General features: G+C 35.8%; 63 protein-coding genes, 2 pseudogenes, 1 riboswitch and 1 other annotated feature. Of the genes and pseudogenes, 51 read left to right on the forward strand and 14 right to left on the reverse strand.

The features are described 5' to 3' along the window. The first annotated feature begins 144 nt into the window (after positions 1 to 144). From COD11_RS12015 to COD11_RS12030, 4 genes are all read left to right on the forward strand, one after another. Positions 145 to 1,383 carry a DNA polymerase IV gene (locus COD11_RS12015; protein ID WP_098797165.1) on the forward strand — a complete coding sequence of 413 codons (1,239 nt, stop codon included), beginning with the start codon at positions 145 to 147 and terminating at the stop codon, positions 1,381 to 1,383. Positions 1,384 to 1,579: 196 nt separating this feature from the next. After that, complete coding sequence (gene gndA / locus COD11_RS12020) at positions 1,580 to 2,992, forward strand: NADP-dependent phosphogluconate dehydrogenase (protein ID WP_098797166.1); 1,413 nt, start codon at positions 1,580 to 1,582, stop codon at positions 2,990 to 2,992. Positions 2,993 to 3,167: 175 nt separating this feature from the next. Next, on the forward strand, positions 3,168 to 4,841 hold the full coding sequence (locus COD11_RS12025; RefSeq protein ID WP_098797167.1) for a long-chain fatty acid--CoA ligase: 1,674 nt from the start codon (positions 3,168 to 3,170) through the stop codon (positions 4,839 to 4,841). Beyond that, positions 4,838 to 5,839 carry a phosphotriesterase family protein gene (locus tag COD11_RS12030; protein WP_098797168.1) on the forward strand — a complete coding sequence of 334 codons (1,002 nt, stop codon included), beginning with the start codon at positions 4,838 to 4,840 and terminating at the stop codon, positions 5,837 to 5,839. Before COD11_RS12025 ends, COD11_RS12030 begins: the two co-directional genes overlap by 4 nt. A gap of 274 nt (positions 5,840 to 6,113) precedes the next feature. On the opposite strand, the gene zwf is transcribed toward COD11_RS12030, so the two are convergent. Continuing rightward, positions 6,114 to 7,595, reverse strand: a complete 1,482-nt coding sequence (gene zwf / locus COD11_RS12035) for a glucose-6-phosphate dehydrogenase (RefSeq protein WP_483296292.1) — start codon at positions 7,593 to 7,595, stop codon at positions 6,114 to 6,116. 456 nt (positions 7,596 to 8,051) lie between these two features. On the opposite strand from zwf, the gene rnz reads away from it, so the two are divergent. Continuing rightward, a complete protein-coding gene (gene rnz, locus COD11_RS12040) occupies positions 8,052 to 8,981 on the forward strand; it encodes a ribonuclease Z (RefSeq protein ID WP_098797169.1) in 930 nt (309 codons plus the stop codon). A 47-nt stretch (positions 8,982 to 9,028) separates the two neighbouring features. Here rnz and namA read toward each other — a convergent pair whose 3' ends face one another. Both namA and COD11_RS26840 read right to left on the reverse strand, forming a co-directional pair. After that, the gene (namA, locus tag COD11_RS12045) at positions 9,029 to 10,045 is read right to left on the reverse strand and encodes an NADPH dehydrogenase NamA (RefSeq protein WP_098797170.1); all 1,017 of its coding nucleotides are present in this window, start codon (positions 10,043 to 10,045) and stop codon (positions 9,029 to 9,031) included. Between the two features lie 142 nt (positions 10,046 to 10,187). Further along, positions 10,188 to 10,331: a hypothetical protein gene (locus tag COD11_RS26840; RefSeq protein WP_176551062.1), complete on the reverse strand. Its 144-nt coding sequence runs from the start codon at positions 10,329 to 10,331 to the stop codon at positions 10,188 to 10,190. 123 nt (positions 10,332 to 10,454) lie between these two features. On the opposite strand from COD11_RS26840, the gene COD11_RS12050 reads away from it, so the two are divergent. After that, positions 10,455 to 10,637 (forward strand): cysteine-rich CWC family protein, encoded by a 183-nt coding sequence (locus COD11_RS12050; protein WP_231307851.1) that lies wholly within the window; start codon positions 10,455 to 10,457, stop codon positions 10,635 to 10,637. A gap of 39 nt (positions 10,638 to 10,676) precedes the next feature. Here COD11_RS12050 and COD11_RS12055 read toward each other — a convergent pair whose 3' ends face one another. Both COD11_RS12055 and proC read right to left on the reverse strand, forming a co-directional pair. Next, the gene (locus tag COD11_RS12055) at positions 10,677 to 11,240 is read right to left on the reverse strand and encodes a DUF3231 family protein (protein ID WP_098797172.1); all 564 of its coding nucleotides are present in this window, start codon (positions 11,238 to 11,240) and stop codon (positions 10,677 to 10,679) included. A 154-nt stretch (positions 11,241 to 11,394) separates the two neighbouring features. Then, positions 11,395 to 12,231, reverse strand: coding sequence for a pyrroline-5-carboxylate reductase (proC, locus tag COD11_RS12060; protein ID WP_098797173.1), 837 nt, complete (start codon positions 12,229 to 12,231; stop codon positions 11,395 to 11,397). 120 nt (positions 12,232 to 12,351) lie between these two features. Further along, positions 12,352 to 12,557, reverse strand: a binding site (T-box leader). A 262-nt stretch (positions 12,558 to 12,819) separates the two neighbouring features. On the opposite strand from proC, the gene COD11_RS12065 reads away from it, so the two are divergent. The 3 genes from COD11_RS12065 (at position 12,820) to COD11_RS12075 (ending at position 15,694) form a co-directional block, all read left to right on the forward strand. After that, on the forward strand, positions 12,820 to 13,797 hold the full coding sequence (locus tag COD11_RS12065; protein WP_098797174.1) for an MBL fold metallo-hydrolase: 978 nt from the start codon (positions 12,820 to 12,822) through the stop codon (positions 13,795 to 13,797). An 11-nt stretch (positions 13,798 to 13,808) separates the two neighbouring features. After that, positions 13,809 to 14,603 carry an SDR family NAD(P)-dependent oxidoreductase gene (locus COD11_RS12070; protein WP_098797175.1) on the forward strand — a complete coding sequence of 265 codons (795 nt, stop codon included), beginning with the start codon at positions 13,809 to 13,811 and terminating at the stop codon, positions 14,601 to 14,603. 143 nt (positions 14,604 to 14,746) lie between these two features. Then, entirely contained in the window at positions 14,747 to 15,694 is a 948-nt protein-coding gene (locus tag COD11_RS12075; protein ID WP_231307848.1) for a TRM11 family SAM-dependent methyltransferase, read from the forward strand. 36 nt (positions 15,695 to 15,730) lie between these two features. Here COD11_RS12075 and COD11_RS12080 read toward each other — a convergent pair whose 3' ends face one another. After that, positions 15,731 to 15,925: a YqzH family protein gene (locus tag COD11_RS12080; protein ID WP_098797176.1), complete on the reverse strand. Its 195-nt coding sequence runs from the start codon at positions 15,923 to 15,925 to the stop codon at positions 15,731 to 15,733. Positions 15,926 to 16,074: 149 nt separating this feature from the next. Between COD11_RS12080 and COD11_RS12085 the strand changes: the two genes are divergently transcribed. From COD11_RS12085 to COD11_RS12105, 5 genes are all read left to right on the forward strand, one after another. Beyond that, positions 16,075 to 17,337: a Y-family DNA polymerase gene (locus COD11_RS12085; RefSeq protein ID WP_176551063.1), complete on the forward strand. Its 1,263-nt coding sequence runs from the start codon at positions 16,075 to 16,077 to the stop codon at positions 17,335 to 17,337. An 87-nt stretch (positions 17,338 to 17,424) separates the two neighbouring features. Beyond that, positions 17,425 to 18,078: a GDSL-type esterase/lipase family protein gene (locus COD11_RS12090; protein ID WP_176551064.1), complete on the forward strand. Its 654-nt coding sequence runs from the start codon at positions 17,425 to 17,427 to the stop codon at positions 18,076 to 18,078. Positions 18,079 to 18,106: 28 nt separating this feature from the next. Then, positions 18,107 to 18,439: a YolD-like family protein gene (locus tag COD11_RS12095; protein ID WP_098797178.1), complete on the forward strand. Its 333-nt coding sequence runs from the start codon at positions 18,107 to 18,109 to the stop codon at positions 18,437 to 18,439. A 131-nt stretch (positions 18,440 to 18,570) separates the two neighbouring features. After that, positions 18,571 to 18,894, forward strand: a complete 324-nt coding sequence (locus tag COD11_RS12100) for an iron-sulfur cluster biosynthesis family protein (protein ID WP_098797179.1) — start codon at positions 18,571 to 18,573, stop codon at positions 18,892 to 18,894. 9 nt (positions 18,895 to 18,903) lie between these two features. Beyond that, on the forward strand, positions 18,904 to 19,146 hold the full coding sequence (locus tag COD11_RS12105) for a DUF2552 family protein (RefSeq protein WP_098797180.1): 243 nt from the start codon (positions 18,904 to 18,906) through the stop codon (positions 19,144 to 19,146). 73 nt (positions 19,147 to 19,219) lie between these two features. Here the strand turns inward: COD11_RS12105 and COD11_RS12110 are convergent, their stop codons facing one another. Both COD11_RS12110 and COD11_RS12115 read right to left on the reverse strand, forming a co-directional pair. Further along, positions 19,220 to 20,626, reverse strand: a complete 1,407-nt coding sequence (locus tag COD11_RS12110) for an alanine/glycine:cation symporter family protein (RefSeq protein WP_098797181.1) — start codon at positions 20,624 to 20,626, stop codon at positions 19,220 to 19,222. Between the two features lie 269 nt (positions 20,627 to 20,895). Further along, complete coding sequence (locus COD11_RS12115) at positions 20,896 to 21,828, reverse strand: alpha/beta hydrolase (RefSeq protein WP_098797182.1); 933 nt, start codon at positions 21,826 to 21,828, stop codon at positions 20,896 to 20,898. 439 nt (positions 21,829 to 22,267) lie between these two features. Here COD11_RS12115 and COD11_RS12120 point away from each other — a divergent pair, with 439 nt between their 5' ends. Further along, positions 22,268 to 22,504: a YqkE family protein gene (locus COD11_RS12120; protein ID WP_098797183.1), complete on the forward strand. Its 237-nt coding sequence runs from the start codon at positions 22,268 to 22,270 to the stop codon at positions 22,502 to 22,504. Between the two features lie 36 nt (positions 22,505 to 22,540). Here the strand turns inward: COD11_RS12120 and COD11_RS12125 are convergent, their stop codons facing one another. Both COD11_RS12125 and mciZ read right to left on the reverse strand, forming a co-directional pair. Then, positions 22,541 to 23,449: an aldo/keto reductase gene (locus COD11_RS12125; protein ID WP_098797184.1), complete on the reverse strand. Its 909-nt coding sequence runs from the start codon at positions 23,447 to 23,449 to the stop codon at positions 22,541 to 22,543. A 159-nt stretch (positions 23,450 to 23,608) separates the two neighbouring features. Next, positions 23,609 to 23,719: pseudogene (gene mciZ, locus COD11_RS28185) on the reverse strand (Z-ring formation inhibitor MciZ); the annotation flags it as partial. Positions 23,720 to 23,756: 37 nt separating this feature from the next. Between mciZ and COD11_RS12135 the strand changes: the two are divergent. Further along, positions 23,757 to 24,359: an NUDIX hydrolase gene (locus tag COD11_RS12135; protein ID WP_269217397.1), complete on the forward strand. Its 603-nt coding sequence runs from the start codon at positions 23,757 to 23,759 to the stop codon at positions 24,357 to 24,359. A 29-nt stretch (positions 24,360 to 24,388) separates the two neighbouring features. Next, positions 24,389 to 25,555, forward strand: coding sequence for a TIGR00375 family protein (locus COD11_RS12140; RefSeq protein WP_098797186.1), 1,167 nt, complete (start codon positions 24,389 to 24,391; stop codon positions 25,553 to 25,555). 17 nt (positions 25,556 to 25,572) lie between these two features. On the opposite strand, the gene COD11_RS12145 is transcribed toward COD11_RS12140, so the two are convergent. Beyond that, positions 25,573 to 26,145, reverse strand: a complete 573-nt coding sequence (locus COD11_RS12145; RefSeq protein WP_098797187.1) for a GNAT family N-acetyltransferase — start codon at positions 26,143 to 26,145, stop codon at positions 25,573 to 25,575. A gap of 134 nt (positions 26,146 to 26,279) precedes the next feature. Between COD11_RS12145 and spoIIM the strand changes: the two genes are divergently transcribed. From spoIIM to lysA, 19 genes are all read left to right on the forward strand, one after another. Beyond that, positions 26,280 to 26,933, forward strand: coding sequence for a stage II sporulation protein M (gene spoIIM / locus COD11_RS12150; protein WP_098797188.1), 654 nt, complete (start codon positions 26,280 to 26,282; stop codon positions 26,931 to 26,933). 117 nt (positions 26,934 to 27,050) lie between these two features. Next, on the forward strand, positions 27,051 to 27,524 hold the full coding sequence (gene fur, locus COD11_RS12155) for a ferric iron uptake transcriptional regulator (protein ID WP_098797189.1): 474 nt from the start codon (positions 27,051 to 27,053) through the stop codon (positions 27,522 to 27,524). Positions 27,525 to 27,746: 222 nt separating this feature from the next. Continuing rightward, positions 27,747 to 27,974 carry a YqzK family protein gene (locus COD11_RS12160; protein WP_098797190.1) on the forward strand — a complete coding sequence of 76 codons (228 nt, stop codon included), beginning with the start codon at positions 27,747 to 27,749 and terminating at the stop codon, positions 27,972 to 27,974. A gap of 6 nt (positions 27,975 to 27,980) precedes the next feature. Beyond that, a complete protein-coding gene (xerD, locus tag COD11_RS12165; RefSeq protein ID WP_098797191.1) occupies positions 27,981 to 28,874 on the forward strand; it encodes a site-specific tyrosine recombinase XerD in 894 nt (297 codons plus the stop codon). A 198-nt stretch (positions 28,875 to 29,072) separates the two neighbouring features. Further along, a complete protein-coding gene (gene deoB, locus COD11_RS12170; protein WP_098797192.1) occupies positions 29,073 to 30,257 on the forward strand; it encodes a phosphopentomutase in 1,185 nt (394 codons plus the stop codon). Positions 30,258 to 30,268: 11 nt separating this feature from the next. Then, positions 30,269 to 31,090: a purine-nucleoside phosphorylase gene (locus tag COD11_RS12175; RefSeq protein WP_098797193.1), complete on the forward strand. Its 822-nt coding sequence runs from the start codon at positions 30,269 to 30,271 to the stop codon at positions 31,088 to 31,090. A 21-nt stretch (positions 31,091 to 31,111) separates the two neighbouring features. Beyond that, positions 31,112 to 32,413 carry a pyrimidine-nucleoside phosphorylase gene (locus COD11_RS12180; protein ID WP_098797194.1) on the forward strand — a complete coding sequence of 434 codons (1,302 nt, stop codon included), beginning with the start codon at positions 31,112 to 31,114 and terminating at the stop codon, positions 32,411 to 32,413. Positions 32,414 to 33,387: 974 nt separating this feature from the next. Next, a complete protein-coding gene (locus COD11_RS12185) occupies positions 33,388 to 34,551 on the forward strand; it encodes a D-alanyl-D-alanine carboxypeptidase family protein (protein ID WP_098797195.1) in 1,164 nt (387 codons plus the stop codon). 95 nt (positions 34,552 to 34,646) lie between these two features. Further along, positions 34,647 to 35,000, forward strand: coding sequence for an anti-sigma F factor antagonist (gene spoIIAA, locus COD11_RS12190; RefSeq protein ID WP_098797196.1), 354 nt, complete (start codon positions 34,647 to 34,649; stop codon positions 34,998 to 35,000). After that, a complete protein-coding gene (spoIIAB, locus tag COD11_RS12195; protein WP_098797197.1) occupies positions 34,997 to 35,437 on the forward strand; it encodes an anti-sigma F factor in 441 nt (146 codons plus the stop codon). Before spoIIAA ends, spoIIAB begins: the two co-directional genes overlap by 4 nt. 13 nt (positions 35,438 to 35,450) lie before the next feature. Beyond that, positions 35,451 to 36,212 carry an RNA polymerase sporulation sigma factor SigF gene (gene sigF, locus COD11_RS12200; protein ID WP_098797198.1) on the forward strand — a complete coding sequence of 254 codons (762 nt, stop codon included), beginning with the start codon at positions 35,451 to 35,453 and terminating at the stop codon, positions 36,210 to 36,212. 175 nt (positions 36,213 to 36,387) lie between these two features. Next, entirely contained in the window at positions 36,388 to 37,014 is a 627-nt protein-coding gene (locus COD11_RS12205; protein WP_098797199.1) for a stage V sporulation protein AA, read from the forward strand. Then, complete coding sequence (locus COD11_RS12210) at positions 37,001 to 37,423, forward strand: stage V sporulation protein AB (RefSeq protein WP_098797236.1); 423 nt, start codon at positions 37,001 to 37,003, stop codon at positions 37,421 to 37,423. The genes COD11_RS12205 and COD11_RS12210 overlap by 14 nt, the downstream gene beginning before the upstream one ends. Before the next feature lie 14 nt (positions 37,424 to 37,437). Next, positions 37,438 to 37,887 (forward strand): stage V sporulation protein AC, encoded by a 450-nt coding sequence (gene spoVAC / locus COD11_RS12215; RefSeq protein ID WP_098797200.1) that lies wholly within the window; start codon positions 37,438 to 37,440, stop codon positions 37,885 to 37,887. Between the two features lie 15 nt (positions 37,888 to 37,902). Continuing rightward, positions 37,903 to 38,925 carry a stage V sporulation protein AD gene (spoVAD, locus tag COD11_RS12220; protein ID WP_098797201.1) on the forward strand — a complete coding sequence of 341 codons (1,023 nt, stop codon included), beginning with the start codon at positions 37,903 to 37,905 and terminating at the stop codon, positions 38,923 to 38,925. Continuing rightward, on the forward strand, positions 38,925 to 39,275 hold the full coding sequence (gene spoVAE / locus COD11_RS12225) for a stage V sporulation protein AE (RefSeq protein WP_098797202.1): 351 nt from the start codon (positions 38,925 to 38,927) through the stop codon (positions 39,273 to 39,275). The genes spoVAD and spoVAE overlap by 1 nt, the downstream gene beginning before the upstream one ends. 8 nt (positions 39,276 to 39,283) lie before the next feature. Continuing rightward, a complete protein-coding gene (gene spoVAEA / locus COD11_RS12230; protein WP_098797203.1) occupies positions 39,284 to 39,862 on the forward strand; it encodes a stage V sporulation protein SpoVABEA in 579 nt (192 codons plus the stop codon). Continuing rightward, positions 39,846 to 41,324, forward strand: a complete 1,479-nt coding sequence (locus COD11_RS12235) for a spore germination protein (RefSeq protein ID WP_098797204.1) — start codon at positions 39,846 to 39,848, stop codon at positions 41,322 to 41,324. Before spoVAEA ends, COD11_RS12235 begins: the two co-directional genes overlap by 17 nt. 204 nt (positions 41,325 to 41,528) lie before the next feature. Next, positions 41,529 to 42,851: a diaminopimelate decarboxylase gene (gene lysA, locus COD11_RS12240; RefSeq protein ID WP_098797205.1), complete on the forward strand. Its 1,323-nt coding sequence runs from the start codon at positions 41,529 to 41,531 to the stop codon at positions 42,849 to 42,851. A gap of 49 nt (positions 42,852 to 42,900) precedes the next feature. Here lysA and COD11_RS12245 read toward each other — a convergent pair whose 3' ends face one another. Next, positions 42,901 to 43,785, reverse strand: a complete 885-nt coding sequence (locus tag COD11_RS12245) for a DUF1002 domain-containing protein (RefSeq protein WP_231307833.1) — start codon at positions 43,783 to 43,785, stop codon at positions 42,901 to 42,903. Positions 43,786 to 43,986: 201 nt separating this feature from the next. On the opposite strand from COD11_RS12245, the gene COD11_RS12250 reads away from it, so the two are divergent. From COD11_RS12250 to COD11_RS12270, 5 genes are all read left to right on the forward strand, one after another. Next, complete coding sequence (locus tag COD11_RS12250; RefSeq protein ID WP_098797206.1) at positions 43,987 to 44,421, forward strand: peptidylprolyl isomerase; 435 nt, start codon at positions 43,987 to 43,989, stop codon at positions 44,419 to 44,421. Between the two features lie 129 nt (positions 44,422 to 44,550). Then, positions 44,551 to 44,702, forward strand: a riboswitch (FMN riboswitch). Between the two features lie 198 nt (positions 44,703 to 44,900). After that, complete coding sequence (gene ribE / locus COD11_RS12255; protein WP_098797207.1) at positions 44,901 to 45,548, forward strand: riboflavin synthase; 648 nt, start codon at positions 44,901 to 44,903, stop codon at positions 45,546 to 45,548. Between the two features lie 30 nt (positions 45,549 to 45,578). After that, the gene (locus COD11_RS12260) at positions 45,579 to 46,772 is read left to right on the forward strand and encodes a bifunctional 3,4-dihydroxy-2-butanone-4-phosphate synthase/GTP cyclohydrolase II (RefSeq protein WP_098797208.1); all 1,194 of its coding nucleotides are present in this window, start codon (positions 45,579 to 45,581) and stop codon (positions 46,770 to 46,772) included. A 36-nt stretch (positions 46,773 to 46,808) separates the two neighbouring features. Beyond that, positions 46,809 to 47,273: a 6,7-dimethyl-8-ribityllumazine synthase gene (ribH, locus tag COD11_RS12265; protein WP_098797209.1), complete on the forward strand. Its 465-nt coding sequence runs from the start codon at positions 46,809 to 46,811 to the stop codon at positions 47,271 to 47,273. A gap of 147 nt (positions 47,274 to 47,420) precedes the next feature. Beyond that, on the forward strand, positions 47,421 to 47,771 hold the full coding sequence (locus COD11_RS12270; protein ID WP_098797210.1) for a GNAT family N-acetyltransferase: 351 nt from the start codon (positions 47,421 to 47,423) through the stop codon (positions 47,769 to 47,771). Between the two features lie 40 nt (positions 47,772 to 47,811). On the opposite strand, the gene COD11_RS12275 is transcribed toward COD11_RS12270, so the two are convergent. Together COD11_RS12275 and COD11_RS12280 are read right to left on the reverse strand one after the other, a co-directional pair. Beyond that, positions 47,812 to 48,333 (reverse strand): DUF309 domain-containing protein, encoded by a 522-nt coding sequence (locus COD11_RS12275; RefSeq protein ID WP_098797211.1) that lies wholly within the window; start codon positions 48,331 to 48,333, stop codon positions 47,812 to 47,814. Positions 48,334 to 48,437: 104 nt separating this feature from the next. Then, positions 48,438 to 48,530: a YjcZ family sporulation protein gene (locus COD11_RS12280; protein ID WP_098797212.1), complete on the reverse strand. Its 93-nt coding sequence runs from the start codon at positions 48,528 to 48,530 to the stop codon at positions 48,438 to 48,440. A gap of 229 nt (positions 48,531 to 48,759) precedes the next feature. Here COD11_RS12280 and COD11_RS12285 point away from each other — a divergent pair, with 229 nt between their 5' ends. From COD11_RS12285 to ccsB, 10 genes and pseudogenes are all read left to right on the forward strand, one after another. After that, positions 48,760 to 49,503: a segregation/condensation protein A gene (locus COD11_RS12285; protein ID WP_098797213.1), complete on the forward strand. Its 744-nt coding sequence runs from the start codon at positions 48,760 to 48,762 to the stop codon at positions 49,501 to 49,503. Positions 49,504 to 49,506: 3 nt separating this feature from the next. Then, positions 49,507 to 50,103, forward strand: coding sequence for an SMC-Scp complex subunit ScpB (scpB, locus tag COD11_RS12290; RefSeq protein WP_098797214.1), 597 nt, complete (start codon positions 49,507 to 49,509; stop codon positions 50,101 to 50,103). Between the two features lie 159 nt (positions 50,104 to 50,262). Beyond that, positions 50,263 to 50,730 carry a DUF3907 family protein gene (locus COD11_RS12295; protein ID WP_098797215.1) on the forward strand — a complete coding sequence of 156 codons (468 nt, stop codon included), beginning with the start codon at positions 50,263 to 50,265 and terminating at the stop codon, positions 50,728 to 50,730. Between the two features lie 146 nt (positions 50,731 to 50,876). Then, positions 50,877 to 52,019, forward strand: a complete 1,143-nt coding sequence (locus COD11_RS12300; protein WP_098797216.1) for a D-alanyl-D-alanine carboxypeptidase family protein — start codon at positions 50,877 to 50,879, stop codon at positions 52,017 to 52,019. Continuing rightward, positions 52,019 to 52,606 carry a nucleoside recognition domain-containing protein gene (locus COD11_RS12305; RefSeq protein WP_098797217.1) on the forward strand — a complete coding sequence of 196 codons (588 nt, stop codon included), beginning with the start codon at positions 52,019 to 52,021 and terminating at the stop codon, positions 52,604 to 52,606. Before COD11_RS12300 ends, COD11_RS12305 begins: the two co-directional genes overlap by 1 nt. 6 nt (positions 52,607 to 52,612) lie before the next feature. Beyond that, positions 52,613 to 53,143 (forward strand): spore maturation protein, encoded by a 531-nt coding sequence (locus tag COD11_RS12310; protein WP_098797218.1) that lies wholly within the window; start codon positions 52,613 to 52,615, stop codon positions 53,141 to 53,143. Positions 53,144 to 53,448: 305 nt separating this feature from the next. Beyond that, a complete protein-coding gene (gene rluB, locus COD11_RS12315) occupies positions 53,449 to 54,180 on the forward strand; it encodes a 23S rRNA pseudouridine(2605) synthase RluB (protein ID WP_098797219.1) in 732 nt (243 codons plus the stop codon). A gap of 94 nt (positions 54,181 to 54,274) precedes the next feature. Further along, positions 54,275 to 54,795, forward strand: a pseudogene (gene resA / locus COD11_RS12320) (thiol-disulfide oxidoreductase ResA). A gap of 17 nt (positions 54,796 to 54,812) precedes the next feature. Then, positions 54,813 to 56,435 (forward strand): cytochrome c biogenesis protein ResB, encoded by a 1,623-nt coding sequence (gene resB, locus COD11_RS12325; protein ID WP_098797220.1) that lies wholly within the window; start codon positions 54,813 to 54,815, stop codon positions 56,433 to 56,435. Positions 56,436 to 56,454: 19 nt separating this feature from the next. Continuing rightward, positions 56,455 to 57,630, forward strand: a complete 1,176-nt coding sequence (gene ccsB / locus COD11_RS12330) for a c-type cytochrome biogenesis protein CcsB (RefSeq protein WP_098797221.1) — start codon at positions 56,455 to 56,457, stop codon at positions 57,628 to 57,630. Positions 57,631 to 57,671: the final 41 nt, after the last annotated feature.

The following is a 57,671-nucleotide window of genomic DNA, read 5'->3' on the forward strand; positions in this document are numbered from 1 at the left end:
AACTTTTTGGGTTCAGTTCATAATATTGGTGGCTTTTTTATTTCCGTAATACAAGGAAAAGAGAAAAAAGTAAACTCCACATGAGCATGCTTATACATTAACATGGTAAACTAATGACAATGATTTTATATGTGTGGTGGAAAGATGGCGGAGCAACCTGTAAATCAAAGAAGAATTATTTTACATGTTGATATGAACAGCTTTTATGCTTCAGTAGAAATGGCATTTGATCCCTCTCTTAATGGAAAGCCTTTAGCAATTGCAGGGAATGTTGAGGAACGAAAAGGAATTATAGTTACATGCAGCTACGAAGCGCGTTCAAAAGGTGTAAAAGCTACTATGCCTCTTTGGCAAGCTCGTAAGCTTTGCCCTGAGTTAATTGTAAGAAAACCAAACTTTGATCGATATCGAACAGCATCTCGTGCAATGTTTGAACTATTAAGGGAATATACAGAATTAGTAGAACCTGTTTCAATTGATGAAGGTTATATGGATTTAAGTGAATTTCCTGGGTCAAAGCCACTCGAGATGGCAAGTTCTATTCGAAATAGGCTGTTGGAGGAATTGCTGCTACCTTGTAGTATTGGAATTGCTCCAAATAAGTTTCTAGCTAAAATGGCATCAAATATGAAAAAGCCACTTGGAATTACGATTTTAAGAAAAAGAGATTTACCGAATAGATTATGGCCTCTAGCTGCATATGAAATGCATGGTATTGGTGAAAAAACGGCCGAAAAACTTAGAACTATAGGAATTCATACTATTTATGATTTAGCACATGCTGATATAGGAGAAGTAAAAAGCTTACTTGGTATTAACGGGGAACGTCTTATCCAACGAGCGAACGGAGTTGATTTAAGGGAAGTTAATCCCAACTCAATTTATGATTTTAAGAGCATTGGTAATTCAACTACGCTGTCTAAGAATACGACGAATGAAACCCAAATCAATGAAGTGTTAAGAAAGTTAGCTCATTCTGTATCTCTTCGAATGAAGAGGAAAGAAGTTTTGGCCAACAAAATTTTTGTCACGATTCGTTACGGTAACTTAAAAACAATTACTAGAAGTAAAACAATGAAAAACCCTATTGGGGAAGAGAATGACCTTTACCATGAAGCCAAAGATCTCTTTTTCACTCACTGGAATGAAGAGCCGATTCGGTTACTTGGTATTACTGGGCAGGATTTAGTTGAAAGGGAAGATGCAGTAAAGCAGCTGGATTTGTTCTCTTTTGAAAATGATGCAAAAGACGAGCCGATACTTTCCGTTATTGATCAGATCAATCAAAAATATGGAAGTCAGCTTATAAAGCGAGGTGTAAAAGGAAAACAAGAGGAGCCTGGAACACCAGGAATAAGCTTTAATAAAGATTTTTTGAGATAGTAAACGATTACATAAGGTGAGTCACTTGAAATGTAACTGAAAAATGTGGTATTTTCAAAGTTGAAGTTAAATGAAATAATTCGAATAATGTGTCAATTTAGCATTTATTGGCGGAAAACTAAACTTTTTTTGTTATTATAGTAATTGGATAATGTTTAGTTTTACATACTATAAGGATTAGAAGGGACGTAAGAGAATGTCGAAACAACAAATTGGTGTTATTGGTTTGGCTGTAATGGGTAAAAACTTAGCTTTAAATATTGAAAGTCGTGGATTTTCAGTATCTGTTTTCAACCGTTCAGCAGAAAAAACTGAGGAATTTTTAACAGAAGCAAAAGGGAAAAACGTGGTGGGTACATACAGCATTGAAGAATTTGTTCAATCATTAGAAACTCCACGTAAAATTCTTTTAATGGTTAAAGCTGGTGTACCAACAGATGCAACAATTGAACAGCTTCTACCACATCTTGATAAAGGTGATATCTTAATCGACGGTGGTAACACATTATATACAGATACACAACGTCGTAACAAAGAACTAGCTGAAAGTGGAATCCATTTCATAGGTACAGGTGTTTCTGGTGGAGAAGAAGGCGCATTAAAAGGACCTTCTATCATGCCTGGTGGCCAAAAAGAAGCGTTTGATTTAGTTCAACCAATTCTTGAAGCTATTTCTGCAAAAGTAAATGGTGATCCTTGCTGTACTTATATTGGTCCAGATGGAGCTGGACATTATGTGAAAATGGTTCATAATGGGATTGAGTATGGAGATATGCAGTTAATATCTGAAGCATATTTCTTATTGAAAAATGTATTAGGTTTAACAGCAGACGAGCTTCACGAAGTATTTGCTGAGTGGAACAAAGGTGAGCTTGACAGTTACTTAATTGAAATTACAGCAGATATTTTCACAAAGAAAGATGACGAAACTGGAAAACCTCTAGTTGACGTTATTCTTGATACAGCTGGTCAAAAAGGAACAGGTAAATGGACGAGTAAGAGTGCTCTAGATCTAGGTGTACCTCTTCCAATTATTACTGAATCTGTATTTGCTCGTTTCATTTCGGCTATGAAAGAAGAGCGTCAAAAAGCAAGTAAAATTCTTTCAGGTCCGGCTGCAAAAAAATATGAGGGTAATAAAGAAGAGCTTATTGAAGCGGTTCGCAGAGCTTTATATATGAGTAAGATTGTTTCTTATGCTCAAGGTTTTGCTCAAATGAGAGCAGCTTCTGAAGAGTATAACTGGGATTTAAAATATGGTGATATTGCAATGATCTTCCGTGGTGGATGTATTATCCGTGCAGCTTTCCTACAAAAAATTAAAGATGCATATGATAAAGAGCCACAATTAGCGAATCTGTTACTAGATGACTATTTCAAAGAAATTGTTGAAGGGTACCAAGGTGCACTTCGTCAAATCTTAACAGTAGCAATCGAAAATGGAGTTCCAGTACCATGCTTCTCATCTGCACTTGCTTATTATGACAGCTATCGTACAGAAACACTTCCAGCGAACCTTTTACAAGCACAACGTGACTACTTTGGTGCTCATACGTATCAACGTGTTGATAAAGAAGGTATTTTCCATACTGAGTGGATGGAAAAATAATAGTTGTAAACAAAAAGACAGAGTCCGCTCTGTCTTTTTTCGTTACTTAAAAATCTTATATCCTACATAATGTAAGCCTTTACATTATGTAATGACCATGGTATATTCATGTAGCGAGTTATCTTTGTAAGATATATTCGTTTCTTTAAAACTTACATAGGAGTTGATGGTATAAGTGGAAAAATATTTTGATTTTTATCCAAAACGCGTACCGAAAGAACTAACACTCCCAGAAACAACCCTCATTGAAAACTTAGAAATATCTTCAAGACGTTATCCTGACAAAACTGCCCTTAATTATTATGGAAAAAGAATTTCGTATCGAGAACTATATTCAGAGGTTCTTAGTTTAGCTGGATATCTTCAAGCAAACGATGTGAAAAAAGGAGATCGTGTTCTCCTTTACATGCAAAACTCTCCACAATGGATTATTTCATTTTATGCAATTGCTCGAGCAGGAGCAGTCGTAATTCCAATAAACCCCATGAATACAAGTGAAGAATTAGCCTTTTATGTAAGTGATTGTGAAATAAAAACCGCTATTATCTCGCAGGAGCTTTTTGAAAATGTCCGAGCATTAATTAGCAAAAGCACAATCGAGCATGTTGTTGTAGGAACATACTCTGATTACATCGATTCGGAAACAAATTTGAATCTTCCACAAGAGGTTTGTGCTCTTCGTCAGGAACTTCCACCAGAATATACTCCATGGCACAAAGCTCTCTCGGCTAGATATTCACCTAAAGCAGTTGACGCAAGTGCTGATGACTTAGTTGTTATGCCCTATACATCTGGCACAACTGGTACTCCAAAGGGATGTATGCATACCCATAAAACGGTCCAAGCAAATATTATTACTGTTGGTGTATGGCAAAGTGTAACAAGCGAATCTGTCCATTTATTAACCCTTCCGTTATTTCATGTAACAGGTATGCTACATAGTTGTCATGGTCCGTTATCAGGTGGTTGCGAAATCGTCATTATGACAAGATGGGACAGAGAACTTGCAAGGATACTAATCGAACGAAACGGTGTTACACATTGGACGAATATAAGTACAATGTTAATAGACTTTTTGGCAAACCCTAATCTTATCAAAGATTCTCTTAAAACGTTGGAGGTGATCGGTGGCGGCGGTGCTCCTTTACCTGAGGCTGTTGGAGAGAAATTATATAATCTAGCCGGTATTAGATATGCAGAAGGTTATGGGCTTTCTGAAACAATTGCTCACACTCACTTTAACCCACCAGATCGCCCAAAGTTACAATGTCTTGGTATTCCATCTCCAAATACTCAATCCAAAATCATAGATCCACTCACTTTACAAGAACTAGGACCAAATCAAGAAGGAGAGATTGTTGTAAGGGGTCCTCAGGTATTTAAAGGGTACTATAAGCGGCCAGAAGAGAATGTTAATGCGTTTATAACCATTGAAGGTAAAACGTTCTTTAGAACGGGTGATATCGCAAAATACGACGATGAGGGCTATTATTTTATCGTAGATCGTATTAAGAGAATGATTAATGCATCAGGGTTTAAAGTGTGGCCAACTGAAGTTGAATCAAAACTTTATAACCACCCTGCTGTCCAACAGGCTTGTGTTGTTGGTGTTCCTGATGAAAGAAAGGGTGAGCAGGTTAAGGCATTCATTGTTTTAAATGAAGAAAATAAGGGCAAAGTCACCGAACAAGAAATTATTGATTGGTCTAAAACACAATTGGCTGCTTATAAGTATCCTAGAGTGATAGAATTCAGAGACAAACTCCCGACAACTAGCAGTGGAAAGTTATTATGGAGAAAACTGCAGGAAGAAGAAAGAAACAAGTTAGTGGCGGGAGGAGAAAAATGATGATGAAGGTTGAGACGGTAACAGGCCTTATAGCCTTGGAGCAGCTGGGGAAAACATTAAGTCATGAGCATTTTGTTTTTGGGTATCCCGGTTATAGTGGTGATAGTACGTTAGGTAGATTTGATTATAACCATGCTTTAACAATTGGTATACAAGTAGCAGAAAAGATCATGAAACATGGTGTGAAAACAGTTCTTGATCCAACACCTAATGAGTGTGGCAGAAATGTTCGTTTACTAAGAGATATATCCATTCAAACAGGCCTTCAAATTGTATGTGGAACAGGTTTTTATTATGAAGGAGAAGGCGCGACCCCATATTTTAAAGCTCGTGCAGCGTTAGGTCCTGCAGAAGAGGAAATATATGAAATGTTTCTAACAGAGCTTCAAAATGGAATAGAGGATACTGGAATAAAGCCTGGGTTTATTAAACTTGCATCAAGTAAAAATGTGATAACAGACTACGAAAAAATGTTTTTTAGGGCAGCAGCTAGAGCACACAAAGAAACAGGAACCATTATTTTAACTCATACTCAGGAGGGGACTATGGGTCCTGAACAAGCTGATCTTTTAATAGAGCTCGGTGTTGATCCAGATTGTGTGGTTATAGGACATATGTGTGGAAATACAGACGTGGAGTATCATAGACGAACTCTGGAAAAGGGTGTGCGCATTGGTTTTGACCGAATTGGACTTCAAGGGCTTGCAGGATGTCCTACAGATCAAGAAAGATTGGCTGTACTTGTTGAGTTATTAAAGGAGGGCTATGAAAACAGAATCTTCTTAGCGCATGATTCAGTTAACATTTGGTTAGGGAGAGAGTTGGCTGTTCCGGAAGCAGCAATACCTTCAATCGTAAATTGGCATCCGACACATATTTTTGAGAATATTGTTCCACAGCTAAGATCTTATGGAATTACTGAACAGCAGTTGGAGATTTTGTTTACTGAAAACATCAAATCGTTATTTTCGACCTCATCAAAATTTGCAAAAAAATGATAAAACTATAAAAGGAGCTGCTATTTATAGTAGCAGCTCAAATTAAGGAGATTTAAGGTTTGCTTCTTACACAATCTATTTTATTCAAACAAGTTTTAATTCGTATGAGGCAAATAGACGAGCTCATTCGCACATTTTTGTTGTACGAGTGCGATATAAATTACGCTTCTACTATTTTCTGTACATAGAAAAGCCGATTAGATTTATCTTAATCGGCCTTTACTATTTCTTATGATAAAATTTTGGGATCGATTCCAGGTCATCTCATCCTGTTTTAGTTAACAGGCCACCACTGATTTCCATCTTCTTTCAAAAGATCATCTGCTTCTTTAGGTCCCATTGATCCAGAAGGATAGCTTGCAATAGCAGCTTTACCTTTTGTCCATGCTTCTGAAATTGGATCTACAAAGCTCCATGATAAAGCTACTTCGTCCCAATGAGTGAAGTTAGTGGCGTCCCCACGCATGCAGTCATAAATTAATTTTTCATATGCTTCCGGTGTATTAATTCCATCAAGGAAATTATTTGATAAATCAAGCTTAACTGGTTTTGAGATGCCAGATTCATCTTCATCCTTTTTCGCATTTAACTGAAGAGTAATTCCTTCTTCAGGTTGAATGTGAATGATTAACAAGTTAGGTGGAACAGTTTCACCTTTTTTGTAATATAAATTCATTGGAATATCTTTAAATTGAACAACAATTTTTGTTGATTTTGCAGCCATTCGTTTACCAGTTCTAATATAGAAAGGAACACCGGCCCATCTAAAGTTATCAATTAATAATTTTCCTGCAACATAAGTTTCAGTTTGAGAATTATCATCTACATTATTTTCATCACGATACGCAACCAGCTGTTTATCTTCAAGCTGACCTGCACCATATTGACCTCTAACAAAGTATTGACTAACTTCATCTTCGGCAACGGCTCTTAGTGCTCTAAGTACTTTTACTTTCTCACTTCTAATTTCATCAGTAGTCAGTTTAATAGGCGGCTCCATCGCTAATAAAGCAACCATTTGAAGCATATGGTTTTGAACCATATCACGGAGTGCACCTGAATTCTCATAATAACGTCCTCGGTCTTCCACACCTAAAATCTCACTAGATGTTACTTGGATATTAGATATGTAACGATTATTCCATAATGGCTCAAATAGGGCGTTAGCAAAGCGTATTACTTCAATGTTTTGCACCATTTCTTTCCCTAAGTAATGGTCAATACGATAAATTTGATTTTCATTAAATGCTTCACGAATTTCTTGGTTCAATTTTCGAGCAGAAGGAAGATCGTGTCCAAATGGCTTTTCGATGACTAATCTGCTCCAGCCATTCGTATCTGTTAATCCTTCTTTTTTAAGATTTTGTGCAATCGTTCCAAAGAACTCAGGTGCCATTGCTAAATAGAAAATGCGATTGCCTTCTGTTTGATAAGTTCCATCAAGCTCGGTTAGCAGACCATTCAATTCTAAATACGATGAAGGATTCGTTACATCAAATGGGTGATAATAAAAATGAGATGTGAATTCTTCTAGATCTTTGGATTCTTTCATTGAAGTTTGAATAGAATCTGAAACATTACTACGGAATTCATCAGTTGTCCAAGGTCTTCTTGCAACTCCAACAACGGCAAAGTTTTTTCCGATTTTCTCATTTTGAACAAGGCGGTAAATAGATGGGAACAATTTTCGTTTTGCTAAATCACCTGTTGCTCCGAAAATAACAATAATTGATTTTGGATGTTCTTGTGTAATCACGTTCGTACCTCACTTTGTTAAATACATTTATTTATTTCATCAGCATATACATTCAAAAAAAGAAGACTAGATCGAATTTTTTGAACACTGATTGTAAAATACTCCTATACGAATACTTAATTTTAAAGGTTATCTTACAGTAAATCAAACATAATAGCTTTAAAAAGACTTTCATCATAAACTATTATAAACGATTAGCAGAAAATTATCGTCTGATATGCATCTATTTTGTAGAAATCTTTGTATAATTCAGTCTATTTTAGACAATAATTGATGGATTGGTCAAGAGGTTGATTGAATTTTTATTCATGAAGTTGTGAAAAACACCGATAAAGGGAAAAAATTCAATGCGAAATTGTACCAATTTATCTAACAAAAATTATAGTCAAAGACTTAAATTGTTTCATAAATCATTCTCTTTCATGTATGCTTGATAAAGTAAAGGAGGAGGCATTATTGAATATTATGTTTCTCGGTACAGGAGCCGGAATTCCTGCTAAAGCTCGTAATGTTACGAGTATAGCCCTCCAGCTATTAGAGGAGAGAAATGCAGTATGGTTATTTGATTGTGGTGAAGCGACGCAGCATCAAATTTTACATACTTCTATTAAGCCTAGAAAGATTGAAAAAATCTTTATTACACATATGCATGGCGATCATATTTACGGCTTACCAGGGTTAATCAGTTCAAGGTCATTTCAAGGTGGGGAAACACCTTTAACAATATATGGACCTAAAGGAATTGAGGAGTTTGTGAAACTCTCACTTTCTGTTAGCCATACACATTTAACTTATGAAATAAAATTTGTAGAAATTGAAGATGGAATTATCTTTGAGGATGAATTATTTCAAGTTATTACTGAAAAATTAGATCATGGAATTGATTCATACGGTTATCGAGTGATTGAAAAAGATTTACCCGGTCCTTTACTTGTTGATAAGCTCAAAAAGCTTGGATTACCCCCGGGACCGATTTACCAAAAAATTAAAAATGGGGGAGCCATTCGGTTACCAAATGGCTCAGTTATTAATGGAGACGAATTTGTTGGACCAAAACAAAAGGGAAGAGTTGTGACAATTTTAGGTGACACGCGCTACACTGAAAAAAGTATTAAACTAGCGGAAGAATCCGATGTGCTTATTCATGAAGCAACGTTTTCTAAGGAAGATCAGCAGCTTGCATATAATTATTTTCATTCAACGACTATTGATGCAGCTAAAATCGCAAAAAAATCTAATGCAAAAAAGCTGATACTTACGCACATCAGCTCTCGTTACCAAACGACAGAGCAGCATGATTTACTACTTCAGGAGGCTAAAGATACCTTTCCTTTATCGTTAATAGCAACAGATTTTATGCAAATTGAAATACCAAAGAATAATTGATACCAAAAAAAGGAGAGATGGATTTTAAACCATCTCTCCTTTTTGTCTTACCAGCCCCGGTCATACTGTTTTGGAGAATCAATTGTTTCTTTAAGCTGAGCTGCTGCTGTTCTTGGGAAATAAGGGTCTCTTAGCAACTCTCTCGCGATAAAGATAAGATCAGCTCGATTGTTTTGTAAAATTTCTTCCGCTTGCAATCCGGTCGTGATAAGCCCGACAGCGCCAGTTGCTATCTTTGCCTCTTCTTTAATTTTTTCAGCAAAACGGACTTGGTAGCCTGGAAACACGTTGATTTTGGCTGTGACAACTGCTCCTGAGCTTACATCGATTAAGTCAACACCTTGTTCCTTCATTTTCTTAGCAAATTCAACGTAATCTGAAACATCTAATCCTTCCTCGTGATAATCAGTAGCAGAAATACGGACGAATAGTGGACCATCCCAAACTTCTTTTACAGACTCAATCACTTCACTTAATAAACGATAGCGATTTTCTGGTGTTCCACCATATTCATCTTCACGTTTATTTGATAAAGGTGATAGAAACTCGTTGATTAAATATCCATGTGCCCCATGAATCTCGATAATGTCAAAACCAGCTTCTTTTGCACGTTTCGCTCCATCTTGAAAGGCTTGAACGGTAGATGTAATATCTTCTTTTGTCATAGCTGTTGGTGTTTTAGAATGATCATCAAATGGAATAGCTGATGGAGCATATATCTCGCCATCAACCGTTGCTTTACGACCGGCATGTGCAAGCTGTATCGCAGTTGTAGAGCCGTAATTTTTTATACCTGATACTAGTTTCTTTAGTTGAGGAAGATGATCATCACTCCATATTCCTAGGTCTTGAGAAGATATTCGTCCTTGTGGAGTAACAGCCGTTGCTTCAACCATAATTAACCCTACTTGACCTACTGCACGACTAATATAATGGGTCATATGAAAGTCTTCTACAAATCCTTGTTGACCCGTTGAAGAATACATACACATAGGTGACATAACAATACGGTTCTTTATCGTAACATCTTTTATTTGATAAGGTTGAAAAAGCTTCGTTTTCATTGTTTCTCCTCCATTATGTAGATTATGTTTACGGGAAGATTATAACAATCTAAATGAAAATAGGCATGTTTTCTGCCTGTTCATTGTATGTAGTTTAAAGGTAAAAAAGCCACTTAACTTGTTAGTGGCTGGTTAGCAAATACTATGCTGATCTATTCTCAAGCTTCTGTAGTAAATTCTTTATTTGAAAATGATGATAAACAGTGAGTGTAATGACAATAAAACTAAATAAAGTTGACAGTATTGTACTTTTAAGTAATAAATTCATAACATTACGGTTAAACACTTCCTCACCTCCATTAATTAGTATTAATTTCAACTTACTTTTGATGCAAAGTAAATTATTCTAGAAGTGGATTTAGTGTTAAAATGAAACATGTATGAAAGTTACCGTTATGGAAGGTGTAATATGAAGAAGTGTCCCTTATGTCAAAATGATAATCAATGTGCAATTTCTAAAGGGCAGCAACCAAAAACATGTTGGTGCATGACTGCATCATTTCCACAAAAATTATTGGCTACTACTTCTTTTGAAGATTCCTGTATTTGTAAAAAATGCGTGAATGATTATGAAAAACCTTTACCCTTATAGAGCTTTTCTAAGAGATAAAGGTTTTTTATGATAGGATAATTACTTTTTTCCTTCAGACGAATTAGGGTGTCCGGCTACTGCAAAAGATGGGGGAACTTTTAACCAACCTCTTTCAAGCATTATTGTTTTAACAATAAATAAAGAATTCACTTTTTCATTATAAAATTTTAAAAACATAGCTCCCACATCATTGCGGATAGCCTGTGTTAATGCCCCGTTACATAAATTAATTGCTGCAAGCTCTTTTGCAATTAAACCATTTGCTATTTCTTCATCAGTCATCTTTGTTCCATAAGGAACGTCCAATGCGTCAGAGTTTGGTTTTGGGGGAGTTGCGTTTGGGATAGGGACGCCTTCCTTCATCATAAGCTTTTTAACTTCGTTTGATTGTTCAGCACAGTTTTTAATACTGTCTTTTAACATCTTCTGTATATCTTGATCATCTGATGTATTTTCTCCTATGTAGCAAAAAGCATTTGCTTCATCAAGTAAAATGGAGAAAGTCCACAAAGTCATTGCTTCACCGATATGTAGTGGTCGTTGAGTTGTATTATTTAGATTTGTTTTGATAAATTCAATGGTGCCTTCAAGGAAATTAGACATCTGTATCACCTCTTAAATTTAGTTTTCATTATTTTGTGCAAAAATTTATAATTCATTCAAATTGATGAGGTGAAGGGAGATTAGATTTCTAGTCAAGGTTTTGTCTTTATAATCAAAAACAGGGATTTCACATTACATGAAATCCCTGTTCGTTTTATTTTTTATTAGTGACCAATTCTTCAGAGAACATTGCTTTTAATTCCTCTGAACGTTCTGTTGCCCGTTTGATACATGATATGAACGCTTCCTCTACCTGTTTTTCCTTAAGAATGGAAATGCCTGCTTCTGTCGTGCCATTTGGACTTGTTACTTCCTTCCTTAGCTGTGATGGGTGTTTTTCTGAAACAGCAATCATTTCAGATGCCCCTAATAAGGTTTGAACAATTAAATCCCTGGCAACAAAAGGATCTAAACCTACCTCAACAGCAGCCTTTTCCATTGATTCTACTAAATAATAAATATAGGCAGGACCACTTCCAGACAACCCAGTAACAGCATCTAACTGATTCTCTTCAACAATTTTACAAATCCCGATTGCTTCAAAAAGAGACACACATTTTCTCATTTGCTTCATTGTAACAGAATCACTTCCTGCAATAGCGGTCGCGGATTTGCCAATAGCTGCGGATGTATTTGGCATCGCTCTAACGATAGAAGCTTTCTTTCCAAGAATAGCTGTAATTGTTTGAATGGAAATCCCTGCTAAGACAGAAACAATTAGATGATCTTTTATTAAACTTTGTACACCGTCAAACCCTGCTTTTACATCTTTAGGTTTCATTGCTAGTACGATTATGGAAGCATCTTTTACTAATTGTTTTTTATCATGTGTTGTTTTTACACCGTACTTTACCGATAATTCATCTAGTCGATCTGAATTTGAGCGATTGGACACAATGATTTGCTCCGCTTGAAATACATTGCCTTTTATAAGTCCTGCAACCATGGCCTCAGCCATTGAGCCAGCTCCAATAAATCCAATTTTCTCCATGATTTCTCTCCCTTTTTATTGTGTGATCTTAATAAGTTCCATTCCTGCTAGTGAGAAGAAATGACCGCCAGTTTAACCGAGCCCTAGCATTCAATAAATAAAAAAGCCATTCTGCCCTATAATAAGGACGGAATGACTCCGCGGTACCACCTTTTTTGGAATGTCTATGCATTCCCAGCTTATAATCTTTATCGCAGACATACGGTTAGGTTTACCTAACAGCTCATAGGGCAGGTTCAATAAAAGGTTGGCAATGAAGCCTTTCAGCCATGGACTCCACTCTCTTTTACGCCTTTTTATCTACTATTCCTAATCAACGCTATGTATATTAAAGACACTACAACTATACAAAGATATAAATTTTTATTCATTATGCAGCGTTAGACAAGCTGTTGTCAAGTTTTCTTTATATCATTAGATGGTTGAATTATTTGAATATAATGACAAGTTGGTTTTTGCAGGGTACAATAGTGGTAGATAATTTGTTTGGATTAAAGAAAACCTATTAAAGATACATAATTTGCTTCATAATGTTTTCTGCTTTTTAATTAAAAGAACTTATATAAAAATAATAATGGGGATGAGTAAATGAACCAGACAACACATGCTAAGCAAATTTTGAAAATCATTTTACCTACACCGTTTCCGGTGGGGGATGTAAATGTTTATTTAATCAAAGGAGAGCGTTTAACACTTGTGGATGCTGGACCTAAAACAGAAGAAGCGTGGCTTTCCTTTCAACATCAATTAAAAGAATATGGTTACACTCCAGATGATATTGAACAAATCATCATAACACATCATCATCCTGATCATGTTGGTATGCTTGATTATTTGGATAAGAACATTCCTGTGTTTGGACACCCTTTTAACAAGCCGTGGTTAAAAAAAGATGAAAGATTCCTGCAAACTCAAGCTCGGTATTTTGAACAACTTTTTCTCACCTTTGGACTTGATAAAAATTTCTTACCTTCTATACAAAAATTGAATGATACTTTAGAATATTCGTGTAATCGGGAGTTACATCATAATCTAATAGAAGGAATGGAGATTGCTGGACTATCTGGATGGATTGTTATGGAAACGCCGGGTCATGCTCAAAGTCACATCGTTTTATATGAAGAAAAGACAGGTATACTAGTTGGGGGAGATTTATTATTAAAGGACATCTCCCCAAACCCTTTACTAGAACCACCAATGATTGAAGGGGTTATCAACAGACCAAGGCCTCAGCTGCAGTTAAACAACTCAATTTCTAAATTGCTTGAATTGTCGCTATCTGTTGTTTATCCAGGGCATGGGGGAAATATTGAGAATGCTCATGAACTTATTGCCTATCGTTTGAAAAAACAAGCTGAAAGGGCAGAGCTAGTTAAAGGGTTCTTACAGGAAAAGCCTTTAACCGCATTTGAAGTGTGTAAAGCACTTTTTCCTACTATATACTATAAGCAGCTTATGCTGACTATGTCAGAGACAGTTGGACAGCTTGACTATCTTGAGGACAAAGGTCAAATTAAAATTGATGAAACAAACATTCCTGCTCTTTTTTATGTTGTAGAGAAATAGAGGTGATAAGATTGAATTCTCGTATACAAGGGTGCTACGTCGCCATTACTGGTGCTTCTAGTGGAATTGGTGAAAAAATTGCGATCGAATGTGCGAAAAATGGTGCTCATCTTGTTTTGCTTGCTAGAAGAGAAGAAGTTTTAGCAAAGCTTTCTGAGCGTATTAAGCAGAATTATGGTGTTTCATGTCACTATTATTCATTGGATGTTCAAGACCTTCAATCAATTCAAACTGTTTTTTCAACGATTGAACGTGATGTGGGTTCAATTGACATTCTTGTTAATAATGCTGGATTTGGTATTTTTAATGAGGTGCTTCATTCTTCATTAGATGAAATGAAAAGTATGTTTGAGGTCAATGTCTTCGGTCTAGTTGCCAGCACAAAGATGGTGCTGCCAGCTATGATGAAAAGAAGAAAGGGACATATTATTAATATTGCTTCACAGGCTGGGAAAATTGCAACACCAAAATCAAGTTTGTACTCTGCTAGTAAACATGCCGTTTTAGGATTTACAAACAGTTTACGAATGGAAGTTAAACAGCATGGGATTTTTGTTACCTCTGTAAATCCTGGACCGATTAAAACAAATTTTTTCACAATTGCTGATAAACAGGGAGACTATGTGAAAAATGTTGAACGTTGGATGCTCGACCCTAATAAGGTAGCTCGTATCATTGTGGCTTCTATGCTGACTCCAAGACGGGAAATTAATTTACCAGCTTGGATGAATGCTGGAAGCACCCTTTATCAGGTGATGCCGAGACTTTTTGAAAAACTAGCAGGAAAAGCATTTTTTAAGAAATAAGGTTTAGACATAGTGTTAAAAGGCATTATGTCTTTTTTTATTGCCTAATTTGGATATATAATAGAGGTCATTGGCAAATGTATATTCATCAGGGGAACACCAACTGATTCAAAATAATATTTTTGTGTAAAGGTGGAACGTGCTTGGCTCAACAACAAACTAAATTTATTTATACATTTACTTGTCATGAAGATGAGCTTTCATTGTGCCAGCTGGAGATGCGCTCTCTTTTTGGGTTTGATACTGATTCTAGTGTAATAGAAACAACTGTAAAGATTGATCCAAGTCGAAGTCCGTTTATTAACGAAAGAGTAGATGTTATGGTTAGATCGGATTCTCTTACCGACATTGCTCAGCAAATAGAGGGATTGAGTATTGAGGATGACACGTTTAAAGTTCTTTTCATTGAACATGCTGATTTGGCTAGTTATAAAAAAGTAAGTTTTAATGAAAGACGTAAAATCGAACGTGAAATTGGGCAACAAATAATTGGTAAAGTGGATTTAGTTAACCCTGATTTATTGTTTGCTATTATGAAGTATCAAAATAGCTGGGTATTTGGCCAATATATCAAAAGTGAATCGATTTGGTTTTTACATCAAAATAAACCTAAAAATTATTCAACGGCTTTAAGTACTAGAGTCGCCAGAGCTGTTGTTAATATTGCTGTCCCTGAGGTAGATAATATTAAAGCAATTGATCCTTGTTGCGGATCCGGAACAGTTTTAGTAGAAGCGTTATCAATGGGGATTAACATTGTTGGGAGTGACAATAATCCACTTGTATGTCCGATTGCCCGAGAAAATATTGCTTATTTTGGTTTAAAAGGGGAAGTTAGCTTAAGGGACATTCTTGATGTGACCGGTTGTTATGATGTAGCTATTATTGATATGCCTTATAATCTCTGCTCAGTTCTAGATCCAGATAAGCAGCTTGAAATGCTCCGAAGTGCTCGTAACTTTACTAGTAAAGTTGTTGTTGTGACAATTGAAACAATTGATTATTTAATAGAAAAAGCAGGCTTTAACATTGTTGATCGTTGTGTTGCGAAAAAGGGAAGTTTTACGAGACAAATTCTTGTTTGTGAATAGTAGCCTTGTGATGTCTTCTTGACTCACAAGGCTCTTTTATTCTTGATTTGTTACATAGCTATAGACAGCATCCTCTATAACCTCATACCATTCTGTATCATCGTTTTTATCTGCGGCTATCTTTTTGAGTAAATAAGCTGAATCCTCACTTGATAATGGATCTTCATTAAGATTTCTTCCGTATTGTAAAAAGCTTTTCCGAAGCATTTTTAAAAGTATCTTTTCTTCCATACTTCACCTCTTTAAAGGTAGTATACATCTTTTTAAGTATTTGTCGATCATGTTTCATGGTGAAAACTACCATTGAAATCGAACGTATATTCGCTTAATATATAGAATATACTTTATACGAACATATATTCTATTTGGAGGAAACGGCTATGATTGAAAACTACGATCAGCTGCCAAAACAAAAGATTCTTTGTATTGATATGAAAAGCTTTTATGCAAGTTGTGCCGCCGTGTTGCTTGGGTTGGACCCATTAACCTGTTATTTGGCTGTTGTAGGTGATACGGAGCGGCAAGGGAGTATCGTCTTGGCTGCTTCTCCCCGACTAAAAAAGGAATTTGGAATTAAAACAGGTTCCAGACTGTTTGAAGTACCAAAGGATCCCCGGATTACAATTGTGAATCCGAAGATGGCGACATATGTCCGTATTTCAACAGAGCTGACAAGGCTTTTTCATCGTTATGTACCAAAAGATGCAATCCACACTTATAGTGTTGATGAAAGCTTTATTAAAGTAGATGGGGTGGAGCATATTTGGGGAGATGCTTTAACGATTGCTCATAAAATTCGTGATGACATGGAACGGGAATTTTCCCTCCCAAGTGCCATTGGAATTGGACCAAATATGCTTTTAGCAAAAGTATGCTTAGATACTGAAGCGAAAAAGACAGGTGTTGCTGAATGGACATATGACGATGTAAAGGAAAAACTATGGAAAATCGAACCGCTAAGTGACATGTGGGGAATTGGGTCAAGAGTGCAAAAAACCTTAAATCGAATGGGGATTTTTAATATTGGACAGCTTGCTAACTATCCTCTTGAGCTTTTGGAAAAGAAATTTGGGGTAATGGGGAATCAGCTCTATTATCATGCATGGGGTGTTGATTTATCAGAAGTTGGGGCGCCGATTATGCAAGGGCAAATTAGTTTTGGGAAAAGCCAAATGCTGCTTCGCGATTACCCTGACCCGGAAGAAGTCAAGCATGTGATATTAGAGATAAGTGAGGAAGTGGCCCGAAGAGCCCGTCAGCATCAAAAGGTTGGTCGTACAATTAGCCTTGGAATTGGGTATAGCAGTGATGAATTTGGTGGCGGGTTTTATCGCTCTAAAACAATTGAGGAACCAACAAATATTACAATGGATATTTATGAAACATGTCTTCAGCTTTTTGAAAAATTTTATGAGAATAAAACCGTACGGAAAATTTCAATCGCCCTCTCGAATATTGAAGATGACTGTGAAATGCAGCTTGATTTATTTCGACCAAATCGTACAAAACAACGCACTTTAGGGTATGTGATGGACTCGATCCGTCATAAATATGGTTCTGATGCCATTTTACGGGCAGTGTCCTATACGCCTGCAGGGACAGCTAAGCAACGTGCCACGCTTGTTGGTGGACATAAAGCATAAAAAGCCTATTTCAATTTGGAAAAGCTACGATCCTTCTGTTTAGGAATAAAGTATAAGGACTTTATTTGCTTTTTAGGAGGATATCATGTGGAAACAAATCGGTCATGTTTAACATATGTAGCTTTAGGAGATTCCTTAACAGTTGGAGTAGGAGCATCATTTTTAGCACCTGGATTTGTTGGACGCTATGTGAGATTAACAGAGGAAAAGCTAAATACTCACGTATGTACTGGTATCTACGCCAAATCTGGTATAGAAACAAGCGGTGTTTTACAAATTGTAGAGAGTCCAGAGCTACATCGGAAAATCGAACATGCCAACATTATTACCATCTCAGCAGGAGGAAACGATTTAATTCAAGCAAGCAAAGAGTTTGTGGAATCCCGTGATACAACAGACCTAGCTCAATCTGTAAAAGAGTGTCATAACAATATGGTGAAGATAATGGAAACCATTCATGAATTAAAAAAGGATTGTGGTGTTCCTTTTATCATTTATTTGCTTAATCTTTATAATCCATTGCCTGAAATTGCACTTGCCGATAAATGGGTTCGTTTTTTTAATCGTCACTTAAATAGCTTTGATAATGGAAAAACAATTCGAGTTGCAGATATTTACTCGGTATTTAAAGACCGACAAGACGATCTTTTATCTAGAGATCATATCCATCCAAATAATCTCGGATATCAAGAGATTGCTCATACATTAGCTCAATTAGGCTATCCGAAAGCTTTTCACTAGTAAATTGTTTTGAAGGTGGTGACGACACATGATACGGGATAGAGGAAATATAAAATGGACATCTATGATGCTCCCTGAACATGTTAAGCTTTTACGAGACTGGTCCGAAGAAGATACCTATCAGGAGAAACCGGAACTTGATGAACAGCAACTTGAACAATTTAATGAAACCATTTGCCGAGCAATGGAAGAGCACACAGAACTTGTGTTTACTTATTATAAAGATCATTTTTTTCATACGTGCTCAGGTTACGTACATTATATCGATCCCATTCAGCATACTCTTCGAATTATAAATGAGAAAACCGGTGATCGTCAGCAGCTGTCAATTCAAACAATTGTAGATTTGAAACAAAAGTAAAAGGATGAGTAGGTATAGTGCTCAGCCTTCGTTTTTTCTAAAACGAACCTGTAAGAGTAAACTTATGCAAGAATATACAGCCTGTGATAAAATATAGCTTATATAAAATGGTATTTAGAAGGAGATTTATCATGCAGGTGACTTTTACAGATGAAGCAATAAAACAACTAGAGCCCAAATTAGCTGAAAATAATGAGCGGTTTTTAAAAATAAAATACGATACTGAAGGTTGTGGCTGCGTTATGAGCGGTGTAACAGCATTGTGGCTTGTTGAAGAACAAGATCAGGATGATGTGAATATAGAGACAAATTACGTACCTTTAGTAGTAGAAAAAACGAAAATGGTTTTTTTAGATGATCAACTAACTATTTCTTATAATGAGTCAGCTAAAAGCTTCATGTTAAAAAGTCCTTCACAAATATTAAATCCACGTTTGAGTTTAGTTGTAAAGTGAGGAGTAAAGATGAAGGATCGATTAACTTCAATAAAAAATGTAGCTTTAAATAAAACATGGGTATCCTTTTTAAATGAAAACCATCCATATAGTCTACTTCACTGGTCAATTGGTGGATTTCATGAAGACACGAAGGATGTTTGGCTTCTGCAAGACGAAATGTCTTTTGAAGCACAGGAATTTCCTACGATTGACGAAGCGATTCAATGGATTGACGAGAACATGGAGAATATTTCAGACGTCTTAGGCTAGATCGGCAAGAACACATAAAGAACCACTCCTATTGGAATGGTTCTTTATGTTGTATGCCCCTTATCATTTTGCCTTAAGATTTTTCTAAAGGTTTTTCCCAAGCTTCAACATTTTTTAAGCCTTTAATAGAGGTTGCATCAAAGACTGGATCTTTTCCTTTTGCTTTTTGTTTTGTATAGTCGTTAAGTGCAGAAAATGCAATTTTGCCGAGTATCGAAATGGCGATTAAATTTATGATTGCCATCAGGCCCATAAACATATCGGCTAAACTCCATACAAAGTTTAAAGAAGCTAATGATCCAAAAGCAACCATAAATACAACAGCAATACGATAAATAACAAGATAGACCTTTTTTTGATTAATAAATTCAATATTGGATTCTCCGTAATAGTAGTTCCCAACGATAGAGCTGAATGCGAACATTAAAACGATAAATGCAAGGAAAATTCCGGCCCATGATCCTATTGATGTTTCTAGTGCTTGTTGTGTTAGGATAATACCATCTGATTCTTGTGAGGTATATAGACCTGATAACAGGATGATAAATGCAGTTGAACTACAAATAATAATCGTATCAACAAACACTCCAAGTGCTTGAATTAAACCTTGTTTAACGGGGTGGCTTACATCAGCTGTAGCTGCAGCATTAGGTGAGCTTCCCATCCCTGCTTCGTTTGAAAACAGTCCTCGTTTAATTCCATTCATCATTGCGGCACCTAAGGCACCACCTGCAGCCTCTTTAAGTCCAAAGGCGCTTTCAAATATTAAAATAAAAACGCTTGGGATTTCGGTGATATTTGTTAGCATAATAAATAGTGCAATGAGAATATAAGCTCCAGCCATAATTGGTACAATAATTTCTGAAACCTTTGCAATTCTTTTAATCCCACCAAAGATAATAATTGCTGTGATGATAGATAAAATAATAGCAATTAAAACTTTGCTAATTCCAAATGATGAGTGAAAGGCACTTGTAATTGTGTTTGCTTGAACAGAATTAAAAGCCAAGCCAAAAGTTAACGTGATCAATACTGCGAAGGTAACACCCATCCAACGAGCATTTAGTGCTTTTTCCATGTAATAGGCCGGTCCACCACGAAATGTGTCCCCATCTTTTATTTTATAAATTTGAGCAAGAGTGCTTTCAACAAAAGCAGATGCAGAGCCAATTAAGGCAATTAGCCACATCCAAAAAACAGCTCCTGGTCCTCCTGTTGTAATTGCGATAGCAACACCAGCAAGGTTACCAGTACCAACACGTGAGGCAGTACTAATACAAAATGCCTGAAAAGAAGAAACACCCTTCTTATTTGCAGTTGCACCTTCACCTAATAGGCGGACCATTTCGCCTATCATTCGAAATTGAACAAATTTCGTTCGAACAGTAAAATAAATCCCTGCACCAATTAACATAATAATTAATACATATGACCATAATAATGTATTTGTTCCATTAATGATATTTTCAATTATTGTCATGAATCAATCTCCTTCTAATACTATTCTAATTAAATACTTTAATTATATTAGCATATTAGAAGTTCCTGATAAACTAATCTATTAAAAGAAGTGAAAAAGATAAAAATGATGTAAATTGAAGTTGAAAGCTATATATTTTCCAGTTGCTGTTTTCTGTGGAGAAGTAGAGGATATCTAGAGCCTATATCAGGGGCCGACACACCTACATGATAAGTTGTGGTTAGGCCCACGAAGAAGTTTTGTTATACGTCCTTGTATTGATTAGATTGCTAGCTGTATCTAGTTTCAACATTAGAGACTACATTAATTTCCTCCAAAAATTCATCTATTACTTCGGAATATTTCTCTCGGTTTTCAGCGTATGACATGGCGTGAGAGCCTTTTTCAGCAATATAGAGCTTTCTATAGCCAGCTTTCTTATTGTATAGCTGCTTCGTCATATCAACAGGTATGTAGTCATCATCCTTACTATGAATAAATAGGACAGGATTATGGATATTATTTATTACGCTAAGTGGGGAAACATCTTTAAGTGAATACCGGTCACGAAGCTTAACAAATGGTTTAGCAATTGGCATAACCAAAAAACTTGGAATATTAAATTCGACCTTAAGGCGATAAAGAAGTTGAGCTTCTAATTCAGAAAACGGGCAATCAGCTATGTAAAAGTCAGCTCCATCCTCAACCATTCCACCATAAAGTAAAGTAGTAACTGCTCCCATAGATTCGCCATGTATACCTAAAATAAGTGATTCACCAACCTCATTTTTTAGCCAGTTAACAACAGTCTTAAGGTCAAATTTTTCGTAGTGACCATAGCTTGTGGTTTTACCTCCACTTTCACCATGGCGTCGATGATCATAAATTAATACATTCCAGCCCTTTTGGATAAACAAATTCATATATTTAACAGAATTGAGTCGATTGACTGTCACACCATGACAAATGATCATGTAATGATTAGTATGATGTGGTTCATAAAGAGCCCCCTTAATTTTGTAACCGAATTGGGAAGTAATAGAGAAATCTCTTTTATGGAGAGAGTCAACATCTTCATGATTATAAAAACCATATTTCGTTTCTCTGTCAATGATTTCTTCATCCTTCTTCTTTTTTATATACATCATCTTATTCGTAAAGAAAAAGCCAACAATTAAAACATATGAAAGGATGATAAAGATCGTCGTGAATATTTTTTTCATGAGAAACCTCCTAGAATGAACATACCTTTTATTTTACATGAAAAAAAGTTCAGCACAAATATTCTTGTCATGAAATAAAAGAAGACAAGCGTTATGCCTGTCTTCAGTAATTACTGCGGTGAATTTTGTCTTTTGGTTGGATGAATAGCCTTTTCCATTTCTTCCGCTGCCATCTTATTATTGGTTGTGTCAGAATTTGGTTTACCTTTTTGTCCACGTTGTTTTGCCATATTACATCTCTCCTTTCTTTCATTAAAATGTCTGATATGTCAGCAATTTATACGGTTACTCTATTTAATCCCATTTCATATTCGTTGGTTTAGGTTTTAACTTGTTTATTTCTAATTATTGGCTAATTAAAACAAGAGGTACAAGTAGTTAAAACTGTGATAAATTTGCTATAATTTTACTAGATTGAGGGTAAGAGGAGGCAACTTAGATGAAGAAAACAAACAAAAAGAAAAAGGATGATCAAGCTGTATCTTTATCAGATCATTTAAATAATGATCTTTTAGAACAATTAAAGGCCGTAAAAAAGGATTTAACAAAAGAGCATGAAGAAAAAGAGGCGGCTCTTGAGCGTAAACGGATTGAGGAGAGAAAGCAAAGGGAGAAAAATAAAAGTTTTGAAGAGCTTTTTAACGAAAGCTCTCTATCATGGAAAGAGTTCAAATAAAAAAGTTAAAAGCGGGGTTAACTCCGCTTTTAACTTTTAACGATGCTGTTCATATTTATCAAATTTTGTTAGTGTTTGCAGCTCTTCATAGGTTTGCTGTGATAGTCTTTCTGCAGATCCTGCTTCAGCATTTTCAATTAATTGCTCTAACTTGCTAGCACCTGGAATAACAGTACCAACTACATCTTGATGTAGGCAATATTGTAAAGCTAGTTCAGTTATAGTATGGTTAGAATCTACTTGTTCTAACATAGGTAATACATTTTTTAGCTCAGCCTCTGAATAAGTTAAGTAGCCTTTAGATGTTGATTTTTCTCCTAAAGGTTTTTTAGTAAGAAGTCCTTTTGCAAGCGGACCACGGGCAATGACACTTACATTATGCTCTTTAATGATAGAAAAATATTCTTCTGGACGACGATCCAATAAGCTGTATTGCATCATAATTGAAACAATGTTCGATTTGCTCAAATATTCCTTAATCACATTAGGGCGAATAGAGGAAATACCATAATATCGGATGACACCCTCTTGCTTTAATTCTTCGAAAGCTTCAATCGTCTCATCAATATGATCTTCAATTGTGCCTCCATGTAACTGATAAAGGTCAATATAATCTGTCTGTAGACGTTTTAAACTTTCTTTTACAGCAGTTTTTATATATGCCTTAGATGGATCCCATGTCCAGCCGCTTTTATCTTCTTTCCACTTGTTTCCGACTTTTGTGGCTAAGATTATTTCGTTGCGTCGATGTTTAATCGCTTTGCCAACAAGCTCCTCGTTTACCCCTGCATCATATAAATCAGCTGTGTCTAAATAATTAATTCCCAAGTTAATCGCCCTATCAACAAGTGAAAGGGCATGTTTTTCATCTGTACCTAGTGACATACAACCAAGGCCAACTTCACTCACAAATAAATCAGATTTACCGAGTTGTCTTTTTCGCAAACATAATCACTCCAGTATAATATCAAGTCATATCATTGAGATTAGTACAAAGCCTGGTGAAAATCAACTGAAAGACACTGCTGTTTATCCTTAGTTAAAAGTGTTATTAGTAAAGGTGCCACGACGATTTCTTTTCTTTTTATTGTGCTTTTCGTTTTGAACCCATTCATTCACCGTTGAGTAAATGTTTCCATATTCCTTTAACTTTGCTCTAATTTCCCAAGCCTTACCTACAAGAGTGATTCCTTGATCGTGTCGATAGATTTTCACCCGGCAATCCATTCCCTTCCAGTTAAGATATGATAGAATGTATGAGGATAAAAAAGCTTATAGAACAGGAGCTGAAGTAACGATGAATTTGAACGAAAAAACATTATCATCTAAAGAAATTTTTAAAGGAAGAATTATTGATTTATATGTAGAACAAGTTGAACTTCCAAACGGAAAGACAAGTTCAAGAGAAATTGTTAAGCATCCAGGGGCAGTAGCAGTTATAGCGATTACTCCGGAAAACAAAATTGTTATGGTAGAGCAATTTCGCAAGCCGTTAGAACGTAATTTAGTGGAAATCCCAGCTGGAAAACTAGAAAAAGGGGAAGAGCCTGAAACAACAGCACGAAGAGAACTTGAAGAAGAAACAGGGTACACTTGTACTCATTTAGAGCCACTAATTTCTTTTTATACATCTCCTGGTTTTGCAGATGAACTTGTTCATTTATTTCTTGCGGAAAATCTTGAAAAGCTTTCAGAGGCAGCAGAATTAGATGAAGATGAATTTGTTGAGGTGATGGAGGTAACACTAGAGGAAGCTGAACAAATGATTGCCAATAAACGAATCTACGATGCGAAAACGGCCTATGCTGTTCAGTATTTGCAATTAAAACAAGCTAGGCAAAATTCAAGTAAATAACCATTAAAAATTAGAGGATGTTAGCATTTATGAACAGTTATTTTGCTGACTTACATATTCATATAGGACAAACAAAATCAGGGAAGCCAGTGAAAATTACTGCTTCAAGGTCACTTACCTTGGAAAACATTTTAATTGAAGCAAGTGAACATAAAGGGATTGATATTGTAGGAATTATTGATTGTCATGTGCCGGAAATCATGTTAACTCTCGAGAAACTCCTTGAAGATGGGAGTTGTGTAGAGTTAGAAGGTGGTGGCATACGATTTCAGCAAACAACACTAATTCTTGGAAGTGAGCTGGAAATTTATGATGAAAGCTGTAAAGGGCCAATTCATGTTTTAGTTTATTTTCCAACACTTCAAAAAATGAAGGAATTCTCAATCTGGCTTTCCAAAAGAGTAACAAATAACACATTAAGTTCACAAAGAATATATGAAACCGGAAAAACATTACAAACAGTTGTAAAAGAGCTGGAAGGATTATTTATACCTGCACATATCTTCACACCGCATAAAAGCTTATATGGTAGTGGCGTATCTCACTCAATAACGGAAGTTTTCAACCCAGATCAGATTGATGCAGTAGAGTTAGGGTTAAGCTCTGATACAATAATGGCCGATCAAATAGCTGAGTTACATCGTTTTGCTTTTTTAACAAATTCGGATGCCCATTCATTACCGAAAATTGGTCGTGAATATCAAAAGTTATTGTTAAATGATCCAAACTTTTTAGAACTAAAGAAGGCATTGGGAAATGAAAATGGTCGTAGGATTTTAGCGAATTATGGGTTGAATCCATATTTAGGAAAGTACTATGAAACAACATGTGAAAAGTGTGGACAAAAGCCTGAAAATAGTGCAATAATTTGTGAAAGCTGCGGAAGCGAGAGATTTACAAAAGGGGTTTCTAAACGATTAAAAGAGTTATCTAACGGACTCAAAAATAACAATCCCCGTCCACCTTATATACATCAAGTGCCGCTTCAATTTATTCCAGGGCTTGGACCTAAAACACTAGAAAAGCTGAAGGATTTGTTTGGAACAGAAATGAATATTTTACACGAAGTACCCGAGACAGCGTTCCAAAAGGTTGTTTCGGAAAAAATAGCGGAATATATTGTTGCTGCAAGAGAAGGTCGATTAAAGGTCGATTCAGGTGGGGGGGGAACGTACGGGAAAATAACAGGAATGTAGGGGGGATGCCCCCTTCATCAGATATTTTGTTCAAATGTTTTTGCAAAAATAAATGTATCTCTAACATTTTTACCGTCAACTGACATATCATCTGAACGAAAAGTTCCCTCCAAAGTAAATCCAAGTTTATTAGGGATTTTTCGGCTACGTTCATTTCTGGTGTCACACCTAATCTCTATTCTTCTAGCCTTTAGTTCGCTAGTAGCGAAATTAATAAGCCCCTCAACTGCTTCGGTTATATAACCTTGACCACTGTATCTAGTATCAATCCAGTATCCAATTTCAAAGCTTCTAACCTTCCAATTCATTCGATGAAGTCCAGTACTGCCAATAAATTGGCCTGATTGTCGGTCAAATATGAGAATTCTAAGATCTTCTCTTAAAATAAATTGTGCAACAGCTTCTCGGATATTTTGTTCTGTTTCTTCAAGCGTTGGTTCTTTTTGCGCAAAGGGCATCCATTGTTTTAATTCAGGAAGAGATGCAATAATTGCCTCATTTACTGCTTTTCCATCACCAGCTTTTGGAGCTCGAAGTAGTAAACGTTTCGTTGTGAATTCGGTAGGGAAATCTAGTAAAATAGGGTTCATTCTTGACACATCCTTTATATGTCATATTTTTTAGTAGTATATACTAGTAAACTAGAAAAGAAAACCATTTTTAAGTCATAGAAACAGGTTCCTCTCATATACTCTAGTAAGTGAAAAACGGGAGGAATTTTTACATGCAAAGACAACTGCCGATTAGTGCAACGATTAAACAGCATCTTAAAGAGCATTCTTCAATATATTTGTTTGTTTTTGTTTTATTTTTAATGGGAGTTATTTTTGGTGCCATTATTGTAAACAGTATGAACTTGAGTCAAAAAGAGGACCTTTATTATTATTTAAATCGATTTTTTGGACAAGTAGCAGAAGGAAAAGTGGCGAGTTCAGCTGACATGTTTCAGCAAAGCTTTTTTCACAATCTAAAATATTTAGGCTTAATGTGGATACTGGGAATTTCCATTATCGGCCTGCCAGTTATATTAGTTATGCTCTTTATTAAAGGTATGGTTGTAGGATTTACGGTAGGATTTTTAGTGAATCAGCTAGGATTAAAGGGGTTCTTGCTCTCATTTGTTACAGTGTTGCCACAAAATATTTTATTAATCCCTGCTTTTATTATCATGTGCTCTGTAGCCATATCGTTTACATTAAAAATGATCAAACAGCTATTTATGAAGAAAACAAACTCAATGGAAGCACCGTTTTCTTTGTTTATGAGATATGTATCTGTTTTTTTGTTTATAGGAATTCTAGCAGTCGTTGCATCAAGCTTTGAAGCGTATGCTTCTCCGTTTTTAATGAAAAATGTAGTAGAATTCGTTAGTAAATAATAATTATTATTATATAATAAACATTATTTTTATTACATTAAAATCATTTTAGTTGGACACTTTCCTTGCCTATGATATATAATGGTTTTGGGAACGCGGCGAGGGAGGAAAAGTGTTATGGAAAACCGCATTGATCGGATTAAAAAGCAGTTACATACTGCCAGCTATAAACTTACACCACAACGTGAGGCAACAGTTCGGGTCTTGCTCGAGAATGAAGAAGATCATTTAAGTGCAGAAGATGTATATCTTTTAGTAAAAGAAAAAGCGCCCGAAATTGGACTAGCAACTGTATATCGAACTTTGGAATTGTTAACGGAATTAAAAGTTGTTGATAAAATAAATTTTGGAGACGGTGTTTCCAGGTATGACCTTCGCAAAGAAGGAGCGGCGCATTTTCATCATCATCTAGTTTGTATTGAATGTGGATCAGTTGCAGAAATTGAGGAAGATCTTTTAGAAGATGTTGAAGAAATTGTTGAGCGTGACTGGAAGTTTAAAATAAAAGATCATCGCCTAACTTTTCATGGCATCTGTGTAAAATGTCAGGAAAAAGAAGAAAATGAGGCAAAAGAAGAAAATCAAGAATAACCAACTAGTCTAACTTATTATAGTTAGGCTTTTTATTTTTACCGAAAAAACTATAGGTATGTTATCCTCTGAAAATCCTCAGCCACACTCGGTAAAAATATGCGGCAGATTTAAAGTGAAATTGTATGTATAAAGTTTGTCCTTTTTGGCATATCTTCTAATAATCACACAAAATAAATAGCGACGAATTGAACGTGTGAAAAATATTTATTGGAGGTTCCCATGATTCGCTGGATGAAAACGGTTGGGGATATGATAAAGGTATTTATCTTGTTTACTGGATTTACGATTTTATTCTATTATGCTATTATTTGGGTGAACTTAGAGTATCAAGAAATGCATCGCTATGATCAACCAGAAGGTGCGGCTTTAAAGGTAACAAACATGGTAAATAATGAAGAAGAAAGCTGGTATAATAGGCTAATGTTCTTTATTGATAATGGGGAGTAGAGATATTTGAAAGATCAAATTAAAGATTTTATCCACTACTTAATTGTAGAAAGAGGTTTATCAAACAATACAATTGTTTCATATGAACGAGACTTAAATAGCTATCAAAAGCACTTATTAGAGAAACAACATATTACTTCCTTTAATCAAGTAACCCGCCTTCATATTATTGAGTTCTTAAAAGAGTTAAAGGAAGCAGGAAAGTCAAGTAAAACAATTGCCAGACACACTGCGTCTATTAGAAACTTCCACCAATTTTTGCTTAGAGAAAAGCAAGCAGACCAAGATCCATCCGTAATGATAGAATCTCCTCAGTTAGAGAGAAATCTTCCGAAGATTCTTTCATTAAAAGAGGTTGAAAAGCTTCTTGATACCCCAAAATTAACAAATCCATTTGGCTATCGAGACAAAGCGATGCTTGAACTTTTATATGCAACAGGAATTCGGGTAAGTGAAATGATAAACTTAAATCTAGCTGACGTGCATCTGACAATGGGCTTTATTAGGTGCTACGGAAAGGGAAATAAAGAGCGAATTGTACCGATCGGCCGGACAGCTACTGAAGCTCTGATGGAATATATAGAAAAAGGGCGATCAAAATTAATAAGCGCTAAACAGCCAACAGACGCATTATTTATTAATCACCATGGTAAAAGAATTTCTAGGCAAGGTTTTTGGAAAAACTTAAAGAAAATTGCGCTTGAAGCCAATATTCAAAATGAATTAACTCCTCATACTTTACGACATTCGTTCGCAACACATCTCCTTGAAAATGGAGCAGATTTAAGAGCTGTCCAAGAAATGCTTGGACACGCTGATATTTCAACAACGCAAATTTACACACATGTGACAAAAACAAGGTTAAAGGATGTTTATAAACAATTTCATCCTCGTGCTTAAGAAGCACCATCCATAAAGGAGGTGCTTTTATTTTTGTTTTTTCTCAGGTTAGATTAGTAGAGTAGTTGTCAATCCAGTTTGTTAAAGATTATAATGGAAGAGAAGGTTTGGTTGTCAGACTTCTGACAAGTTGTTCCTGAGAATGGAATGTCATGATAAATGGAAAAGTAAAATAAGGTAATGTAAAGGAGGATATCAATGTCAAATTATACATATAAACGAGTATTTTTAATTGTCTTAGATTCGGTAGGGATTGGAGAAGCACCTGATGCAAAAGAATTTAATGACGTTGGTGCTGATACACTCGGACATATAGCTGAGCATATGGGTGGCCTAAATATGCCTAATACGGCAAAACTGGGATTAAGCAATATTCGAGAAATAAAGGGGATTCCAGTGCAACATCAACCACTAGCTTACTATACAAAAATGCAGGAAGCCTCAAATGGTAAAGATACGATGACTGGACATTGGGAAATTATGGGCCTCAAAATAGACCAACCATTCCAAGTGTTTCCGGATGGATTTCCAGATGATTTGATTCAAGAACTAGAAGAGAAAACAGGGCGTAAGATAATCGGAAACAAACCTGCCTCTGGAACTGAAATTCTAGATGAACTTGGAGAAGAACATATGAAAACGGGTTCATTAATTGTCTACACATCTGCTGATTCTGTATTACAGATTGCTGCACATGAAGAAGTTGTTCCGCTAGAGGAATTGTACAATATATGTGAGCTGGCACGTCAAATGACGATGAATGACAAATATATGGTTGGTAGAATTATCGCGCGTCCATTCCTTGGAAAGCCAGGTGAATTTGCACGAACGGCTAACCGTCATGATTATGCACTGAAACCTTTTGAGCGTACCGTTATGAATGAGCTTAAGGATAGTGGATATGATGTGATTTCTATAGGTAAAATCGCTGATATTTATGATGGAGAAGGAATAACACAATCTCTTCGAACAAAGTCAAATATGGATGGTATGGATAAATTAAAAGATACAATTAATATGAATTTTACAGGATTAAGCTTTTTAAACCTTGTTGATTTTGATGCCCTTTTCGGTCATAGACGCGATCCTGCTGGTTATGGTCAAGCACTTGAAGAATACGATAATAGACTTACAGAAGTACTAGAAAAATTAACAGAAAATGATCTATTGATTATAACTGCAGACCATGGGAATGATCCTATTCACCACGGAACCGATCATACAAGGGAATATGTTCCTTTATTAATATATAGCCCAAAAATGAAAGAAGGAAAAGAGCTTCCAGTAAGAGAAACATTTGCAGATGTAGGAGCAACAATTGCCGATAATTTTAATGTGAAAATGCCAGCTCATGGAAAAAGCTTTCTTTCAGAGTTGGAATAGGAGGGTATAAAATGAATAGTAAATTAATTAAAGAAGCAGCAAATTACTTAACATCAAAATATAGTGAGCAACCGACAATAGGACTAATCTTGGGATCAGGTTTAGGTGTATTAGCGGACGAAATAGAGAATCCTGTAAAAATACCATACAATGAAATCCCTAATTTTCCTGTTTCAACGGTTGAAGGACATGCTGGTCAACTTGTTTTTGGAAGTTTAAAAGGGAAAAAAGTTGTTGCTATGCAAGGACGTTTTCATTTCTATGAAGGATACAGTCTGGATAAAGTAACAGCTCCTGTAAGAGTCATGAAGGAATTAGGAGTTCAGACATTAATTGTGACAAATGCAGCTGGCGGAGTGAATGAAAACTTCCAAGCCGGAGATCTTATGTTGATTAGCGATCATATTAATAATATGGGGACAAACCCGTTAATTGGCCCAAATGATTCTGATATGGGACCTCGTTTCCCTGACATGTCTGAAAGCTATGATAAACAACTTAGAGAGTTAGCAAGGGGAATTGCTAGTGAATTACATATTAAGCTTCAAGAAGGAGTATACGTTGGAAACACTGGTCCATCGTATGAAACTCCTGCAGAAGTTCGTGCCCTTCGTATACTTGGTGGAGACGCAGTCGGAATGTCTACAGTTCCAGAAGTAATCGTTGCCAGACATACTGGCTTAAAAGTATTAGGGATCTCTTGTATTTCAAATATGGCGGCTGGCATTTTAGATCAGCCATTATCACATGATGAAGTAATAGAAACAACTGAAAAAGTAAGAGCAAACTTTTTAAACCTTGTAAAAAGCATTGTAGAAAAAATAAATTCCTAATGAAAAAAAGGTGAGAGACTTATGAGAATGGTTGATTTGATCGAAAAAAAGCGTGATGGGAAAGAACTAACAAAAGAAGAAATTCAACACATAATCAAAGGCTATACAACAGGCGATATTCCTGATTATCAAATGAGTGCTTTTACAATGGCTGTTTATTTTCAAGGAATGACAGATAATGAACGTGCTGAACTTACAATGGCAATGGTCCAATCAGGTGACACCATTGATTTAAGTGAAATTCAAGGAATAAAAGTTGATAAACACAGTACCGGTGGTGTTGGTGATACAACTACGCTTGTATTGGGTCCTTTAGTAGCAGCGGTTGGCGTTCCAGTGGCAAAAATGTCCGGAAGAGGACTAGGTCATACTGGTGGAACAATAGATAAGCTTGAATCTGTACCTGGTTTTCATGTGGAAATAGAGAACAAACAATTTATAGAATTGGTAAATAAAAACAAAATAGCAGTGATTGGACAAAGTGGGAACCTAACTCCTGCAGACAAAAGCTTATATGCATTACGAGATGTGACGGCAACAGTGAATAGTATTCCACTTATCGCAAGCTCCATCATGAGTAAAAAAATTGCAGCAGGTGCAGATGCAATTGTGTTAGACGTAAAAACAGGTGCTGGTGCTTTTATGAAAGATTTAGAGGAATCTAAAGATTTAGCAAAAGCTATGGTTGATATCGGTAACCTTGTAGGACGTAAAACAATGGCAGTTATTTCAGATATGAGCCAACCGCTTGGATATGCAATTGGAAATGCATTAGAAGTCAAAGAAGCAATTGATACTTTAAGTGGTAAAGGACCGAAAGATCTAGAAGAACTTTGCTTAACATTAGGAAGTTATATGGTTTATTTGGCTGAAAAAGCCAACTCCCTTGAGGAAGCCCGAAAGATGTTGGTTGAAGTCATGGAAAACGGTGAAGCTTTAACAACATTAAAAACATTTTTAGAGGCACAAGGTGGAGATGGATCAGTTGTAGATCAACCTGAAAAGTTGCCGCAAGCAGCATATCAATTTGAACTAGAAGCAAAATCTGATGGTTATGTTTCTGAAATTATTGCTGACTCAGTTGGTACAGCTGCAATGCTATTAGGTGCAGGAAGAGCAACAAAAGAATCAGAAATCGATCTTGCTGTTGGTCTTGTGCTAAATAAGAAAATTGGCGATAGTGTAAAACAGGGAGAATCACTAGTTACGATTCATAGTAATGAAGAAAATGTAGAAGATGTAAGAAAGACTCTTTATAAAAGTATTACTGTTAGTAACGAAGAGGTAAAAGCACCAGAATTGATTTATGCTACAGTTGAATAGATGTTGATAAATACCACAGCTTATCGCTGTGGTATTTTTGTATTTGGGTCGGTAGTAAGTTAGAGCAAGGTAATACTTAGTTGGTGGGCGACGCGACAGAAGGTGAAAATGACATAACTCAAGGGAAAAACGACGTGATAAAACGGCAGAATGACGTGACGATATCAGGAAAATGACCTGACCAAGAGGAAACGACGCGACAGAATAAGAAAATGACATGACTCAAGGGAAAAACGGCGTGATAAAACGGCAGAATGACGTGACCAATCAGGAGAACGACCTGACCAAATAGGAAAATGACCGAACTATGAAAAATAACTTGACTAGAGTAAGAAAACCACAACAAAAAAATATAATAGTCCCCATCTACCTTTATTTAAAAAACATTTCCTACATCGAAAATAAAAAGTACTAGGTGAAGAAAGAAGGAATACACCGTCTATTATTAAAAGTTCAAATATATTATTTGAAATTGAAAGGTTAATTGAGATACACAATCATAGAAAAAAACAAAATAAGAAACAGCTGAGTCAGCTATCAGATTTCATCCTAAACCTACATACACCGCCAGTTTTAAATATTCTTAACGAATTTAATATTAATGTAAATGATCTTGTAACAGGGGTATTTTGTGAAAGTTGCAGAACTATATCTATGATAAGAGCAGGCGGGAAATGGAGATGTAAAAGCTGTGCAAAAACTTCTAAAAACTGCCCATATTCAGACAATAAACGATTATTATCTTCTTATATGTACTTACATGACAAACAAGCAATTTAGAACCTTCGCCAATCTCTCATCAAGTACGACCTCCTACAAACTTCTATCATCATTAACCTTCGAAACATTTGGTACTACATGTAACAGAAAGTATCATATCACTCTATACCCTAAATAAAAAAACCTCCCAATCCTAGTATAAATTTCCTCCTGCTGGAAAAAATGGAAAGTATAAAGAATGGAGGGCTTATGAAATGAAACGGATAATTTCGTGTTTGACACTTATAACAATGCTTCTTTCTGTAACACCAATGGCACTTGCCAATGAATCTACGACTGCTGAATTAGCAGATAAAGCAAAATCAGCTGTTTTAATCGAACGAGATACAGGAACAATCCTTTACGATAAAAACAGTGATGAAAAATTGCCTCCTGCGAGTATGACAAAGATTATGACAATGCTTCTTATTATGGAAGCGCTGGATAAAAATCAGATTACATGGGATGAAAAAGTTCGTACAAGTGAATATGCTGCTTCTATGGGGGGCTCACAAATCTTCCTTGAGCCAGGAGAAGAAATGACTGTTGAACAAATGTTAAAAGGAATTGCTATTGGATCAGGTAATGATGCCTCAGTCGCGATGGCAGAAAAAATCGCTGGTTCAGTAGATGAATTTGTCAATATGATGAACAAAAAAGTTGAAGACTTAGGACTAAAAAATACACACTTCAAAAATCCGACAGGCTTACCAGAAGCTGATCACTATAGTTCCGCACATGATATGGCCTTAATGGCAAAGGAACTATTAAAATACGAAGAGATTACAAATTTCACAGGTAAGTATGAGGATTATTTACGTGAAGGAACTGATAAAAAGTTTTGGCTTGTTAATACAAATCGACTGGTTAAGTTCTATCAGGGAGTCGATGGAGTTAAAACAGGATTTACGAATGAAGCGAAATATTGCTTAACAGCTACAGCTAAAAAAGATAATATGCGAGTCATTGCTGTGGTATTTGGTGCAGATACACCAAAAGACCGGAATGCACAAGTTACAAAGATGTTAGATTATGCATTTAGTCAGTATCAGACACATCCCTTGTTTGAGAAAGATCATTTACTGACAAAAACAAAAGTTAGTAAGGGTAGCGATAAAGAAGTGAATGTAATGACATCAGAACCTATTTCAGTCCTTACGAAAAAGGGTGAAAAGGTAGATGATGTTAAACAGGAAATAGTGATGAAAAAAGACATCAAAGCTCCTGTAAAAAAAGGTGATGAACTTGGGTCTCTTCAACTAGTGAAAGACGGTAAAGTTATAGCTGAAAGTGAACTAGTAGCGGAGAAAGATATTGATGAGGCCAGCTGGTGGACATTATTTAAGCGGGTAATGGGTAATTTTACAAAGTCTAGCTAATGTTGACGAAATATAACTAGTTTTGTCATCAAGCAGGAAATTAAAAGTTCAATCAAGAATTGACTCTTATCCAGAAATTAAGGAGGGGTAAAACCTTGAGTCTAGCGATTGAACTTGATGTAAAAGAAGCAGTACTTTGTATACGACTCTCAGGTGAGCTTGATCATCATGCGGCAGAAGAATTACGTACGAAGGTGACGGAAACTCTTGCAGCAAATCAGATCCAGCATATTGTATTAAATTTAGAGAATTTATCATTTATGGATAGCTCAGGTTTGGGCGTAATTCTTGGTAGATACAAACAAATTAAGGCTTCAGGTGGAGAGATGGTTGTTTGTGCAATTTCACCTGCAGTCAAACGATTATTTGATATGTCTGGTTTATTTAAGATTATTCGATTAGAAGAAGACGAGCATAAAGCGTTACAAACGTTGGGGGTGGCATCATGAGAAATGAAATGAACCTTCAATTTTCAGCGCTTAGTCAGAATGAATCATTTGCAAGGGTAACGGTTGCGTCTTTTATTGCTCAACTGGATCCAACAATGGATGAGTTAACCGAGATTAAGACAGTTGTCTCAGAGGCTGTTACTAATGCCATCATTCATGGATATGATAATGATCCAAGTGGGATTGTTTACATTTCTGCTACGTTAGAAGATGGGATTGTTCAATTAACGATCCGTGATGAAGGAATAGGTATTGCTGATATTGAAGAGGCGAGACAACCTCTTTATACAACGAAGCCTGAACTTGAAAGATCAGGAATGGGCTTTACCATTATGGAAAACTTTATGGATGAAATTACAGTCGAATCATCAGCTACAAGAGGAACTACTGTTAGATTGACAAAACACTTATCGAAAAGTAAAGCTTTATGCAATTAAAGGGAGACTTGCTATGGATGTGGAGGTCAAGAACGATCAATCAAATACACAGTTAAAAGACCATGAAGTGAAGGAATTAATTCGTCGTAGTCAAGAAGGGGACCAAGAGGCACGTGATTTAATTATTCAAAAAAACATGCGTCTAGTTTGGTCTGTAGTTCAACGATTTTTGAATCGTGGATATGAACCTGATGACTTGTTCCAAATTGGAAGTATTGGTTTATTAAAATCTGTTGATAAATTTGATTTATCATATGATGTAAGGTTTTCTACCTATGCTGTGCCAATGATTATTGGGGAAATTCAACGATTTATCCGCGATGATGGAACGGTTAAAGTAAGCCGTTCATTGAAGGAATTAGGAAATAAAATACGACGAGCAAGAGATGAATTGTCAAAAACGTTGGGGAAGGTACCGACAGTTGCAGAAATTGCAAACCACCTGGATATATCACCTGAGGACGTTGTGCTAGCTCAGGAAGCGGTAAGAGCACCTTCTTCCATACATGAAACAGTTTACGAAAATGACGGAGATCCTATTACTTTGTTAGATCAGATTGCTGATAATACAGAAACAAAATGGTTTGATAAATTGGTTTTAAAGGATGCAATACGAGACTTAGATGAACGAGAAAGGCTTATCGTCTTTTTACGTTATTATAAGGATCAAACCCAATCCGAGGTGGCTGATCGACTAGGGATTTCCCAAGTTCAAGTATCAAGGTTGGAAAAGAAAATATTGCAGCAAATGAAAGATAAAATGAATCAAGTTTAAAAAAGAGGAAGACATTGATTAAACAATGTTTTCCTCTTTTTTATTTGAATTTTCACAGATGGTAATTGTTGGACTTATAGACAGATCTGCATGATTAAAATAAGGCAATGCATACTACATATAACAATCATTAAATGTAAATGAACTAAAAACAATCATTAGGAAGTGACTCTTGATGGAAAAGACGGTATACATTAGACTTCGTCACCGCATTCAAGTACATTCTAACGATGTCATCACAATTGATAAAATTGCACTAGTTGTCGGCGATAAGGAGTTGACCGAAAAATTAAATAAAATTGTTATTCACAAAATTCAGCTTAGCGATAAAAATATGGTGGTTATTGATGTTATGCATGTTTTAAGAGAAATACATAAATATGACCGCCAAATAGACGTACAGGCAATTGGAGCTACTCAAACGATAGTAGAAATTATGTACCAAAAAAAGAAGCTTTCTCCGCTTTTATTTTGTCTAGTATGGCTTCTGCTTTTTATTGGAGCAGGTCTTGCAATTATGAACTTTCATGAAGATGTAAGCATGCAAGCTGTTCATCAGCGGATTTATAAAATTGTCACTGGAAAAGAAAATGCACAACCATTAATTTTACAAATTCCTTATTCACTTGGTTTAGGTTTAGGAATGGTTTTGTTTTTTAATCATTTGTTTAAGAAAAGAATTAATGAAGAACCAAGCCCCTTAGAAGTAGAGATCTTTAATTATCAACTGGACCTGGATCAGTATGTTGCCATGAATGAAAATAAAGAGAATATAAACGGAAAAAATGATGATTCTAAATAATATTATTCTGATCATTATTGGTTTATCTGGCGGCCTTGTTGTAGGTTCGGGGTATGTTGCATTCTTAGCAGTGCTTGGAATCATCCCAAGATTAACACAGTTAACAAAGACATACCAGTACATTCACGTCTATGAAGGGGCAATTATTTTAGGAACTGTTATAACGGGATGGATTAGTTTAAGGGATACTACCCTTTTTCAATCTGAGCTATGGTTGATTCCAATTGGACTTTTATGCGGGGTATTTATTGGAATGTTAGCAGCAGCGTTAACAGAGGTTTTGAATGTTTTTCCTATTTTAGCAAAAAGAATTGGCTTGGGAGAAAAGATTGTCATTTTATTAATGGCAATTGTATTTGGGAAAATTGTTGGATCACTATTTCATTGGGTTTATTTTGTTAATCATTAAGGAGGGTAATGACGATGGCAAAAATGAAAGATGATTATAAAAATCAAATTAAAAATTATCAGCCTAAACCACCATATCTACTAAATTGCATAAAAGCATTCTTAGTTGGTGGGTTTATTTGTCTATGTGGACAAGGTATTCAAAATTTCTATATTAATGTATTTGATTTCTCTCAAAAAGATGCTGGAAATCCCACAGCTGGGACACTGATTTTAATTTCTGCTTTGTTGACGGGATTTGGTATTTATGACAAGCTGGGACAATTTGCTGGAGCAGGCTCAGCAGTTCCTATAACGGGTTTCGCTAATTCCATGACAAGTGCTGCCATTGAGCATAGAAGTGAAGGAATTGTGCTAGGGGTTGCAACAAATATGTTTAAACTTGCAGGAAGCGTTATCGTATTTGGTGTTGTAGCAGCTTACGTTGTTGGAATCATTCGCTATTTTTACGGTTTATCTTTCTAAGGTGGGGTGGATATTTTGAAACTAACTGGTAAACAAACTTGGCAATTTGAAAATCCATTATTTGTTCACTCAAGTGGAACAGCTGTTGGTCCAATGGAAGCAGAAGGACCTCTAGGGAAAGGTTTCGATATCAAACATAAGGAACTTCACTGTGGTGAAGATAATTGGGAATTAGCAGAAAGAAGATTAATGGAGCAAGCAATTGAACAATGTCTTAAAAAAGGAAATAAAACGACAGATGATGTTGATTTATTTTTAGCTGGGGATTTACTCAATCAAAATGTAACTTCAAATTATGTTGCACGACATTTAAGTCTTCCATTTTTATGTATGTTCGGAGCATGTTCAACGTCAATGGAGACCGTTGCTTTAGGTTCTGCTTTAGTTGACGGAGGTTTTGCAAGTAATGTTATTGCTGCAACAAGTAGTCATAATGCAACCGCTGAAAGACAGTTTCGTTATCCAACTGAGTATGGAGGACAAAAACCAGATACAGCTACCTTTACAGTAACCGGATCAGGGGCTGTTTTAATAAGTAAAGAAGTCAGTAATATAAAAATTACTGCAGCAACTATAGGGAAGGTTGCTGATCTGGGAATTAAAGATCCTTTTGATATGGGCTCAGCAATGGCACCGGCAGCTGCAGATACAATTGCTCAGCATTTAAAAGATTTAAACCGTACACCTGATGATTATGATTTATTTCTTACAGGCGATTTATCGGGTGTAGGTAGTCCTATTGTTAAAGAGCTTCTAAAAGAAGAAGGATATGATGTTCATAATAAACATAATGATTGCGGATTATTGGTATATCGACCTGATCAGAAAGTATTTGCTGGTGGAAGTGGGTGTGGTTGCTCAGCTGTAGTCACATACAGTCACATTTTTGAAGAACTTAAACAAGGAAATTTAGATCGTGTATTTGTTGTAGCAACTGGTGCATTATTAAGCCCAACGATGATTCAACAAAAAGAATCAATTCCAACCATAGCACACGGAGTTGTATTCGAAAGAGCTGATAAAGGAGTGAGCAACTAATGGAGTATTTATGGGCATTTGTTGTAGGTGGTGCCATTTGTGTAATTGGACAACTTCTATTAGATTTTGTAAAGCTTACTCCAGCTCATGTAATGAGTTCATTTGTTGTAACAGGTGCAATTCTAGATGGATTTGGGGTTTATGACAAGTTCATTGAATTTGCCGGGGCAGGTGCAACTGTACCGATTACAAGCTTTGGGCATTCACTGCTTCATGGAGCTATGGAACAAGCAAAAGAACATGGTTTTATTGGAATCGGAATCGGAATTTTTGAGTTAACATCTGCAGGTATATCAGCAGCAATTCTATTTGCATTTATTATGGCACTTATCTTTAAACCGAAAGGATAGGGTAAACATTGACAAATAAACGAAGGGTCATCCTTGTTACAGATGGAGATGAGTATGCTGCAAGAACAATTGAATATGTAGCATCTGAAATAGGTGGAAGAACAATTTCGCAAACACAGGGTAATCCAACGACCTTAAGTGGGTCACAAATTGTTCAGCTTATTCTCCAGGCTAATAATGACCCTGTTTTTGTCATGTTTGATGACTGTGGTTTATTAGGAGAAGGAGCTGGAGAGGTAGCTTTAAAGTATGTAGCAGAACATCCTAATATAGAAGTGCTTGGTATTATTGCTGTTGCATCAAAAACACACCAGACGGAATGGACACGGGTTGACGTAAGTATTGACCGATTTGGTGAATTAACAGAGTATGGTGTTGACAAAAGTGGACTAAAAGATCTTGAACTTGGAAGAATAAGCGGGGACACCGTGTATTGTTTAGATCAGTTAAATGTTCCTATTATTGTTGGGATTGGCGACATAGGAAAAATGGCACGGAAGGATAGTGTGAAAAACGGGTGCCCAATAACTTTAAAGGCAGTGGAAGTAATATTAGAAAGGAGCGGATATCGTGGCAACGGAGACTAAGGAAAAGAAATATCCGATATCTGGAAACCTTGCTGAGAATGAAAAGTTTTTTATTGAACATGCAGGTCTTAATACGTCATTTGATATTGGAATACGAAAGCTTCAAGTATTAGATTTTCAAGTGAATATGTATTTTTTAAATGGTCTATGTGATACAAAATACATTACAGAGATATTAAAAAAGATAACATCAATAAGTGATGATGAAGTAGATCACATAAAGTTTAAGGAAATCTTAGAAAATCGAATTGTAAACCAATCAGTTTCTAAGGTTAAATCATTAGATGATGCAGTTGATCAACTTTTATCCGGCCTTATTTTATTTTTTATCGAAGGCATTGACTATGCTCTTGCCGCAGATGTAAGAAGCTATCCCGGAAGACAGCCACAGGAGCCTGATACTGAAAAAATTGTCCGTGGTGCTAGAGATGGATTTGTAGAAAACATCATTGTTAACACGGGATTAATTCGAAGAAGGATAAGGGATGAGCGACTTCGCTATGAAATTATGCAGATTGGGGAACGATCAAAGACAGATGTTTGTGTTGCATATGTAAAGGACGTTGCCAATCCTGAATTAGTCAAGACAATTAAACAGGAACTAGAAGCAATTGAAATTGACGGTATTACCATGGCAGACAAAACAGTAGAAGAGTTTCTGGTACACCAAGGATTTAATCCTTATCCTTTAGTAAGATATACGGAAAGAGCGGATGTTGCCGCAAATCATTTGCTGGAAGGACATGTATTGATTCTTGTTGATACCTCACCGAGTGTCATTATTACTCCTACTACAATGTTTCATCATGTACAGCATGCAGAGGAGTATCGTCAAGCACCAGCTGTTGGTACTTTTCTTAGATGGGTTCGATTTTTAGGAATTGTCGCGTCTATCTTCTTACTGCCACTATGGTTTCTATTTGTACAGGAACCTTCTTTATTACCAAAGGAAATTGCTTTTATAGGTCCCAATGAACAAAAAAATATACCAATTGTTGTTCAAATTTTCCTTGCTGATTTTGGTATAGAGTTTCTAAGAATGGCAGCTATACACACACCAACATCTCTCTCTACAGCTATGGGCTTAATAGCAACCGCGTTAATTGGACAAATTGCGATAGATGTAGGCTTATTCGTTCCTGAGGTTATTCTGTATGTTGCGGTCGCAGCAATTGGATCCTTTGCAACACCAAGTTATGAGCTTAGTTTAGCAAATAAGATAGCGAGGTTAGTTCTATTAATTGCTGTTGCAGCCTTTCAGTTAGAGGGGTTTGTAATTGGATGTACATTGTTTGTACTTCTTCTAGCAAGTATCCGTTCATTAAACACACCTTACTTATGGCCATTTCTACCATTTAATGCAAAAGCCTTGTGGCAAATCATTATTAGGACATCTGTACCAGGTGCGAAGCTAAGACCAAGCATTGTGCACCCTCAAAATGTAAAAAAACAGCCGAAATAGGGTAAAGTGACATTGAAAGAACCCCTCTTTTATGATATTGTATGTTTAATTTCATGCAGGAAATTTTATAACAGACAGTTAATGACCAGCTGGTGTTAACTGTCTTTTTTTCCTTGTAAATACCTAACAAGGCCTATTATATATTTACTAATTAATAGTCTATAAGATAAAAAAGAGCCTAGCTGTAGAAAGAGGGGATACAATTTGTTCTTACATGGAACTAGTAAGATAAATGATAAGGGACATTTAGAAATAGGCGGAGTAGATACGATTCAGTTAGCTAATGAATATGGTACACCTTTGTACGTGTATGATGTTGCATTAATTAGAGAACGTGCTAGAAGTTTTAAAGAATCTTTTGAAAAAATGGGTGTAAAGGCTCAAGTTGCATATGCGAGTAAAGCTTTTTCATCAGTTGCAATGTTTCAGTTAATTGAAGAAGAAGGTTTGTCGCTAGATGTTGTGTCAGGAGGAGAGTTATATACTGCAGTTGCATCAGGTTTTCCTGCCTCTAGAATTCATCTTCATGGAAACAATAAAAGTCGTGCTGAACTCAAAATGGCACTGGACCATGGAGTCGGCTGTATTGTAGTTGATAATTTCTATGAAATTGAGTTAATTGAAGAAATATCAAAGGATAAAGCAGGTAGTAAAGTACCTGTATTATTACGTGTTACACCTGGTGTAGAGGCGCATACACATGACTATATTACAACTGGTCAAGAGGATTCAAAGTTTGGCTTTGGTTTGTTAAATGGTCAAGTGGAGCAAGCGATTGATTCTGTACTAAAATCTAATTCTATTCATTTATTAGGTATTCATTGTCATATCGGATCCCAAATTTTTGATACAGCTGGCTTTGTTTTGGCAGCAGAACGTGTTTTTGAAAAAATCAAAGAATGGAAAGAAAGATTTTCGTTTACCCCTGAAGTAGTAAATCTAGGTGGTGGATTTGGTATTCGTTATACAGAAGAAGATGAGCCACTACCAGCAACTTTCTATGTTGAAAAGATTGTAGACGCTGTGAAAACCCAAGTAAGTGAGATGGGCATTAGTATGCCGGAAATTTGGATTGAGCCAGGTCGTTCACTTGTAGGAGATGCAGGTACAACTTTATATACAATCGGATCTCAAAAAACAGTTCCTAACATTAGACAATATGTGGCTATTGATGGTGGTATGAGTGATAATATCCGACCGGCATTATATCAAGCAAAATATGAGGCCGTATTAGCAAATCGTGTGACAGAAAAACATGATAAGCCTGTGTCAATTGCGGGAAAATGCTGTGAAAGCGGAGATATGTTAATTTGGGATTTACCTTTACCAGAGGTGAAACCGGATGATATTTTAGCTGTATTCTGTACGGGTGCTTATGGATACTCAATGGCAAACAATTATAATAGAATTCCTCGTCCTGCCGTAGTTTTTGTAGAAAATGGTGAATCTCAGCTAGTTGTTAAAAGAGAAAGCTTTGAGGATCTTATTGTAAATGACTTACCATTAAAGTCTAAAGTAACAAAATAAGGATTAAAAAAGAGCAGCCAGAGTAGCTGCTCTTTTTAATGTATTACTATTAAGTTGTTTGTTCGTCGTTCGTAAAAATGGAAATAATCGCATTCCATAGAGCAACGAAAAAGTCCTCTAGTTGTTTTAAAAAGGTTTGACCTTCCTCAGAGTTAAGGAAATTAGAAATTTTATCTTTTGCTTGATCAAGTTGCTGACCTACTTGATTCCAATCAATATTTAGGTCCTTCATTTTATTGAAAAGCTCAATTAAACTATTAATATCTGCTTCAGATAGAGTAATTCCAAGTTCGTTTGCAGCGTTTTCAATGAGAGTACGTAGCTCTGCATCTGTTTCAGGAACACCATTTTTAGCAATTTCATCTTTAATTTTTGCCATTAAAGCCGATGCATTTTCTGCTCCAACTTCATCTCCAAGCTTAGCAGTTGTGACAAGCTCTTCATTGGCAACTTGCTTTACATCTTCTGGAATAGCTTCTTCGGATGAGATTTCGTAAGCCTTGATTAAACCAGTTAAAGCTGCAGTACCAGATACTTCAAATGGAGCCGTTACATAGATAGAAGCATCTTTTACTCCTGCTGTCATTAATGCATTTAAATACATTTCGTCTGTAACCCAATTAATGTTTTTCGTTTTTACCTCAAGACCTGAACCTGCTTCTTCAATCACGATACTGGTAGAAGAGATCGCCTTTGTTCCAATAGTTGCTTTTGGAATATAATCACCTAAATATTTGTGTTCTTCCTCATTTGAAACAGTAATAACCTGATCCTCTTTAGTTGCATTCATTTCATTCAATATTGTTTGTTTTTGTTGTTCAGTTAAATTCTCTCCAAGAGTAATAATCATATCACCAACTACAGCATCTGCGTAACTTAGTGATGGAAAAGCAATCATTAGAAAAGCAACGAAACTTAAAACATATTTTTTCAAAGTTAATGCCTCCTTACAATTTTAGAACAAAACAACTCTACTTCATCTATTATAGATCTTTTTTATATTTGTCAATACGTTAAAGGTGAAGTTTTTATAAGAATTTAAGTGATCTATTTGGCGTTCCTCCTTTGATTATAGTAGAATAGGTAGGTGTTCATGTCTATTAGACGGATTATACTTAATGGAGGTTTCATACATATGAAAAAAGCACAAATTACAATGGAAAATGGCGATGTACTAGGATTAGAATTATATCCAAATGAAGCGCCAGGAACAGTTGCTAATTTTGAAAAATTAGCGAACGAAGGATTTTATAACGGATTAACATTTCATCGTGTTATTCCAGGTTTCGTAGCACAAGGTGGTTGTCCAAGTGGAACTGGTACTGGTGGACCTGGTTACACAATTAAATGTGAAACACAAGGAAATCCTCATAAGCATGAAGCAGGGTCATTGTCTATGGCACATGCAGGAAAAGATACTGGCGGCAGCCAATTCTTCATCGTTCATGAGCCACAACCACATTTAAACGGTGTTCATACAGTGTTTGGTAAAGTAACAGACAATTTAGAAGCTGTTTACAAAATTAAGCCAAATGATGTTATGAAAGAAGTAAAAGTATACGAAGAATAGAAGGATTTAAAAGACTGTGTATTAATTAGCACAGTCTTTTTTATCGACATAATTAATTCAAATCAAACTTAAGGATTGCAACATTCACATTATACGGATAAAATAAATTTATAACTTCATATCACGTTTTACATTCTTCGGGGCAGGGTGGAATTCCCTACCGGCGGTGTTGAAGGTATATAAAAGTATCTTCTAAGTCCGTGACCCGTTAACAAATGTTAACGGTGGATCTAGTGAGAGTCTAGGGCCGACAGTTACAGTCTGGATGGGAGAAGAATTGCGCGAACTTTTTGCGGTGTATTAAATTCTGTTTAAAAAAAGAATCTTAATACTCTTATTTGACATACTCAAATATCAATTTTTCAAAATACTAAGCCCGAAGTCTCTAGACTTTGGGCTTTTTGTTCTTTACTCATTGAGTAAGGTAATGTAACGGAATATATGATTTTTATTTGTACGAAAGGAGGAATAGAAACATTATGTTTACTGGAATTATTGAAGAAATTGGAACAGTTTTAAGCGTAAAAAGTTCTAAAGATGCCATTGTCTTTTCAATAGGTGCAAAGAACATTTTAGATGATGTAGCCTTAGGAGATAGTATTGCTGTAAATGGTGTTTGCTTAACGGTAACAGAATATACAGATCAGGCTTTTTCAGTTGATGTTATGCCTGAAACAGTTAGAAGTACTTCCTTAGCACAATTAAAACAAGGGTCACCAGTTAACTTAGAAAGAGCGATGGCAGCAAATGGACGCTTCGGAGGTCATTTTGTTTCCGGTCATGTTGACGGAATTGCGAAAATTGCGAAAAAGCAACAAGTATCCAATGCTGTTTATTATGAACTACAATTACCACAGGAGTTAACAGATACGTTGATACATAAAGGATCAATTACAATTGATGGAATCAGTTTAACAATCTTTGGATTAGAAAAAGACAAAGTAGTTATTTCAATCATTCCACACACTTTAAAAGAAACGATCCTTGGTTCTAAGGGTGTAGGGGATATTGTAAACATTGAATGTGATATGATTGGGAAATATATAAAGAAATTCGTTACTCAGCAAACAGCCCAAACAAATTCTTCAATAAGCCAATCATTTTTAAAAGAAAATGGATTTGCATAGCGGGATAATTAGATAGAGGGGGGTATGATCATGTTTCATACTATCGAAGAAGCTATAACAGACCTTAGGGAAGGGAAAGTCGTTATTGTTGTAGATGATGAGGATCGAGAAAATGAAGGGGACTTTGTTTCTTTAGCCGATCGGGTAACTCCTGAAGCAATAAATTTTATGATTAAGCATGGTCGGGGCCTTGTATGTGTACCAATTACTGAAAAGCAAGCAACAAAACTAGGCCTTGCTCCTATGGTTACTCATAATACAGACCCTCATGGGACTGCCTTTACAGTTAGTGTTGATCATAAAACAAATACAACAGGAATTAGTGCATTTGAGCGTGCAGATACAGTTATAGCGTTATTAGATGATGATTCAAAGCCATCTGATTTTAAACGACCAGGCCATACCTTTCCGTTAGTAGCTAAAGAGGGTGGTGTATTACGTCGTGCGGGCCATACTGAGGCTGCCGTAGACTTGTCTCGTCTTTGCGGTGCAAAGCCAGGCGGAGTTATATGTGAAATTATTAAAGAAGATGGTACAATGGCTCGAGTGCCTGATTTACTAACGATTGCAAAAGAGTTTAATTTGAAAATTATCACGATTAAGGATTTAATTCAATATCGAAACCGCAGAGAAAAACTTGTTAATCGAGAGGTTGAAATTGAATTACCTACTGAGTTTGGAACATTTCGTGCCATTGGGTATTCAAATTCTTTAGATGAGAAGGAGCATGTGGCCTTTGTAAAAGGTGATATTAACCCTGATGAAGCTACTCTAGTAAGAGTTCACTCTGAATGCTTAACAGGAGATGTATTCGGTTCTTACCGATGTGATTGTGGCCCACAATTACATGCAGCTCTTTCCCAAATTGAAAAAGAGGGAAAAGGGGTTCTTTTGTATATGCGTCAGGAAGGTAGAGGAATCGGATTAATTAATAAAATGAGAGCCTACAAGCTTCAAGAACAAGGCTATGATACAGTTGCGGCTAATGAAAAATTAGGTTTTGCACCAGATTTAAGAGATTACGGGATTGGAGCACAAATTTTAAAAGATCTTGGTATCGAAAAAATGAAGCTTTTAACAAATAATCCTCGTAAAATTGCTGGCTTAGAAGGATATGGTCTTACAATTGAAGACAGAGTTCCTATACAAATGCCATCAAGAGAAGAAAATGAACAGTATTTACGAACAAAATATGAAAAACTAGGGCATTTCCTACATTTTTAAAGAAGGTTATGTAACATTACATTGGAGGAATTAGATATGAATACATTTGAAGGTCATTTAATTGGTAGTGGATTAAAGGTAGCAATCGTTGTAGCAAGATTTAATGAATTTATTACATCAAAGCTTCTAGGTGGAGCTGAAGATGGTTTAAAAAGGCATGGTGTAGAGGAAAACGATATAACTGTTGCATGGGTACCCGGAGCGTTTGAACTTCCTCTAGTAGCAAAGAAATTAGCTGAATCCGGTAAGTACGATGCTGTAATTACATTGGGAACGGTAATTAGAGGGGCTACTACACATTATGATTATGTTTGTAACGAAGCTGCCAAAGGTGTTTCGCAAGCATCCTTATCCACAGGTGTTCCGGTGGTCTTTGGAGTATTAACAACAGAGACGATTGAGCAAGCTATTGAGAGAGCAGGAACAAAAGCCGGAAATAAAGGTTATGAGGCAGCTGTTACGGCAATTGAAATGGGTAATTTGTTAAAGTCCCTTGATTAATTTTGGTAAAAGTGTTTAAAATCGATAAAAAACTGTATATAATGTTTTGAGAAGTGATTTTTAATTTTTGGGAAAATATGTATAGGTTTTATCGATTTAATACTTTTGCTTTCTTAGAGGAAGCTAATTCGTTAATGAGGGGTATCTATGTTAATTCGCTTTAAAAAAAGTTTTGAAAAGATTGCAATGGGCTTACTGTCTTTTATGCCTGCAGAAAAAGACTTAAAGCAATTACAGCAAACAATAAAACAGTATGAAACAGTAGATGAATGGCAGTTGTTTCTCTGGAAGCAAGATGAAGACATTATAGGTGCTATTGGTGTTATATTTAAAGGTGAAGATACGGTGGAAGTACAACACATAACAGTTAATCCTTCTCACCGACAACAAGGTATCGGCAAAAAGATGGTAAATGCACTCATCGACCTCTTTAAAAACAAATCAGTTGTTCCAAATGACGAAACTGAAGCTTTTTTCGAAAAGTGTAAGGATTGTTAAAAAGAAGCCGGAAATCATTGTGATTTCCGGCTTCTTCATTTCAATTTTTATTTTTACGGATTTTCAGCTGGTGCAATCTTTCATTAATAATATCTGTGCGATTACGTTTTGTATGTTTATGTAACAAAAATTCATCAGTTAAGTCGCTATCCACACCCCAACTAAGGTTTTTCTCAGAACAACGCTTTAGGCAAAGACTCATTAATTTATCGTCTCTTATAGGTAGGTTAAAACTATAGTAGGGTTTATGATTAAGAATTTCATGTTTACGTTTCTTTAGTGTTTTAATTAACTCCTCATTATGTAAGCCTAATTTCTTGATATTTAATGAATCATTTTCGAGGATATGTATCGCATTTGATATCATTTTCAAAGCCCCTGCAAAATTTCCCCTTCTATGATGATAAGCACAAACAGCAATTTGAATGAAGCCCACCCAATGTTTTTTTCTTTCTTTCGGTGGATCCTGTTTCCAGTGTTCCTCTAACACCTCATGACATTCAAAATAGTCTCTTTCACAGTGAAAATAAATGAGATAATCAATGTATGCAGCATCATACATAGTTGTTTCACCTCCACCATAATTAATTTGTGTAAGTAGTGTACCATAAATTTTTCCGAAAACAGATTAAAAGCTGCTGAATGTCAGCAGCTTTCTTGTTGCTATTATAACCAAGCAGCACCAACGATAATTAATAAAATAAACAATACAACGATTAACGCGAATCCTCCGCCATAGTTAAAACCATGTTCACCCATGTTTTATTCCTCCTTAATGATTAGCTGTTACACTTGTAATATATGAGCAAAACGCTGATGTGTATGGGCTAATGACTAGAAACAGGGTATTTTTATTTAAATAATTGAAAATGGCTTATTTAATTGATCATTGCCAACTTATGATCAAACGAATGAAATAACTATTGGACATGTCGAAAAATTGCTCTATACTATATGGTGGCTAGTTGTAAGAATGGTGGGATAGAATTTGCAATATCATGTTAAAATTAATGCTTTTGAAGGTCCTTTAGACTTGTTACTTCACTTAATAAATCGCTTAGAAATTGATATATATGATATACCTGTTTCAGAAATAACGGAACAATATATGCTTTATATTCACACGATGCAGGAGCTTCACCTTGATATTGCGTCAGAGTATCTAGTTATGGCTGCAACGCTTCTTTCTATTAAGAGTAGAATGCTTCTTCCTAAACAAGAAGAAGAGCTATTTGAGGATGAATTTGGTGAAGAAGCAGAAGAAGACCCACGTGAAGAATTAATGAGAAGATTAATTGAATACAGGAAATATAAAGAAGCTGCAGATGATTTAAGAACTCTTGAAGAAGGTCGCTCCCAAGTTTTCACAAAGGCTCCAAGTGACTTGAGTGAGTATGTTTCAGATTCACAGCAGCAAATCGACTCTTTAAATGTAACCATTTATGATATGTTAGGGGCTTTTCAAAAGATGCTTCGGAGAAAAAAAATTCAAAAGCCTGTACAAACAAAAATTGCTCGTCAAGAAATTCCGATTGAGAAGAGGATGGAAGAGATTCTCACTGATTTGCGCACACATTCAGGTAGACGCCGTTTTAGTGATTTGTTTTCTTCAAACAGTAAAGATCATTTAGTTGTTACTTTTTTGGCTATATTAGAATTAATGAAATCTCGTTTAATTTTAATTGAACAAGAAAATAATTTTGCAGATATTTATATAATGGGGAGTGAATAATTCATGGCCTTAGGTGTGATTGAGTGGAATTCAATCGTTGAAGCATTGTTATTTGCTTCAGGGGACGAGGGTCTTTCCCTAAAACAGTTAGCGATGGTGTTGGAGCTAGAAGAACAAGAAGTTAAGGATATCTTAAGTGAGCTCTCTGACAGTTATAATCAAAAAAACCGAGGAATAGAGCTTGTTGAAGTTGCAGGACATTATCAACTAACAACAAAAAAAGAACATGCAACATATTTGAAAAAATTAGTTGAATCCCCAGGAAATGCTTCACTTTCACAAGCAGCTTTGGAAACATTAGCAATTGTGGCGTATCGACAGCCGATCACAAGAGCAGAAATAGAAGAAATTCGCGGTGTGAAAACAGAAAGACCTATTCAAACGCTCGTTTCCAAGATCTTAATTAAAGAGGTGGGGAGAGCTGATGGAACTGGACGGGCAATTCTTTATGGTACGACAAAAGAATTTTTAGAGTATTTTGGTCTAAAATCAATTAAAGAACTTCCGCCACTTCCAGAGAAGACGGATGATGCATTTGAACAAGAAGAAGCAGATTTATTCTTTGAAAAATTTAATGAAACTTTAGAGGAATTAAAATAATATTGACTGCTGATTTAAGATATCTTTCCTAGATAGAGGGGAAATATTTTAAATTGGGCAGTCTTTTTTTATATGAAAGTAATAATATTTTAATGAAGACATATGAGGTAAATAAACAGTTTAATAATATTGCTACTTGAAGGGAAGAGGATGTGTCCTATGGACAACACATTAGTTAAAGCTGAGACAGAAAAAGTGGCATTCTTTTTAGAAAATGTAGTGGAGAAAATGACAAATTACATGAATTCAATCACGATACTGTCTTTAGAAGATGAAGGTGAGGGAGAAAGATCATATTTACTTGAGCTATTAAGAGCAGCACGAAGTTTATTAGTATTTTGTGAGGAAGCGCTTGATGCTTGTCGTCAAATGATAAGAAGTCCTTTTATATCACCCTCTCACGGAAGACAGCTATTTGAAAAAATTTATTATCAGTGTATTGAAAGGTTTTTTCATCCAAAAAATGACACGTGGTTTGAAGATAGTCGTTGTTCTTATACTAACTCAGAAATGATTGTTTTTAGACAAGCAGCACCTCCCTCATTTGTTCGATTTATTCAATCCTTGGAAGAGGATTTCACTACAATCCGTGAAGAAATAGACTTTGGTGTTCAGTCACATTTTTAAATTCAGCTTCTATGGATATAAAAAAACTAAGGCTTTCACCATTATGGATTGGTGAAAGCCTTAGTTTTTCCAAATTTTCATTCATAAGCTTTGTCCACGTGCATAAACTTGTACAAAACGAACGAGTAAGGGGACGTGGATGTATTATGCCGCATATTAAGAAAGTGACAGCAGGTTTTATCATCATTTTTTTGTTAATGGGAATCGTTCCTAAGCAAACATCTGCTGTTGGTGTTAGTGCTCAAACTGCTGTTTTAATAGAGCAGGAATCTGGAAGAATTCTTTATGAAAAGCAAGCAAATAAAAAGATGCGTATTGCTAGTATAACAAAAATCATGACGGCTATTCTCGCTATCGAGTCTAAAAAACTAGATGAAATGGTAACAGTAAGTGAAAAAGCTATTCAAGCTGAGGGGTCATCAGTTTATTTACAAAAGGGAGAGAAAATTAAACTAGAAGATTTGGTTTATGGACTGATGCTTCGTTCTGGTAATGATGCAGCAGTTGCTATAGCTGAACATGTAGGAGGCAGTCTTGAGGGGTTTGTGGTCATGATGAATCAAAAAGCAGAAGAAATTGGGATGACAAATACTGAATTTGCTAATCCTCATGGACTTGATGATCATGAAAATCACTATTCAACAGCTTATGATATGGCCATTTTAACTCAATATGCGATGAAGAATGAGACCTATCAAGAAATCTCTGGGACAGAAACTCATAAAGCTCCTAATCCTAATGAAAAATGGGACAGAGTATGGCATAACAAAAACAAATTGTTAACAAGCCTTTATAAATATAGTACAGGGGGGAAAACGGGTTATACAGTTAGAGCAAAAAGAACTTTGGTTTCAACAGCGTCAAAAGACGGAATGGATACTATTGTGGTAACTCTAAATGATCCAGATGATTGGAAGGATCATATGAATCTCCATAACTATGCATTTAACAATTATGAGTTAGTGAATCTTAAGCATCAAGGTACACTTGATGATATAGAAAATGAATTCTATGATGATAAAGTTTTTATAACCCGCGATGTCCTTTATCCGCTTACAAAAGATGAGCAGGAAAATGTTCGAATAAATATTTCATTGCAAAAACCGCAAGAAGAATGGGAAGACCTTGAAAAAGTTCCAAACGTAGTAGGTGAACTATCTGTCAAAGTAGAAGAGAGAGAGATAGCTGACATCCCGATTTATTTTGATAACGGAAAGGTAGAAAAACCTAAAGGTTCATTTTGGGATCTTTTTAAAAACTTATTTTTTGCAACAACAGGTGTTAGTTAATGGTTAATTTAATATGGGTGTTATTAACAGTCATTGGTATTGTTTTTGCCATGTTTAATGGAACAATGGATGAAGTGAACGAAGCAATTTTTAAAGGTGGAAAAGAGGCAGTCACCATTTCGATTGGATTCATTAGTGTGTTGGTATTTTGGCTCGGTTTAATGAAGGTTGCTGAACAAGCTGGATTATTAGAGAAACTAGGTAATTTGTTTAAGCCGATTGTGACAAGGCTATTTCCAGAGGTACCACCAGATCATCCTGCTATGGGGTATATGCTTTCAAATATGATGGCAAACCTTTTTGGATTGGGTAATGCAGCAACACCTCTTGGTATTAAAGCGATGGAACAGCTTAAAGTATTAAATGGAGGATCTGACAAAGCAAGTCGTTCCATGATTACCTTTTTAGCTATTAATACTTCAAGTTTAACCTTAATTCCAACTACAGTCATTGCTATTATGATGACCTATGGCTCATCGTCACCTACTAGTATAGTAGGGCCAACCTTAATTGCTACATTTCTATCAACTGCAGGGGCAATCATGATAGATCGATTCTTTTATTACAGGAGAAAAAGAAAAGGGTGATCGAGCATGGGGATTATAGGAGTCATTTCATTATGGATTATACCTGTTATTATTGGGTTTATTCTTATTTACGGTACTTTAAAGAAGGTACCTACCTACGAATCATTTGTTGAAGGTGGTAAAGAAGGAATTACTATTTCCTTCTCGATCATACCTTATCTTGTAGGTATGTTAGTCGCAATTTCTGTATTTAGAGCTTCAGGTGCTTTAGAGTTTCTTATGAATTTTATGAAACCTGCATTAGAACTGTTAAATATACCTGCAGAAATAGTGCCTTTAGCATTTATCAGACCGATATCCGGTACAGCTGCACTTGGATTAACTTCCGATATTATTGCAACATATGGGCCAGATTCTTTTATCGGAATGTTAGCTGCAACAATGCAAGGAAGTACTGACACGACATTATATGTTTTAACGGTCTATTTTGGAGCAGTAGGAATTAGAAAAATGGGGGATGCATTAAAAGTAGGATTACTTGCAGATCTCGTTGGAATTATTGCAGCAATCGTGATTGTCACATTATTATTTGCATAGGATTACTAGGAACTTGGCTCAGGTCAAGTTCTTTTCTTTTGTTCTATTAGAAAGGATAAGTTTTTATAGGCGATAGCATAAGAAATTTAAATGAGTCATTACTACATACTCTAGAAATTATGGTATGATGATAAAGCAAAATTTTGTCGAACAGGTTTGAAACTGATGTATCTATTATTTTAGCTTGTTATTATTAACTAAGGTTTTTTTATTTAGGAATAAAGAATAACTTAAATCGAGCATCCTAATTGTCGTAACTTGTGAAAATACATAGAAAGCAGTAATATGTTATCGAGGTGAAAGTGATGGAACGCTTACAAAAGGTAATTGCTCATGCTGGTATAGCTTCTAGACGTAAGGCTGAGGAATTAATTTTAGAAGGAAAAGTAAAAGTGAACGGGAAAGTTGTGAAGGAACTTGGAATTAAAGTTACGGATCAAGACCGAGTAGAAGTTGAAGGAATTCCACTAGAGCGGGAAGAACCTGTTTATTTACTTCTTTATAAACCCACTGGTGTTATTTCAGCTGTTAAGGATGATAAAGGTAGAAAGGTTGTTACAGACTTTTTCCCTTACATTAAACAGAGAATCTACCCAATCGGTAGACTGGACTATGATACATCTGGAGTCCTTTTATTAACAAATGATGGTGAATTTGCCAATATATTAATGCATCCAAAATATGAAGTAGAGAAATCTTATGTTGCGAAAGTAAAAGGGATCCCAACAAGAGAAAAGGTTCGTCAGCTTGAGCGAGGTATTCATCTTGAAGATGGGAAAACAGCACCTGCACATGTGAAAGTATTATCTGTTGATAAAAAGAAGGGAACAAGTATTGTAGAATTAAAAATCCATGAAGGACGTAATCGTCAAGTAAGACGTATGCTTGAAGCGATTGGTCATCCGGTAATGAAACTCAAAAGAGAAAGATTCGCCTTTTTAAATTTAAGTGGACTTGCAACAGGTGATTCTAGGGAGCTAACTCCACACGAAGTAAAACAGCTTCGAGCTCTTGCACAACACGGAAAACAGGCATAGTAATTTTCACATAAACTTCAAAAAATTGATCATATCGTGTAATTGGATAGTGATATAATGACCTAGAATGTTGGAATAGTAGGGGAGTATGTAAATGAAGAAAAACCGTTTACTTATGCGCTCTATCATATTAATTTTATTAATTGGTGCATTAGGATATACGCTATATTCAAACTTTTTTGTTAGTAAAGAAAAGGTAAAGGTTGGTTCAAAAGCTCCTGATTTTGTCTTAGTAGATTTAGAAGGAAAAGAGCATCAACTTTCTGATTACAAAGGAAAAGGAGTGTTCTTAAACTTCTGGGGAACATGGTGCAAGCCCTGTGAGCGAGAAATGCCGTATATGGACAACCAATATGATTATTATAAGGATCAGGGAGTAGAAGTGTTAGCAGTAAATATTGCTGAGTCAACGTTGCTGTTCAGAGCTTCGTTAACAAACATGACTTATCTTTCCCAATTCCTCTTGATAAAGATCGTCAAGTATTAAACGCATACGGAGTTGGACCATTACCAACAACCTTTTTGATTAATCCTGAAGGAGTTGTAGTCGATATTACTTCAGGAACCTTAACAGAAAGAATGATTAGAGATTATATGGAACAGATAAAACCTTAAAACGGGGAGTTTTCAGCATGAATAAGGTAACATGTGAGTGTGGTCATGCAAATCCGGAAGGAACTCTATTATGTGAATCTTGTGGTAATCCAATAGGAGAAAAAGAGAAAAAAGAAGATAAAAAACTATTGGATATGAAATATGAAGGGTCTGCAAGGCGCTCTCAAACATATAAAAAAACATTTGTCGATAAAATTTGGAACTTCTTTTCCTCTGTAAAGGTAGGGGTGTGGTTAATCTTCTTAACCTTATTAGCTTCTGCGTTAGGAACTGTGTTTCCGCAGGAGATGTACATCCCGCCATCTGTGACAGCAAGTGAGTTTTATAAAGATGAATATGGCTTTCTTGGTCAACTCTATTATGAATTAGGTTTTCATAATTTATATGGATCATGGTGGTACATGATCTTAGTAGCTTCAATTGGGATTTCCCTAGTGATAGCCAGCTTAGACCGCTTTGTTCCTTTATACAGAGCGTTAAAAAAGCAAGGGGTCACAAGACATGCCTCATTTATGAAACGCCAAAGACTGTATTCTTCCACAGTGACAAATGAATATGATGTAGAATTATTAAAAAAACGCTTAACTTCAAAGCGCTATCGTGTTCGAGTGGAAAACGGAAATATTTTAGCTGAAAAAGGTCGATTCTCAAGATGGGGTCCCTATGTGAATCATTGTGGGCTAATACTCTTTTTATTTGGTGCTATGCTTCGCTTTGTTCCAGGAATGTATGTTGATGAGGTACTGTGGGTTAGAGAAGGGGAAACAGCGGTAATTCCTGGTACAGAAGGTCGTTATTATCTTGAAAACAAAGATTTTATTATGGAAGTTTACGAGAAAGACAAAGAAAGTGAAGTTTTTGAAGAAGCCATAACACGTGTTGGAGACGGTAGTGTAGTGAAAAATTTCCAATCAGATGTTGTCTTGTATGAAAGAAAAGGCGAAATTGTACATGGAGCAACACCTGAGTTAACAGAAGTTAAGGAAGAAGAAATTAGAGTAAATGAGCCGTTGAAATTTGAATCCTTTTCTCTTTATCAAGTGGACTATAAACTAAATGAACTAAATAAAATGACATTTAGTTTAATAGATAAAGAAACTGAAAAAAGCTATGGGAAAATCATGGTAGATCTATTAGACCCTCAAACAGAATATGATTTAGGTAATGGATACAAAGTTGTAGTCTCAACGTATTTACCAGACTTCTATTTTGATGAAGAGGGTGTACCTGCGACGAAAACGAGAATACCTGATAATCCAGCTTTTGTTTTTAAAATGTTTACTCCTGAGACTCCTGAGGGTGAGTCTAGTTTTGTAGCTATTCAGCAGACAATTGAACCTTCAGGAGAAAATAAATATAAAATGAAGTTTGAAGGTATAGAAACGAAAGATTTGACGGCGCTAACTGTTCGAAAAGATTTAACACTGTGGATACTAGGTGTTGGTGGAGCGATCTTTATGATCGGTGTCATTCAAGGAATGTATTGGAATCACCGACGAATCTGGATAAAGCGGGAAGAAGACAAAGTTTTAATTGCTGGTCATACAAATAAAAACTGGTATGGTCTATCTAAAGAGCTTAAAATTTTGGTAGAAGATACAGCTTTAAACTTGCCTAAAGATCAGAAAGAAAAAGAATAGTGTTAAAGGAGGGGAAATTGTGGCAGCATTAAGTAGTACATTATTAGAGATTGCTTTTATTATCTATTTAGTCGCTATCTTTTTATTCGGTGGCTCTATTCGAGATAAAAGAAATAAGTCGGATAAAACAAGTAAATGGACAATTGTAGCCGTTGCAGCAACCATCTTAGGGTTCTTATCACAACTAGGCTACTTCATCACAAGATGGATTGCATCAGGACATGCACCTGTTAGTAACTTATTTGAATTTACAACAGCTTTTGGTATGATGCTTGTTCTTGCTTTTATTATTTTATTCTTTATTTATAGGGTGGCAATCTTAGGTTTATTTACTCTACCTATTGTCGTATTAATTATTGCATACGGTAGTATGTTTCCAACGGATATTAATCCACTAATCCCATCACTACAAAGCCATTGGTTATATATTCATGTGACAACGGCTGCATTAGGGCAAGCAATATTAGCTATTAGTGCTGTGGCAGGGATTATTCATCTTGTGACAGTTGTAGATCAAACAAAATCATCAAAGAAAACCTTTTGGTTGGAATTTATTATGTACGTCCTTGTTGTAACGCTAGGATTCATTATTGTAACAAGTACATTTAGAGGTCTTGATTATCAAGCTGATTTTAACTGGATTGATAAAAATGAGCAAGAAGTTGTTATGACTTATAATATTCCGGCATTAGTAGGGCCTCATAAGGGCGAACTAGTGACAGATGGAAAGTTTGAACCATTAGTTGACATGCCTGCGATCATATCTGCAGTTAAGCTTAACACAGTTATTTGGTCAGTTATTGTTGGTACAATTCTATATGGGCTAGTTCGACTTATATTCCGAAAACGCATCGGACAAATGATCAAGCCATTTACCAAAAATGTAAATCTTGAGCTTGTTGATGAAATAGGATATCGTTCTGTAGCTATTGGGTTTCCAGTGTTTACCCTTGGGGCACTTATCTTTGCGATGATTTGGGCTCAGATTGCCTGGACAAGGTTCTGGGGTTGGGATCCTAAAGAGGTATGGGCACTTATTACATGGTTATTTTACGCAGCTTATTTGCATCTTCGATTATCAAAAGGATGGCATGGAGAAAAATCAGCTTGGCTTGCAGTTGTAGGTTTTGCGATCATAATGTTTAACTTGATCTTTGTTAACTTAGTTATTGCAGGCTTACATTCATATGCATAATTGCTTTAAGTTGGCCTAATAATAGCAAAATAATCAGCTAT

The organism is Bacillus sp. AFS040349 (assembly GCF_002577655.1).
GTDB lineage: Bacteria > Bacillota > Bacilli > Bacillales > Bacillaceae > Metabacillus.

Coding starts and splice junctions, on each gene's coding strand:
- COD11_RS12015 (WP_098797165.1), top strand. CDS start 145: ATGGCGGAGCAACCTGTAAATCAAAGAAGAATTATTTTACATGTTGAT.
- gndA (WP_098797166.1), top strand. CDS start 1,580: ATGTCGAAACAACAAATTGGTGTTATTGGTTTGGCTGTAATGGGTAAA.
- COD11_RS12030 (WP_098797168.1), top strand. CDS start 4,838: ATGATGATGAAGGTTGAGACGGTAACAGGCCTTATAGCCTTGGAGCAG.
- namA (WP_098797170.1), bottom strand. CDS start 10,045: ATGAAAACGAAGCTTTTTCAACCTTATCAAATAAAAGATGTTACGATA.
- COD11_RS12050 (WP_231307851.1), top strand. CDS start 10,455: ATGAAGAAGTGTCCCTTATGTCAAAATGATAATCAATGTGCAATTTCT.
- COD11_RS12055 (WP_098797172.1), bottom strand. CDS start 11,240: ATGTCTAATTTCCTTGAAGGCACCATTGAATTTATCAAAACAAATCTA.
- proC (WP_098797173.1), bottom strand. CDS start 12,231: ATGGAGAAAATTGGATTTATTGGAGCTGGCTCAATGGCTGAGGCCATG.
- COD11_RS12065 (WP_098797174.1), top strand. CDS start 12,820: ATGAACCAGACAACACATGCTAAGCAAATTTTGAAAATCATTTTACCT.
- COD11_RS12080 (WP_098797176.1), bottom strand. CDS start 15,925: ATGGAAGAAAAGATACTTTTAAAAATGCTTCGGAAAAGCTTTTTACAA.
- COD11_RS12085 (WP_176551063.1), top strand. CDS start 16,075: ATGATTGAAAACTACGATCAGCTGCCAAAACAAAAGATTCTTTGTATT.
- COD11_RS12095 (WP_098797178.1), top strand. CDS start 18,107: ATGATACGGGATAGAGGAAATATAAAATGGACATCTATGATGCTCCCT.
- COD11_RS12100 (WP_098797179.1), top strand. CDS start 18,571: ATGCAGGTGACTTTTACAGATGAAGCAATAAAACAACTAGAGCCCAAA.
- COD11_RS12105 (WP_098797180.1), top strand. CDS start 18,904: ATGAAGGATCGATTAACTTCAATAAAAAATGTAGCTTTAAATAAAACA.
- COD11_RS12110 (WP_098797181.1), bottom strand. CDS start 20,626: ATGACAATAATTGAAAATATCATTAATGGAACAAATACATTATTATGG.
- COD11_RS12115 (WP_098797182.1), bottom strand. CDS start 21,828: ATGAAAAAAATATTCACGACGATCTTTATCATCCTTTCATATGTTTTA.
- COD11_RS12120 (WP_098797183.1), top strand. CDS start 22,268: ATGAAGAAAACAAACAAAAAGAAAAAGGATGATCAAGCTGTATCTTTA.
- COD11_RS12135 (WP_269217397.1), top strand. CDS start 23,757: ATGTATGAGGATAAAAAAGCTTATAGAACAGGAGCTGAAGTAACGATG.
- COD11_RS12140 (WP_098797186.1), top strand. CDS start 24,389: ATGAACAGTTATTTTGCTGACTTACATATTCATATAGGACAAACAAAA.
- COD11_RS12145 (WP_098797187.1), bottom strand. CDS start 26,145: ATGAACCCTATTTTACTAGATTTCCCTACCGAATTCACAACGAAACGT.
- spoIIM (WP_098797188.1), top strand. CDS start 26,280: ATGCAAAGACAACTGCCGATTAGTGCAACGATTAAACAGCATCTTAAA.
- fur (WP_098797189.1), top strand. CDS start 27,051: ATGGAAAACCGCATTGATCGGATTAAAAAGCAGTTACATACTGCCAGC.
- COD11_RS12160 (WP_098797190.1), top strand. CDS start 27,747: ATGATTCGCTGGATGAAAACGGTTGGGGATATGATAAAGGTATTTATC.
- deoB (WP_098797192.1), top strand. CDS start 29,073: ATGTCAAATTATACATATAAACGAGTATTTTTAATTGTCTTAGATTCG.
- COD11_RS12175 (WP_098797193.1), top strand. CDS start 30,269: ATGAATAGTAAATTAATTAAAGAAGCAGCAAATTACTTAACATCAAAA.
- COD11_RS12180 (WP_098797194.1), top strand. CDS start 31,112: ATGAGAATGGTTGATTTGATCGAAAAAAAGCGTGATGGGAAAGAACTA.
- COD11_RS12185 (WP_098797195.1), top strand. CDS start 33,388: ATGAAACGGATAATTTCGTGTTTGACACTTATAACAATGCTTCTTTCT.
- spoIIAB (WP_098797197.1), top strand. CDS start 34,997: ATGAGAAATGAAATGAACCTTCAATTTTCAGCGCTTAGTCAGAATGAA.
- sigF (WP_098797198.1), top strand. CDS start 35,451: ATGGATGTGGAGGTCAAGAACGATCAATCAAATACACAGTTAAAAGAC.
- COD11_RS12205 (WP_098797199.1), top strand. CDS start 36,388: ATGGAAAAGACGGTATACATTAGACTTCGTCACCGCATTCAAGTACAT.
- COD11_RS12210 (WP_098797236.1), top strand. CDS start 37,001: ATGATTCTAAATAATATTATTCTGATCATTATTGGTTTATCTGGCGGC.
- spoVAC (WP_098797200.1), top strand. CDS start 37,438: ATGGCAAAAATGAAAGATGATTATAAAAATCAAATTAAAAATTATCAG.
- spoVAE (WP_098797202.1), top strand. CDS start 38,925: ATGGAGTATTTATGGGCATTTGTTGTAGGTGGTGCCATTTGTGTAATT.
- COD11_RS12250 (WP_098797206.1), top strand. CDS start 43,987: ATGAAAAAAGCACAAATTACAATGGAAAATGGCGATGTACTAGGATTA.
- ribE (WP_098797207.1), top strand. CDS start 44,901: ATGTTTACTGGAATTATTGAAGAAATTGGAACAGTTTTAAGCGTAAAA.
- COD11_RS12260 (WP_098797208.1), top strand. CDS start 45,579: ATGTTTCATACTATCGAAGAAGCTATAACAGACCTTAGGGAAGGGAAA.
- ribH (WP_098797209.1), top strand. CDS start 46,809: ATGAATACATTTGAAGGTCATTTAATTGGTAGTGGATTAAAGGTAGCA.
- COD11_RS12270 (WP_098797210.1), top strand. CDS start 47,421: ATGTTAATTCGCTTTAAAAAAAGTTTTGAAAAGATTGCAATGGGCTTA.
- COD11_RS12275 (WP_098797211.1), bottom strand. CDS start 48,333: ATGTATGATGCTGCATACATTGATTATCTCATTTATTTTCACTGTGAA.
- COD11_RS12280 (WP_098797212.1), bottom strand. CDS start 48,530: ATGGGTGAACATGGTTTTAACTATGGCGGAGGATTCGCGTTAATCGTT.
- scpB (WP_098797214.1), top strand. CDS start 49,507: ATGGCCTTAGGTGTGATTGAGTGGAATTCAATCGTTGAAGCATTGTTA.
- COD11_RS12295 (WP_098797215.1), top strand. CDS start 50,263: ATGGACAACACATTAGTTAAAGCTGAGACAGAAAAAGTGGCATTCTTT.
- COD11_RS12300 (WP_098797216.1), top strand. CDS start 50,877: ATGCCGCATATTAAGAAAGTGACAGCAGGTTTTATCATCATTTTTTTG.
- COD11_RS12305 (WP_098797217.1), top strand. CDS start 52,019: ATGGTTAATTTAATATGGGTGTTATTAACAGTCATTGGTATTGTTTTT.
- COD11_RS12310 (WP_098797218.1), top strand. CDS start 52,613: ATGGGGATTATAGGAGTCATTTCATTATGGATTATACCTGTTATTATT.
- rluB (WP_098797219.1), top strand. CDS start 53,449: ATGGAACGCTTACAAAAGGTAATTGCTCATGCTGGTATAGCTTCTAGA.
- resB (WP_098797220.1), top strand. CDS start 54,813: ATGAATAAGGTAACATGTGAGTGTGGTCATGCAAATCCGGAAGGAACT.